This window comes from Pseudomonas trivialis (assembly GCF_001439805.1).
Lineage (GTDB): Bacteria > Pseudomonadota > Gammaproteobacteria > Pseudomonadales > Pseudomonadaceae > Aquipseudomonas > Aquipseudomonas trivialis.
Map to the genome: position 1 here is coordinate 113,988 of NZ_JYLK01000001.1, position 57,671 is coordinate 171,658.

At 55.2% G+C, this 57,671-nt stretch carries 53 protein-coding genes, 1 pseudogene and 2 riboswitches (2 of these 56 cut by a window edge); of the genes and pseudogenes, 25 read left to right on the plus strand and 29 right to left on the minus strand.

Annotated features, from left to right (window positions below; all coding sequences use genetic code 11):
- The 17 genes from mnmG to TU79_RS24910 all read left to right on the plus strand — a co-directional run.
- Positions 1-1,495: the 3' portion of a tRNA uridine-5-carboxymethylaminomethyl(34) synthesis enzyme MnmG gene (gene mnmG / locus TU79_RS00525; RefSeq protein WP_057006704.1), read on the plus strand. 398 nt of this gene lie to the left of the window's left edge; only the last 1,495 of its 1,893 coding nucleotides appear in the window; its start codon lies off the left edge, out of view; it ends in the stop codon at positions 1,493-1,495.
- Positions 1,492-2,139 (plus strand): 16S rRNA (guanine(527)-N(7))-methyltransferase RsmG, encoded by a 648-nt coding sequence (gene rsmG, locus TU79_RS00530; protein WP_057006242.1) that lies wholly within the window; start codon positions 1,492-1,494, stop codon positions 2,137-2,139. The genes mnmG and rsmG overlap by 4 nt, the downstream gene beginning before the upstream one ends.
- An 18-nt stretch (positions 2,140-2,157) precedes the next feature.
- Entirely contained in the window at positions 2,158-2,955 is a 798-nt protein-coding gene (locus TU79_RS00535; protein WP_015373363.1) for a ParA family protein, read from the plus strand.
- Positions 2,956-2,964: 9 nt separating this feature from the next.
- A complete protein-coding gene (locus TU79_RS00540; RefSeq protein WP_057006243.1) occupies positions 2,965-3,837 on the plus strand; it encodes a ParB/RepB/Spo0J family partition protein in 873 nt (290 codons plus the stop codon).
- A gap of 148 nt (positions 3,838-3,985) precedes the next feature.
- Positions 3,986-4,393, plus strand: a complete 408-nt coding sequence (locus TU79_RS00545; RefSeq protein WP_003177069.1) for a F0F1 ATP synthase subunit I — start codon at positions 3,986-3,988, stop codon at positions 4,391-4,393.
- 16 nt (positions 4,394-4,409) lie between these two features.
- Complete coding sequence (gene atpB / locus TU79_RS00550; RefSeq protein ID WP_057006244.1) at positions 4,410-5,279, plus strand: F0F1 ATP synthase subunit A; 870 nt, start codon at positions 4,410-4,412, stop codon at positions 5,277-5,279.
- 133 nt (positions 5,280-5,412) lie between these two features.
- Positions 5,413-5,670 carry a F0F1 ATP synthase subunit C gene (gene atpE, locus TU79_RS24905; protein WP_002555987.1) on the plus strand — a complete coding sequence of 86 codons (258 nt, stop codon included), beginning with the start codon at positions 5,413-5,415 and terminating at the stop codon, positions 5,668-5,670.
- A 56-nt stretch (positions 5,671-5,726) separates the two neighbouring features.
- A complete protein-coding gene (locus TU79_RS00560; RefSeq protein WP_003177066.1) occupies positions 5,727-6,197 on the plus strand; it encodes a F0F1 ATP synthase subunit B in 471 nt (156 codons plus the stop codon).
- 12 nt (positions 6,198-6,209) lie between these two features.
- Positions 6,210-6,746, plus strand: coding sequence for a F0F1 ATP synthase subunit delta (locus TU79_RS00565; protein WP_003233569.1), 537 nt, complete (start codon positions 6,210-6,212; stop codon positions 6,744-6,746).
- Between the two features lie 21 nt (positions 6,747-6,767).
- Positions 6,768-8,312, plus strand: coding sequence for a F0F1 ATP synthase subunit alpha (gene atpA, locus TU79_RS00570; protein ID WP_003233567.1), 1,545 nt, complete (start codon positions 6,768-6,770; stop codon positions 8,310-8,312).
- 50 nt (positions 8,313-8,362) lie between these two features.
- Positions 8,363-9,223: a F0F1 ATP synthase subunit gamma gene (gene atpG / locus TU79_RS00575; RefSeq protein ID WP_003233565.1), complete on the plus strand. Its 861-nt coding sequence runs from the start codon at positions 8,363-8,365 to the stop codon at positions 9,221-9,223.
- A 27-nt stretch (positions 9,224-9,250) separates the two neighbouring features.
- Positions 9,251-10,627, plus strand: a complete 1,377-nt coding sequence (atpD, locus tag TU79_RS00580) for a F0F1 ATP synthase subunit beta (protein ID WP_003233564.1) — start codon at positions 9,251-9,253, stop codon at positions 10,625-10,627.
- Between the two features lie 44 nt (positions 10,628-10,671).
- Positions 10,672-11,088 carry a F0F1 ATP synthase subunit epsilon gene (locus TU79_RS00585; protein WP_003233562.1) on the plus strand — a complete coding sequence of 139 codons (417 nt, stop codon included), beginning with the start codon at positions 10,672-10,674 and terminating at the stop codon, positions 11,086-11,088.
- 121 nt (positions 11,089-11,209) lie between these two features.
- Entirely contained in the window at positions 11,210-12,577 is a 1,368-nt protein-coding gene (gene glmU, locus TU79_RS00590) for a bifunctional UDP-N-acetylglucosamine diphosphorylase/glucosamine-1-phosphate N-acetyltransferase GlmU (RefSeq protein ID WP_057006246.1), read from the plus strand.
- Between the two features lie 156 nt (positions 12,578-12,733).
- Entirely contained in the window at positions 12,734-13,501 is a 768-nt protein-coding gene (locus tag TU79_RS00595) for a DeoR/GlpR family DNA-binding transcription regulator (protein WP_057006247.1), read from the plus strand.
- 10 nt (positions 13,502-13,511) lie between these two features.
- Positions 13,512-15,344, plus strand: coding sequence for a glutamine--fructose-6-phosphate transaminase (isomerizing) (glmS, locus tag TU79_RS00600; RefSeq protein ID WP_057006248.1), 1,833 nt, complete (start codon positions 13,512-13,514; stop codon positions 15,342-15,344).
- A 161-nt stretch (positions 15,345-15,505) separates the two neighbouring features.
- Positions 15,506-16,612 (plus strand): TniQ family protein, encoded by a 1,107-nt coding sequence (locus tag TU79_RS24910; RefSeq protein ID WP_053481462.1) that lies wholly within the window; start codon positions 15,506-15,508, stop codon positions 16,610-16,612.
- A gap of 153 nt (positions 16,613-16,765) precedes the next feature.
- On the opposite strand, the gene TU79_RS26770 is transcribed toward TU79_RS24910, so the two are convergent.
- On the minus strand, positions 16,766-17,032 hold the full coding sequence (locus tag TU79_RS26770) for an antitoxin Xre/MbcA/ParS toxin-binding domain-containing protein (RefSeq protein WP_081002946.1): 267 nt from the start codon (positions 17,030-17,032) through the stop codon (positions 16,766-16,768).
- 40 nt (positions 17,033-17,072) lie between these two features.
- Positions 17,073-18,716 (minus strand): TnsD family Tn7-like transposition protein, encoded by a 1,644-nt coding sequence (locus tag TU79_RS00605; RefSeq protein WP_082638305.1) that lies wholly within the window; start codon positions 18,714-18,716, stop codon positions 17,073-17,075.
- Between the two features lie 954 nt (positions 18,717-19,670).
- On the opposite strand from TU79_RS00605, the gene TU79_RS00615 reads away from it, so the two are divergent.
- From TU79_RS00615 to TU79_RS00625, 3 genes are read left to right on the plus strand one after another with little or no spacing between them, the layout of a single operon-like run.
- Positions 19,671-20,396, plus strand: coding sequence for a PDDEXK family nuclease (locus tag TU79_RS00615; protein WP_224791158.1), 726 nt, complete (start codon positions 19,671-19,673; stop codon positions 20,394-20,396).
- Positions 20,393-22,426 carry a hypothetical protein gene (locus tag TU79_RS00620; RefSeq protein WP_057006249.1) on the plus strand — a complete coding sequence of 678 codons (2,034 nt, stop codon included), beginning with the start codon at positions 20,393-20,395 and terminating at the stop codon, positions 22,424-22,426. The genes TU79_RS00615 and TU79_RS00620 overlap by 4 nt, the downstream gene beginning before the upstream one ends.
- A complete protein-coding gene (locus tag TU79_RS00625; RefSeq protein WP_057006250.1) occupies positions 22,419-23,771 on the plus strand; it encodes a hypothetical protein in 1,353 nt (450 codons plus the stop codon). The genes TU79_RS00620 and TU79_RS00625 overlap by 8 nt, the downstream gene beginning before the upstream one ends.
- Positions 23,772-23,816: 45 nt before the next feature.
- On the opposite strand, the gene TU79_RS24920 is transcribed toward TU79_RS00625, so the two are convergent.
- From TU79_RS24920 to TU79_RS00650, 6 genes are all read right to left on the minus strand, one after another.
- Positions 23,817-24,578, minus strand: coding sequence for an SIR2 family NAD-dependent protein deacylase (locus TU79_RS24920; RefSeq protein WP_082638307.1), 762 nt, complete (start codon positions 24,576-24,578; stop codon positions 23,817-23,819).
- Positions 24,575-24,913: a BPSL0761 family protein gene (locus tag TU79_RS00630; protein WP_282955812.1), complete on the minus strand. Its 339-nt coding sequence runs from the start codon at positions 24,911-24,913 to the stop codon at positions 24,575-24,577. Before TU79_RS00630 ends, TU79_RS24920 begins: the two co-directional genes overlap by 4 nt.
- A gap of 250 nt (positions 24,914-25,163) precedes the next feature.
- The gene (locus tag TU79_RS26815; RefSeq protein WP_122334530.1) at positions 25,164-25,496 is read right to left on the minus strand and encodes a transposase; all 333 of its coding nucleotides are present in this window, start codon (positions 25,494-25,496) and stop codon (positions 25,164-25,166) included.
- A gap of 613 nt (positions 25,497-26,109) precedes the next feature.
- Positions 26,110-26,490 (minus strand): COG4315 family predicted lipoprotein, encoded by a 381-nt coding sequence (locus TU79_RS00635; RefSeq protein WP_053481456.1) that lies wholly within the window; start codon positions 26,488-26,490, stop codon positions 26,110-26,112.
- A gap of 327 nt (positions 26,491-26,817) precedes the next feature.
- Positions 26,818-27,810, minus strand: coding sequence for a YncE family protein (locus tag TU79_RS00645; RefSeq protein ID WP_057006251.1), 993 nt, complete (start codon positions 27,808-27,810; stop codon positions 26,818-26,820).
- Positions 27,811-27,967: 157 nt separating this feature from the next.
- Positions 27,968-28,864 carry a LysR family transcriptional regulator gene (locus TU79_RS00650; RefSeq protein ID WP_017709553.1) on the minus strand — a complete coding sequence of 299 codons (897 nt, stop codon included), beginning with the start codon at positions 28,862-28,864 and terminating at the stop codon, positions 27,968-27,970.
- A 117-nt stretch (positions 28,865-28,981) separates the two neighbouring features.
- On the opposite strand from TU79_RS00650, the gene TU79_RS00655 reads away from it, so the two are divergent.
- Positions 28,982-30,151 (plus strand): TDT family transporter, encoded by a 1,170-nt coding sequence (locus TU79_RS00655; protein ID WP_010428856.1) that lies wholly within the window; start codon positions 28,982-28,984, stop codon positions 30,149-30,151.
- 8 nt (positions 30,152-30,159) lie between these two features.
- Here TU79_RS00655 and TU79_RS00660 read toward each other — a convergent pair whose 3' ends face one another.
- From TU79_RS00660 to crcB, 15 genes and pseudogenes are all read right to left on the minus strand, one after another.
- Complete coding sequence (locus TU79_RS00660) at positions 30,160-30,762, minus strand: uracil-DNA glycosylase (RefSeq protein ID WP_003317532.1); 603 nt, start codon at positions 30,760-30,762, stop codon at positions 30,160-30,162.
- Entirely contained in the window at positions 30,762-31,307 is a 546-nt protein-coding gene (gene ppa / locus TU79_RS00665) for an inorganic diphosphatase (protein ID WP_057006252.1), read from the minus strand. The genes TU79_RS00660 and ppa overlap by 1 nt, the downstream gene beginning before the upstream one ends.
- Positions 31,308-31,422: 115 nt before the next feature.
- On the minus strand, positions 31,423-32,706 hold the full coding sequence (gene eno, locus TU79_RS00670; protein ID WP_057006253.1) for a phosphopyruvate hydratase: 1,284 nt from the start codon (positions 32,704-32,706) through the stop codon (positions 31,423-31,425).
- Between the two features lie 73 nt (positions 32,707-32,779).
- Entirely contained in the window at positions 32,780-33,121 is a 342-nt protein-coding gene (locus tag TU79_RS26225; RefSeq protein ID WP_057006254.1) for a hypothetical protein, read from the minus strand.
- Between the two features lie 94 nt (positions 33,122-33,215).
- Entirely contained in the window at positions 33,216-33,482 is a 267-nt protein-coding gene (locus tag TU79_RS00680) for a hypothetical protein (protein WP_057006255.1), read from the minus strand.
- Positions 33,483-33,524: 42 nt separating this feature from the next.
- Positions 33,525-33,848: a DUF190 domain-containing protein gene (locus TU79_RS00685; protein ID WP_053481452.1), complete on the minus strand. Its 324-nt coding sequence runs from the start codon at positions 33,846-33,848 to the stop codon at positions 33,525-33,527.
- 83 nt (positions 33,849-33,931) lie between these two features.
- Positions 33,932-34,297, minus strand: a complete 366-nt coding sequence (locus TU79_RS00690) for a hypothetical protein (protein WP_053481451.1) — start codon at positions 34,295-34,297, stop codon at positions 33,932-33,934.
- Positions 34,294-35,427: a voltage-gated chloride channel family protein gene (locus tag TU79_RS00695; RefSeq protein ID WP_082638336.1), complete on the minus strand. Its 1,134-nt coding sequence runs from the start codon at positions 35,425-35,427 to the stop codon at positions 34,294-34,296. Before TU79_RS00695 ends, TU79_RS00690 begins: the two co-directional genes overlap by 4 nt.
- Before the next feature lie 260 nt (positions 35,428-35,687).
- A complete protein-coding gene (gene valS / locus TU79_RS00700) occupies positions 35,688-38,264 on the minus strand; it encodes a valine--tRNA ligase (RefSeq protein WP_346239429.1) in 2,577 nt (858 codons plus the stop codon).
- A gap of 123 nt (positions 38,265-38,387) precedes the next feature.
- A complete protein-coding gene (gene tnpC / locus TU79_RS00705) occupies positions 38,388-39,920 on the minus strand; it encodes an IS66 family transposase (protein WP_057006257.1) in 1,533 nt (510 codons plus the stop codon).
- A 62-nt stretch (positions 39,921-39,982) separates the two neighbouring features.
- Entirely contained in the window at positions 39,983-40,318 is a 336-nt protein-coding gene (gene tnpB / locus TU79_RS26490; RefSeq protein ID WP_057006258.1) for an IS66 family insertion sequence element accessory protein TnpB, read from the minus strand.
- Complete coding sequence (tnpA, locus tag TU79_RS24930; protein ID WP_082638311.1) at positions 40,315-40,638, minus strand: IS66-like element accessory protein TnpA; 324 nt, start codon at positions 40,636-40,638, stop codon at positions 40,315-40,317. The genes tnpB and tnpA overlap by 4 nt, the downstream gene beginning before the upstream one ends.
- Positions 40,639-40,735: 97 nt before the next feature.
- Positions 40,736-40,930 (minus strand): annotated as a pseudogene (locus TU79_RS26775) (voltage-gated chloride channel protein); the annotation flags it as partial.
- Positions 40,931-41,010: 80 nt separating this feature from the next.
- Positions 41,011-41,083, minus strand: a riboswitch (Fluoride riboswitch).
- A 108-nt stretch (positions 41,084-41,191) separates the two neighbouring features.
- Entirely contained in the window at positions 41,192-41,551 is a 360-nt protein-coding gene (locus TU79_RS00715) for a DUF190 domain-containing protein (RefSeq protein ID WP_057006707.1), read from the minus strand.
- Positions 41,552-41,561: 10 nt separating this feature from the next.
- A complete protein-coding gene (crcB, locus tag TU79_RS00720; protein ID WP_057006259.1) occupies positions 41,562-41,945 on the minus strand; it encodes a fluoride efflux transporter CrcB in 384 nt (127 codons plus the stop codon).
- A gap of 134 nt (positions 41,946-42,079) precedes the next feature.
- A riboswitch (Fluoride riboswitch) is annotated at positions 42,080-42,141 on the minus strand.
- A gap of 903 nt (positions 42,142-43,044) precedes the next feature.
- Between crcB and TU79_RS00725 the strand changes: the two genes are divergently transcribed.
- The 3 genes from TU79_RS00725 to TU79_RS00735 all read left to right on the plus strand — a co-directional run bounded on the left by TU79_RS00725 (position 43,045) and on the right by TU79_RS00735 (position 49,412).
- Positions 43,045-44,751: an ATP-dependent nuclease gene (locus tag TU79_RS00725; RefSeq protein WP_057006708.1), complete on the plus strand. Its 1,707-nt coding sequence runs from the start codon at positions 43,045-43,047 to the stop codon at positions 44,749-44,751.
- Positions 44,744-46,177, plus strand: coding sequence for a UvrD-helicase domain-containing protein (locus TU79_RS00730; RefSeq protein WP_053481446.1), 1,434 nt, complete (start codon positions 44,744-44,746; stop codon positions 46,175-46,177). The genes TU79_RS00725 and TU79_RS00730 overlap by 8 nt, the downstream gene beginning before the upstream one ends.
- A gap of 82 nt (positions 46,178-46,259) precedes the next feature.
- On the plus strand, positions 46,260-49,412 hold the full coding sequence (locus tag TU79_RS00735) for a phosphoribosyltransferase-like protein (protein ID WP_082638314.1): 3,153 nt from the start codon (positions 46,260-46,262) through the stop codon (positions 49,410-49,412).
- Positions 49,413-50,038: 626 nt separating this feature from the next.
- Here TU79_RS00735 and TU79_RS00740 read toward each other — a convergent pair.
- The 6 genes from TU79_RS00740 to TU79_RS00765 are packed head-to-tail and all read right to left on the minus strand — an operon-like array spanning position 50,039 to position 55,720.
- Entirely contained in the window at positions 50,039-50,971 is a 933-nt protein-coding gene (locus tag TU79_RS00740) for a phosphatidate cytidylyltransferase (protein WP_057006261.1), read from the minus strand.
- Position 50,972: 1 nt separating this feature from the next.
- Positions 50,973-51,593, minus strand: coding sequence for a lysophospholipid acyltransferase family protein (locus TU79_RS00745; RefSeq protein WP_057006262.1), 621 nt, complete (start codon positions 51,591-51,593; stop codon positions 50,973-50,975).
- 9 nt (positions 51,594-51,602) lie between these two features.
- Positions 51,603-52,046 carry a hypothetical protein gene (locus TU79_RS00750; protein WP_057006263.1) on the minus strand — a complete coding sequence of 148 codons (444 nt, stop codon included), beginning with the start codon at positions 52,044-52,046 and terminating at the stop codon, positions 51,603-51,605.
- Positions 52,036-53,334, minus strand: coding sequence for a phosphatase PAP2/dual specificity phosphatase family protein (locus TU79_RS00755; RefSeq protein ID WP_057006264.1), 1,299 nt, complete (start codon positions 53,332-53,334; stop codon positions 52,036-52,038). The genes TU79_RS00750 and TU79_RS00755 overlap by 11 nt, the downstream gene beginning before the upstream one ends.
- Positions 53,335-53,336: 2 nt before the next feature.
- Positions 53,337-55,091 (minus strand): bifunctional alpha/beta hydrolase/class I SAM-dependent methyltransferase, encoded by a 1,755-nt coding sequence (locus TU79_RS00760; RefSeq protein ID WP_057006265.1) that lies wholly within the window; start codon positions 55,089-55,091, stop codon positions 53,337-53,339.
- An 11-nt stretch (positions 55,092-55,102) separates the two neighbouring features.
- Positions 55,103-55,720, minus strand: coding sequence for a CDP-alcohol phosphatidyltransferase family protein (locus TU79_RS00765; RefSeq protein ID WP_057006266.1), 618 nt, complete (start codon positions 55,718-55,720; stop codon positions 55,103-55,105).
- A 304-nt stretch (positions 55,721-56,024) separates the two neighbouring features.
- Here TU79_RS00765 and hflK point away from each other — a divergent pair, with 304 nt between their 5' ends.
- Positions 56,025-57,671: the 5' portion of a protease modulator HflK gene (gene hflK / locus TU79_RS00770; protein ID WP_057006267.1), read on the plus strand. It continues 258 nt past the right edge of the window; 1,647 of the gene's 1,905 nt are visible here — the first part of the coding sequence; its start codon is at positions 56,025-56,027; its stop codon lies beyond the right edge, outside the window.

The following is a 57,671-nucleotide window of genomic DNA, read 5'->3' on the forward strand; positions in this document are numbered from 1 at the left end:
CGTGGTGAAGGGCGTTGTTACTCAAATGGGCCTGCGTTTCTTCGCAGAGTCCGTGGTGTTGACCACCGGCACGTTCCTTGGCGGACTGATCCACATCGGCATGCAGAACTATTCCGGTGGGCGTGCGGGTGATCCGCCCTCGATTGCCCTGGCAAAACGCCTGCGTGAATTACCACTGCGGGTCGGTCGCCTGAAAACCGGAACCCCGCCGCGTATCGACGGGCGCTCCGTGGATTTCTCGGTGATGACCGAACAGGCAGGCGACACGCCGATTCCAGTGATGTCGTTCATGGGCTCCAAGGACCAGCACCCCAAACAGGTGAGCTGCTGGATCACTCACACCAATGCGCGCACCCACGAAATCATCGCAGCCAACCTTGATCGCTCGCCGATGTACTCCGGTGTGATCGAAGGCATCGGTCCGCGGTATTGCCCGTCGATCGAAGACAAGATCCACCGCTTTGCCGACAAGGAAAGCCACCAGGTCTTCATCGAGCCCGAAGGTCTGACCACACACGAGCTGTACCCCAACGGGATTTCCACTTCCCTGCCGTTCGATGTGCAAATCCAGATCGTGCAGTCGATTCGCGGCATGGAAAACGCGCACATCGTGCGCCCCGGCTACGCCATCGAGTACGACTACTTCGACCCGCGCGATTTGAAATACAGCCTGGAAACCAAAGTGATCGGCGGGTTGTTTTTCGCCGGGCAAATCAACGGCACCACCGGTTACGAAGAAGCCGGCGCCCAGGGTTTGCTGGCAGGGACCAACGCTGCGCTGCGTGCACAGGGCAAAGACAGCTGGTGCCCGCGTCGCGATGAGGCGTATATCGGCGTGCTGGTTGACGACCTGATTACCCTGGGTACCCAGGAACCGTACCGGATGTTTACTTCTCGGGCCGAATACCGCCTGATCCTGCGTGAAGACAACGCAGATCTGCGCCTGACCGAGAAAGGCCGCGAGCTGGGCCTGGTCGATGATGCGCGTTGGGCCGCGTTCTGCAAGAAACGCGAAAGCATCGCGCTCGAAGAGCAACGGCTGAAAAGCACTTGGGTTCGCCCGGGCACCGAGCAGGGCGACGCGATTGCCGAAAAATTTGGCACGCCGCTGACCCATGAGTACAACTTGCTCAACCTGCTGTCGCGTCCGGAAATTGACTACGCAGGCCTGGTCGAAGTGACCGGCCAGGGCGCAGAAAACCCGCAGGTTGCCGAGCAGGTTGAGATCAAGACCAAGTACGCCGGTTACATCGATCGTCAACAGGACGAGATCGCGCGCCTGCGCGCCAGCGAGAACACCAAGCTGCCTGTGGATATCGATTACACCGGGATTTCCGGACTGTCCAAGGAAATCCAAGGCAAGCTGGGGATAACTCGCCCGGAAACCCTGGGCCAGGCGTCACGCATCCCCGGTGTCACCCCGGCAGCCATTTCGCTGTTGATGATTCATTTGAAAAAACGCGGCGCGGGCCGTCAGTTGGAGCAAAGCGCTTGAGTTCGTTGGTCACCACCTCGCAACACGCCGAAGAGTTATCCACAGGTGCTCGCCAGTTGGGCGTTGACCTGGCACCGGCCCAGCACGACTTGCTGCTGGGCTACCTGGCCCTGTTGATCAAATGGAACAAGGCGTACAACCTCACGGCAGTACGCGATCCTGACGAAATGGTCTCGCGTCATCTGCTCGACAGTCTGAGTGTGATGCCATTCATCGAGAATGGGCGTTGGCTCGACGTGGGCAGTGGCGGCGGCATGCCTGGTATTCCGCTGGCCATCCTGTTTCCCCAGTCGCAGGTCACTTGCCTGGACAGCAACGGCAAGAAGACCCGCTTCCTCACGCAGGTCAAACTCGAACTCAAGCTGGATAACCTGCAGGTTATCCACAGCCGCGTCGAAGCCTTCACGCCTGAACAGCCGTTTAACGGAATTGTTTCCCGGGCGTTCAGCAGCATGGAGAACTTCAGCAACTGGACCCGCCATCTGGGTGACCGTGATACGCGCTGGCTGGCAATGAAGGGCGTTCATCCAAGCGATGAGCTGTTAGCATTGCCGCCGGACTTCCACCTCGATAGCGAACACGCCTTGGCCGTACCCGGTTGCCAAGGCCAACGCCATCTGCTGATACTGCGCCGCACGGCATGATTGGGAACACAAGCAAGAATGGCTAAGGTATTCGCGATAGCGAACCAGAAAGGTGGCGTGGGCAAGACCACCACCTGCATCAACCTCGCAGCGTCGCTGGTCGCGACCAAGCGCCGCGTGCTGTTGATTGATCTCGATCCACAGGGCAACGCCACCATGGGTAGCGGTGTGGACAAACACGGCTTGGAAAACTCGGTCTACGACTTGCTGATTGGCGAGTGTGACCTGACCCAGGCCATGCACTATTCCGAGCACGGCGGTTATCAACTGCTGCCGGCCAACCGCGATTTAACGGCGGCGGAGGTGGTGCTGCTGGAAATGCAGATGAAAGAAAGCCGTCTGCGCAGTGCCCTGGCGCCGATTCGCGAGAACTACGATTACATTCTGATCGACTGCCCACCGTCGCTGTCGATGCTCACGCTCAACGCGCTGGTGGCGGCTGACGGGGTGATTATCCCCATGCAGTGCGAGTACTACGCGCTGGAAGGATTGAGCGACCTTGTGGATAACATCAAGCGCATCGCCGAGTTGCTCAATCCGAACCTGCAGATCGAAGGGCTGCTGCGCACCATGTTCGACCCGCGCCTGAGCCTGATGAACGATGTGTCGGCCCAGCTCAAGGAACACTTTGGTGAGCAGCTGTACGACACGGTGATCCCGCGTAACATCCGCTTGGCCGAAGCCCCGAGCTATGGCATGCCGGCGCTGGCGTACGACAAATCATCGCGCGGTGCCATCGCTTATCTGGCTTTGGCCGGCGAGATGGTCCGCCGTCAACGCCGCAACTCACGCACCGCTGCTGCCCAGCCAACTTAAGGAATCCCCATGGCCGTCAAGAAACGAGGTCTCGGACGTGGACTGGATGCACTCCTGAGTGGTCCGACCGTCACGTCGCTTGAAGAACAAGCGGTACAGGCCGACGAGCGCGAGTTGCAGCACCTGCCCCTGGACCTGATCCAGCGTGGCAAATATCAGCCACGGCGCGACATGGACCCGCAGGCGCTGGAAGAACTGGCTAACTCGATCAAGGCCCAGGGCGTGATGCAGCCGATTGTGGTGCGCCCGATCGGCGGCGGTCGCTTTGAAATCATCGCCGGCGAACGTCGCTGGCGTGCCAGCCAGCAGGCTGGCAAGGACACCATCCCGGCGATGGTGCGCGATGTGCCGGATGAAACGGCCATCGCCATGGCGTTGATCGAGAATATCCAGCGCGAGGACCTCAACCCGATCGAAGAAGCGATCGCCTTGCAGCGTTTGCAGCAGGAATTCCAGCTGACCCAGCAGCAAGTGGCCGAGGCGGTGGGCAAATCCCGCGTGACCGTGTCCAACCTGTTGCGCCTGATTGCGCTGCCGGAAGTGATCAAGACCATGCTGTCTCACGGCGACCTGGAAATGGGTCATGCCCGTGCCTTGCTCGGTTTGCCGGAAAATCAACAGGTTGAAGGGGCGCGACACGTTGTCGCACGAGGCCTGACGGTGCGTCAGACCGAAGCCCTGGTTCGCCAATGGCTCAGCGGCAAACCGGCACCGGTCGAAACGCCCAAGGCCGACCCGGATATCGCGCGGCTCGAGCAGCGCCTGGCCGAGCGCCTGGGCTCTGCGGTACAGATTCGACATGGCAAGAAGGGCAAAGGGCAATTGGTTATCGGATATAACTCGCTTGATGAGCTTCAAGGCGTCCTTGCCCACATTCGCTGAAACATTTACTCATGTAGCGTGTGATCGGAAATCACTACCCGGCAGTTGAATAGGGGCAGAACCGCCCCTATACTCTGCGCGCATTTTGTCGGCACAAATTATGCCAAGTTATTGATTTGCGGCAGCCGACCATTGAGGAGCAAGAGTGATGGAAACCCGCACGCCAAACACGTTGCCGTTCCATCGCTTGGCCGTTTTTCCGGTTTTATTGGCTCAATTTGTCATCCTGCTGATCGCCGCATTGGCGCTTTGGTATGGGCATGGAGTCGTAGCCGGGTATTCAGGACTTTGCGGAGGCCTGATAGCCTTGCTGCCCAATATGTATTTTGCTCACAGGGCCTTTCGGTTTTCCGGCGCCCGAGCAGCCCAGGCTATTGTCCGGTCCTTTTATGCCGGCGAGGCGGGCAAACTGATTTTGACGGCAGTGCTGTTCGCACTGACCTTTGCAGGTGTGAAGCCATTGGCGCCGCTGGCTGTATTCGGCGTCTTCGTGTTGACCCAACTGGTCAGCTGGTTCGCTCCCCTGCTAATGAAAACAAGACTTTCGAAACCTTAGGGCGTTTGAGGCAACCATGGCAGAAACAACCGCTTCGGGCTATATCCAGCACCACTTGCAGAACCTGACCTTCGGTCAGCTTCCCAACGGCGGCTGGGGCTTCGCCCACACCGCAGCAGAAGCCAAAGAGATGGGTTTCTGGGCTTTCCACGTCGATACGCTCGGCTGGTCGGTCGCACTGGGTCTGATCTTTGTCCTGATTTTCCGCATGGCGGCAAAAAAGGCGACTTCCGGTCAGCCAGGTGCCCTGCAGAACTTCGTTGAAGTATTGGTCCAGTTCGTCGATGGCAGCGTGAAAGACAGCTTCCACGGCCGTAGCCCGGTGATTGCACCGCTGGCGCTGACTATCTTCGTGTGGGTGTTCCTGATGAACGCCATCGACCTGATCCCGGTCGACTGGATTCCTCAGTTGGCCATCCTGATCACCGGTGATGCGCACATTCCATTCCGCGCCGTTTCCACCACAGACCCGAACGCTACCCTGGGCATGGCCCTGTCGGTGTTCGCGTTGATCATTTTCTACAGCATCAAGGTCAAGGGCATCGGCGGCTTCATCGGCGAGCTGACCCTGCACCCGTTCGGCAGCAAGAACATCTTCGTTCAGGCGCTGCTGATCCCGGTGAACTTCCTGCTGGAATTCGTCACCCTGATCGCCAAACCGATTTCCCTGGCGCTGCGACTGTTCGGCAACATGTATGCCGGCGAGCTGGTGTTCATTCTGATCGCTGTGATGTTCGGCAGTGGTCTGCTTTGGCTCAGCGGCCTGGGCGTCGTTCTGCAGTGGGCGTGGGCTGTGTTCCACATCCTGATCATCACGCTGCAGGCGTTTATCTTCATGATGCTGACCATCGTCTACCTGTCGATGGCGCACGAAGAGAACCATTAAGACCAGCCTCGGCCAGTCTGATGTCCTTCCCGGTGAAACGGGAAGGTGGCCCCCAAGGGCTATGAAACGATTTGTTTTACCGCTTTAAAATCTAAAAAACCTAAACCATACGACGTAAAAGTCGGGAGGAAAGATGGAAACTGTAGTTGGTCTAACCGCTATCGCTGTTGCACTGTTGATCGGCCTGGGCGCCCTGGGTACTGCCATTGGTTTCGGCCTGCTGGGCGGCAAATTCCTGGAAGGCGCAGCGCGTCAGCCAGAAATGGTTCCAATGCTGCAAGTTAAAATGTTCATCGTCGCCGGCCTGCTCGACGCCGTGACCATGATCGGCGTTGGTATCGCTCTGTTCTTCACCTTCGCGAACCCCTTCGTTGGTCAACTCGCTGGCTGATCACTCGACTTTTCGAGTGATTGGAGTGATGGACAACGAATGAGCGAGGTGTTGGCGTGAACATTAATGCAACCCTGATTGGCCAATCCGTTGCGTTCTTCATTTTTGTAGTGTTTTGCATGAAGTTCGTGTGGCCTCCGGTCATCGCGGCTTTGCACGAACGTCAGAAGAAGATCGCGGATGGTTTGGACGCTGCCAGCCGTGCAGCTCGCGACCTGGAGTTGGCCCAAGAGAAAGTGGGTCATCAACTGCGCGAAGCTAAAGCACAGGCAGCTGAAATCATTGAGCAAGCCAAGAAGCGCGGTAACCAGATCGTCGAAGAGGCTGTTGAAAAAGCCCGCGTCGAAGCTGACCGTGTGAAGGCTTCGGCTCATGCCGAGATCGAACAGGAACTGAACGGCGTCAAAGACGCGCTGCGTGCCCAACTGGGTGCTCTGGCGGTCGGCGGTGCGGAGAAGATCCTCGGTGCCACAATCGATCAAAACGCGCACGCGGAGCTGGTTAACAAACTGGCTGCTGAAATTTAAGCGAGGGCGATCATGGCAGAACTGACCACGTTGGCTCGACCTTACGCTAAGGCAGCCTTCGAGCACGCCCAGGCCCACCAGCAACTGGCCTCTTGGTCAGCCATGCTCGGCCTGGCTGCAGCAGTGTCGCAAGATGACACCATGCAGCGCGTGCTCAAGGCCCCGCGCCTGACGAGCGCAGACAAGGCCGCCACTTTTATTGAAGTGTGCGGCGACAAGTTTGATGTGAAAGTGCAGAACTTCATCAACGTCGTTGCCGAAAACGACCGTCTCCCGCTTCTGCCGGAGATTGCCGCTCTGTTCGACCTGTACAAGGCCGAACAAGAGAAATCGGTAGACGTTGAAGTCACCAGTGCTTTCGCATTGAACCAAGAACAGCAAGACAAACTCGCCAAGGTTCTCAGTGCACGACTCGACCGGGAAGTGCGCCTGCAAGTTGCGGAAGACAGGTCCCTCATTGGGGGCATTGTCATTCGCGCCGGCGACCTGGTTATCGATGGCTCGGTTCGCGGCAAACTCGCGAGCCTTGCCGAAGCATTGAAATCTTGAGTTTGAAGGGGCAGCAGAGCAATGCAGCAACTCAATCCTTCCGAAATAAGTGAAATTATCAAGGGCCGCATCGACAAGCTCGATGTGACCTCCCAAGCCCGTAACGAAGGCACTGTCGTCAGCGTATCTGACGGCATCGTGCGGATTCACGGTCTGGCCGACGTTATGTACGGCGAGATGATCGAGTTTCCGGGCGGCGTCTACGGTATGGCCCTCAACCTGGAGCAAGACTCCGTAGGTGCCGTTGTATTGGGCGCGTACACCAGTCTGGCCGAAGGCATGAGCGCCAAGTGCACAGGCCGCATCCTCGAAGTTCCGGTTGGTAAGGAACTGCTGGGCCGCGTAGTCGACGCACTGGGTAACCCTGTTGACGGCAAAGGTCCACTGGGCAACACCTTGACCGACGCGGTCGAGAAAGTTGCTCCAGGCGTGATCTGGCGCAAGTCGGTAGACCAGCCTGTACAGACTGGCTACAAGGCTGTCGATGCCATGATCCCGGTCGGCCGTGGCCAGCGTGAGCTGATCATCGGTGACCGTCAGATCGGTAAAACCGCTCTGGCGATCGACGCGATCATCAACCAGAAGAACAGCGGCATTTTCTGCGTCTACGTCGCCATCGGTCAGAAGCAATCGACCATCGCCAACGTGGTTCGCAAGCTGGAAGAAAACGGCGCCCTGGCCAACACGATCATCGTGGCTGCCAGTGCGTCGGAATCTCCTGCGCTGCAATTCCTGGCACCGTACTCCGGTTGCACCATGGGTGAATTCTTCCGCGACCGCGGTGAAGACGCGCTGATCGTTTATGACGATCTGTCCAAGCAAGCAGTGGCTTACCGCCAGATTTCCCTGCTGCTGCGCCGTCCACCAGGCCGTGAAGCTTACCCAGGCGACGTGTTCTATCTCCACTCCCGTCTGCTGGAGCGCGCTTCCCGCGTTTCGGAAGAGTACGTAGAGAAGTTCACCAACGGCGCAGTGACCGGCAAAACCGGTTCCCTGACCGCACTGCCGATCATCGAAACCCAGGCTGGCGACGTTTCCGCGTTCGTTCCGACCAACGTGATTTCCATCACCGACGGTCAGATCTTCCTGGAATCGGCCATGTTCAACTCCGGGATTCGTCCTGCAGTGAACGCCGGTGTTTCGGTATCCCGTGTGGGTGGTGCCGCTCAGACCAAGATCATCAAGAAGCTCTCCGGTGGTATCCGTACCGCTCTGGCTCAGTACCGTGAACTGGCGGCATTCGCCCAGTTCGCGTCTGACCTGGACGAAGCGACCCGTAAGCAACTTGAGCATGGTCAGCGCGTTACCGAGCTGATGAAGCAGAAGCAATACGCCCCGATGTCGATCGCTGACATGGCGTTGTCGCTGTATGCCGCTGAGCGTGGGTTCCTGACCGACGTTGAAATCGCCAAGGTCGGCAGCTTTGAACAAGCGCTGATTGCTTACTTCAACCGCGATCACGCCGAATTGATGGCGAAGATCAACGTGAAGGGTGACTTCAATGACGATATCGACGCTGGCATGAAAGCCGGTATCGAGAAGTTCAAGGCCACCCAAACCTGGTAAGCCGCAGCGGGAGCCGCAAGGTTCCCGCTTGCTAACCTGATAGGTGTTACATGGCAGGCGCAAAAGAGATTCGCAGTAAGATTGCGAGCATCAAAAGCACGCAAAAGATTACCAGCGCCATGGAAAAAGTGGCGGTGAGCAAAATGCGCAAGGCACAAATGCGCATGGCTGCCAGCCGTCCTTATGCGGAGCGTATCCGCCAGGTAATTGGGCATCTGGCCAACGCCAACCCGGAATACCGCCACCCGTTCATGATCGACCGCGCCGTAAAGCGTGTGGGTTATGTGGTAGTGAGCAGTGACCGTGGTTTGTGCGGTGGTCTGAATACCAACCTGTTCAAGGCCCTGGTCAAGGACATGGCGGTAAACCGCGAAAACGGCGTCGAGATCGATCTGTGTGTGGTGGGTAGCAAGGGTGCGGCCTTTTTCCGCAACTTCGGCGGTAACGTCGTTGCAGCTATCAGCCATTTGGGTGAAGAGCCGTCGATCAACGATTTGATCGGCAGTGTGAAGGTGATGCTCGATGCATACCTGGAAGGCCGGATTGACCGCCTCTCCGTGGTATCCAACAAGTTCATCAACACCATGACCCAGCAGCCAACCGTGGAGCAATTGATTCCACTGGTGGCGACTCCGGATCAGGAACTCAAGCACCACTGGGACTACCTCTACGAACCAGACGCCAAAGAGCTGCTTGACGGCTTGATGGTGCGCTACGTGGAGTCGCAGGTGTACCAGGCGGTGGTCGAGAACAACGCAGCTGAACAAGCGGCGCGGATGATCGCGATGAAAAACGCTACCGATAACGCCGGTGATCTGATCAGCGATTTGCAGCTGATCTACAACAAGGCGCGTCAGGCTGCGATCACCCAAGAGATCTCGGAAATCGTCGGCGGCGCTGCCGCGGTTTAACGGTTCAAATATTCAGAGGATCCAGCTATGAGTAGCGGACGTATCGTTCAAATCATCGGCGCCGTTATCGACGTGGAATTCCCACGCGACAGCGTACCGAGCATCTACAACGCGCTGAAAGTACAAGGCGCGGAAACCACCCTGGAAGTTCAGCAGCAGCTGGGCGACGGCGTGGTTCGTACCATTGCGATGGGTTCCACCGAAGGCTTGAAGCGCGGTCTGGACGTTATCGACTCTGGCGCAGCCATCTCCGTACCGGTCGGTAAAGCGACCCTGGGCCGGATCATGGACGTATTGGGTAACCCAATCGACGAAGCTGGTCCGATCGACACCGAAGAGCGCTGGGGCATTCACCGTCCAGCACCTTCGTTCGCCGAGCAAGCGGGCGGCAACGACCTGCTGGAAACCGGCATCAAGGTTATCGACCTGGTTTGCCCGTTCGCCAAGGGCGGTAAAGTCGGTCTGTTCGGTGGTGCCGGTGTAGGCAAGACCGTAAACATGATGGAACTGATCCGTAACATCGCCATCGAGCACAGCGGTTATTCCGTGTTCGCCGGTGTGGGTGAGCGTACCCGTGAGGGTAACGACTTCTACCACGAGATGAAGGACTCCAACGTTCTGGACAAAGTGGCACTGGTTTACGGTCAGATGAACGAGCCGCCGGGTAACCGTCTGCGCGTGGCACTGACCGGCCTGACCATGGCCGAGAAGTTCCGTGACGAAGGTAACGACGTTCTGCTGTTCGTCGACAACATCTACCGTTACACCCTGGCCGGTACCGAAGTATCCGCACTGCTGGGCCGTATGCCTTCGGCAGTAGGTTACCAGCCGACCCTGGCTGAAGAGATGGGCGTTCTGCAGGAACGTATCACTTCGACCAAGGAAGGTTCGATCACCTCGATCCAGGCGGTATACGTACCTGCGGATGACTTGACCGACCCGTCGCCTGCCACCACCTTCGCCCACTTGGACGCCACTGTCGTTCTGTCCCGTGACATCGCTTCCCTGGGTATCTACCCGGCGGTCGATCCACTCGACTCGACTTCGCGCCAGCTGGACCCGAACGTGATCGGCCAGGAGCACTACGACACCGCTCGCGGCGTTCAGTACGTGCTGCAGCGCTACAAGGAACTGAAGGACATCATTGCGATCCTGGGTATGGACGAGCTGTCGGAAACCGACAAGCAGTTGGTAAACCGTGCTCGTAAGATCCAGCGTTTCTTGTCGCAGCCGTTCTTCGTGGCTGAAGTCTTCACCGGTGCCTCGGGTAAATACGTTTCCCTGAAAGACACCATTGCTGGCTTCAAAGGCATCCTCAACGGTGACTACGACCACCTGCCAGAACAAGCGTTCTACATGGTCGGCGGCATCGAAGAAGCGATCGAGAAAGCCAAGAAACTGTAATCCTGGCGCCCGGCGACGGGCGCTCATCAGGTTGAGGCAATCAGATGGCTATGACAGTCCATTGCGATATCGTCAGCGCGGAAGGGGAAATCTTCTCCGGTCTGGTAGAAATGGTGATTGCACACGGCGAACTCGGTGACCTGGGTATTGCCATGGGCCACGCGCCGTTGATCACCAGCTTGAAGCCAGGTCCGATCACGCTGACCAAGCAAGGCGGGGAACGTGAGGTGTTTTACATCTCGGGTGGTTTCCTCGAGGTTCAGCCGAACATGGTCAAAGTACTTGCCGACACTGTGCAACGTGCTGGCGACCTGGATGAAGCCTCCGCTCAGGAAGCCGTCAAGGCTGCCGAGAAGGCGCTGAACGAAAAAGGCGCAGACTTCGACTACAGCGCTGCTGCAGTCCGTCTGGCCGAAGCCGCAGCCCAGCTGCGGACGCTCCAGCAGATCCGCAGGAAGTAAGCGGCCACGCCGTAATGCTTATGCGTGATTGATTAAAAAGGGTAGCCTCGGCTACCCTTTTTCTTTTTTGCAAAACACTTCTCTGGTCTGAACCCGGACCGCCCAGGATTGGTAGCCATTCATGTCTCTTGAAATCGTCATTCTCGCCGCAGGCCAGGGCACACGCATGCGCTCCGCCCTGCCCAAGGTGCTGCATCCGGTCGCCGGCAACTCCATGCTCGGCCATGTTATCCACAGTGCCCGGCAGCTGGACCCGCAACGTATCCATGTAGTGATCGGTCACGGCGCCGATGCGGTGCGCGAGCGCCTGGCGGCGGATGACCTCAATTTCGTGTTGCAAGACAAACAACTCGGCACCGGCCACGCCACTGCCCAGGCGGTGCCGTTCATCACCGCCGACACTGTGCTGATCCTCTATGGCGACGTGCCGCTGATCGAAGTCGAAACCCTGCAACGCCTGCTCAAGCACGTAGTGCCTGGCCAGATGGGCCTGCTTACCGTGGAGCTGGACGACCCCACCGGCTATGGACGCATTGTGCGCAACGCCGACGGCAAGGTTGCCGCCATCGTTGAACACAAGGACGCCAGCGAAGCGCAGCGCGCCATCACCGAAGGCAACACCGGGATCATGGCGGTGCCGGCCAATCGCTTGGCGGACTGGATGAGCCGCTTGTCCAACAACAACACTCAGGGCGAGTACTACCTCACCGACGTTATCGAGATGGCCGTGAGCGATAGCCTGGTAGTTGCCACCGAGCAGCCCCACGACCCGATGGAAGTGCAGGGCGCCAATGACCGCAAGCAATTGGCAGAGCTGGAGCGTCACTATCAGTTGCGCGAAGGCCGCCGCCTCATGGCTCAAGGCGTCACCCTGCGCGACCCGGCCCGTTTCGATGTACGCGGTGACGTCACCGTGGGCCGCGACGTGCTGATCGACGTCAACGTGATCCTCGAAGGCCGCGTGATCATCGAAGATGATGTGGTGATTGGTCCGAACTGCGTGATCAAGGACAGCACCCTGCGCAAAGGGGTGGTGGTCAAGGCCAACAGCCATATCGAAGGCGCCGTGATGGGCGAGGGCAGTGATGCCGGCCCGTTCGCGCGTTTGCGTCCTGGCAGCGTGCTGGGCGCTCAGGCCCATGTGGGTAACTTTGTCGAGTTGAAAAACGCTCACCTTGGCCAAAGTGCCAAGGTTGGTCACCTGACTTACCTGGGCGATGCCGTTATCGGCGCACGGACCAATATCGGCGCCGGCACCATCACCTGCAATTACGATGGAGCCAACAAATACCAGACGACGATTGGTGAGGACGTATTCATCGGCTCCAATAACTCGCTGGTCGCACCCGTCACCATTGACGACGGTTCCAACACGGCGGCGGGCTCAACCATTAACCAGAATGTGGATAAGTCCCAACTGGCCGTAGCCCGCGCTCGCCAACGCAACATCGACGGCTGGAAACGCCCGGTCAAACTCCCCAAGACCTGAGTTATCCACAGTGTCATCAGCAACATAAAACCCAATGTGGGAGCAAGCCCCCTCCCACAATTGTCTCGTCGTCGCATTCAAAAATGCACTTGACGAACTTTCACCAATAGGTTTTGATTGCCTTCGTTATCTTTCGAAACGAAACTTATCATCACCATGTCGAAACGAAATACCCCTCAACGTCGCCACAACATTCTGACCTTGCTCAATGAACAGGGCGAAGTCAGCGTGGACGAGTTGGCCAAGCGTTTCGAAACGTCGGAAGTCACCATCCGCAAGGACCTCGCCGCCCTCGAAAGTAACGGCTTGCTGCTGCGCCGCTACGGTGGCGCAATCACCATGCCCCAGGAACTGGTCGGCGATGCAGCCCAACCCATCTCGGCCCACAAACGCGCTATCGCGCGGGCCGCCGTGATGCGTTTACGCGAACACGCCCGCATCATCATCGACAGCGGCAGCACCACGGCCGCGATGATCCCCGAGCTGGGTCACCAGCCGGGCCTGGTGGTGATGACCAACTCCCTGCATGTCGCCCGCGCCTTGAGCGAACTGGAACACGAACCGGTGCTGTTGATGACTGGCGGCACCTGGGACCCCCACTCGGACTCGTTCCAGGGCCAGGTCGCCGAGCACGTGTTGCGCTCCTATGACTTTGACCAGTTGTTCATCGGTGCCGACGGCATCGATCTGGAGCGCGGCACCACCACTTTCAACGAGCTGCTGGGCCTGAGCCGGGTAATGGCCGAGGTCGCCCGGGAAGTGGTGGTAATGGTCGAGTCCGACAAGATCGGCCGCAAGATTCCCAACCTGGAACTGCCCTGGAGCAGCGTCCATACCCTGATCACCGATGATCGCCTGCCGCTTGAGGCCCGCGACCAGATACAAGCCCGCGGCATCACGCTGATATGCGCGGCCATCATCTAGGAGAAATACCATGTGTGGAATTGTAGGCGCCGTCGCCGAACGTAACGTTACCGCCATCCTTATCGAAGGCCTCAAGCGCCTCGAGTACCGCGGCTATGACAGCGCCGGTGTGGCTGTTTTCACCAACGGCGGCAAGCTGGAGCGCATGCGCCGGCCGGGCAAGGTCAGTGAATTGGATCAGGCCCTGGCCGGTGAGCCGCTGGTCGGCCGTCTGGGCATCGCCCACACCCGTTGGGCCACCCACGGCGCGCCGTGCGAGCGCAACGCCCACCCGCATTTCTCCGGCGACCTCGCTGTGGTGCACAACGGCATCATCGAGAACCACGAAGCCCTGCGCGAACAGCTCAAGGGCCTGGGCTACGTGTTCACCTCGGACACCGACACCGAAGTCATCGCCCACCTGCTCAATCATAAGCTCAAGGACCACAGCGACCTGACCACCGCCCTCAAGGCCACGGTCAAGGAACTGCATGGCGCCTACGGCCTGGCGGTGATCAGCGCCAGCCAACCCGACCGCGTGGTCGCCGCCCGCAGCGGTAGCCCGCTGGTAATCGGCCTGGGCCTGGGCGAGAACTTCCTCGCCTCCGACCAACTGGCCCTGCGTCAGGTTACCGACCGCTTCATGTACCTGGAAGAAGGCGATATCGCCGACATCCGCCGTGAAAGCGTGGCGATCTGGGACGTGGACGGCAACTCTGTCGAGCGCGAAGCCGTGCAATACCGCGACGGCGCCGAAGCCGCCGACAAGGGCGAATTCCGCCACTTCATGCTCAAGGAAATCCACGAGCAGCCTTCCGTGGTGCAACGCACCCTCGAAGGTCGCCTCAGCCAGAATCAGGTGCTGGTCAACGCCTTCGGCCCGCAAGCCTCCGAGTTGTTCGCCAAGGTGCGCAACGTGCAGATCGTCGCCTGCGGCACCAGCTACCACGCCGGCATGGTTGCGCGTTACTGGCTGGAAGAACTGGCCGGCATCCCGTGCCAGGTCGAAGTCGCCAGCGAGTTCCGCTACCGCAAGGTGGTGGTGCAGCCCGACACCCTGTTCGTGACCATCTCCCAGTCCGGCGAAACTGCCGATACCCTGGCCGCCCTGCGCAACGCCAAAGAGCTGGGCTTCCTCGCCAGCCTGGCGATCTGCAACGTCAGCATCAGCTCCCTGGTGCGTGAATCCGACCTCACCCTGCTGACCCAGGCCGGTCGCGAAATCGGCGTAGCCTCCACCAAGGCGTTCACCACCCAACTGGTCGGCCTGCTGCTGCTGACCCTGTCCCTGGGCCAGGTGCGCGGCACCCTCGCCCAAGGCATCGAAGCCACGCTGGTGGAGGAACTGCGCCGCCTGCCGACCCGCCTGGGCGAAGCCCTCGCGATGGACAGCACCGTGGAAAAAGTTGCCGAGCTGTTTGCCGACAAAAACCACACCCTGTTCCTCGGCCGTGGCGCGCAATACCCGGTGGCGATGGAAGGCTCCCTCAAGCTCAAGGAAATCTCCTACATCCACGCCGAAGCCTACCCAGCCGGCGAGCTGAAGCACGGCCCGCTGGCGCTGGTGGATGACGACATGCCGGTGGTCACCGTCGCGCCGAACAACGAACTGCTGGAAAAGCTCAAATCCAACCTGCAGGAAGTACGTGCCCGTGGCGGCCAACTGATCGTGTTCGCCGACGAAAAAGCCGGCATGACCAATGGCGAAGGCACCCACGTCATCAACATGCCGCACATCCACGACACCCTGTCGCCGATCCTCTACACCATCCCGCTGCAGTTGCTGTCGTACTACGTGGCCGTGCTTAAAGGCACCGACGTCGACCAACCGCGTAACTTGGCCAAGTCGGTGACGGTGGAGTAATAAGCCACGTGCCTGGAGGCCGTAGTGAAGCTACGAAATAAAGTCTGTCGGAAATAAATAAAGTCTGTCGCTGGCGCCTTCGATCCCCCGCGATTGAGGAGCCGGTGACGCTTTGTCCGGGCCACCGTGCTCGGGACGCACTTCAAGGTTTAGACGAGCAAATGATCTTAGCTATTCAGCCTGAGGAGACGGTGCGTTCCTTTGTGGCAAGAACTCTTTTTATTAAAGGGAAACATTCTTCCGAGGAGGTTTTTCGGAAGTTTCCCAAAAACTGCATCTTAAGCACGGATATTTTGTCAATCGCCGGAACGCAGGGATGGATTGGTTGCTACGGCTTTAACAAAATTCTTCATAAGCATACTGATTATCCGTTAAAAGAGATTTTTAAAAATATTCAAGATATTTCCTACTCTAGGGACGAATATATAGGTCGTCCGAATCTCTATAGTTCCGATAGTACCCAGGCCGGATTTTGCCCAGTTTGTGTTGCCGAAGATGTTGAACGCTTAGGGTTCTCCTTTTGGCGACGTGCTCACTGTTGTGAGCTGAAAGTCTGTGCTGAGCACAATGTAGAGTTAGTCAAACGCTGCCCATACTGTGACAAGCCGTTCCGCCATGGTGGCCATGATCTGAATGTGATGTGGGCTAACTGTGAGGGACAGCAGTTTAAAGATAGCTCAGTGATGTTGAACGCAGACCAATTTGAGCTGAAGAAAGCTCAATTCTTTGCAGAGATCCTGTCAGCCACCCATCACCTCTCTGAGGAGGCAGTTCTTGCAGCCTTGGATGAGAAAGTCCATCAAAATGACAAACTAAAGCTTAAAATTTGGAACTCCAGATACAACCAGCCTCTAGGATATACAATTAAACGGCGGCTAGAGATTGTCCAAGAGGCCAGGTCTAGGAACAGGCTGCCACATGGAGAAACTACTGATTTTATTATTCAGGCTATATTGGGAGTCTATGAAAGATTTGCTGACTTTGTCATTGACGTGAAGTCGTATGGGGACGAAGTTCGCCCAGTGGAGACATTATGGTCTACTTATATAGCAGGACATCAAGAGTCAACACATTTCGTTGAAGAAAACTATGACCAAGGTGTTGGTGTCTGGTGTTGTCCGTTCCCTGCTAGGGACTTTTTACGGATGTGGGATTGGCGGCCAGTGTATTATCCCTGCTGTAGTTTTGAGCGACCAAAAAGAAAAGGTCCTCAACCTCGACCCGAGCTAGTCAAGAAAGCGCCGCCGGGTGTTTACAGACGGAAATAGGTTTCCGCTCTAAATGTACGCTACGAGGACTAACCTCCAATAAAGTGATTCCCATGAGTATCGATATCCCCGTCATACTATAGGATCAACAGCTCAATCCCTGGCGGTGAGCACCGCTTTTCCTCTCTCAGGCCGCTAGGGAGCCAGAACAGGTCACATATAGACTCCGTGTTCAATTCTGAGCAATACGTCTCGAACCTCGGGATACCCGCTAGGTTTGGTCAGCATCTCGCAAGGGCTGCGTCGGTTGAGCGCAAGTACTGGTGAACCGAGCCACCTATCGGCGCTTTTACGGTTTCCTAAGGTGTGACTTGCCTGCATCAAGACTTGTACCCGTCTGAACTCGTAGCCACGGTATGTTGAGCTCCAGCATGCTGGCGGGCGCGAAAGGGCCAATCCTAGGATCGAAATCTTACTCATGTCCTTACACCTCGTTCGTTTCTTCAGCTAGCGTGAGGGGCTACCGAAATCCGCTGGCCTTACCGCATTGCACGTGGTCGTGAAGGACCTTCGACTTGGAGCGATGCAGCACCGTGGATAAGAATGCTCTTGAGGCGGGGTATCGGTTCCGATTTTCCAAGCAAGACGAGAGCATGGGAACCCGGGCGTAAAGCTCGGTTGTAGTGACTGGACCGCGCTGCAGTCCAGTAATCGCCTCGTACGCCGTTCGTATCATGCTGAGCAGCCGAGAATCCCGGGCCTCCCAGTCAATGGGGTGTTTTTCCACTTTGGCCGGTTTGACGAAGGTTTGCTCTTTGGCCATCAACCATGCTTTGTCGTTTCTATAAAGCCAGGCATAGATAGAAGGAATGGTGTTTCTCAAAGCCTGGACCCCCAGTTCAGGATGCAAATTGTGTAGGTATTGCCACTGCGCTCTGTGCTCCGCTAGTTCCCGGCTGTTCCTAGCTTCAATAGCCAGGGCATTGGTAACTGGATTGGCACGCAACAACCTATTGATCGTTGAGACCGAGATATCAAGCTCTTTACAAAGCTTCTGTTTCGGAATGCCCTTGCCCAGTTTTGAGAGCAGAACCTCTTTAAGCTGGCCTTTTAATCGTTTGGGCCTTGGAGTGTTTTTGGTTGGAGCCGCAGCGTTTGAAAGCGAGACTTGCTCATCAGGTTTTCGCGATGGAGTGCTAGCGACTCGCTGGACTAATCTGGCGACTTCAGCGTCGTAGGCCTTCAGGAACGAGCGCAGGTCATCAAATAGCCAATCAATCAGTAGCAGATGCTTCAAAGGATGAATGCTTCTGCGGGGGGTACGGATAAGCTGGTTCATAAATGACTCAGTGCTTTTCTCATCTTCCGGCAATGATTCAAACAGATGAAAGCGGCGAAGCGGCTCTATGCGATCAAGCAGCGATGCAGATCTACCCCCTTGGAGCACAGCTTTTCGATAGGTCGCAGCGACGGTGCAGGACTCGAGGGACATTACTCTGCCGATGACCGCAAGATCGATGACATTGTTTGCCAAGTTCAGGAAAGCCGGGCGTAACCACAGCTTCTGTGAGGAGGCCTGTTGGATCAAGCAGTCCTTGGTAGGTAGCGACCATTCAAACCTACCTGACCACCGCCTACTTTTGGTGGATACCATGAGCCAAGCTTGGTGGCGTGGACAGATCAACACACCTGGATATTGGTGTGTGAGGTGCCAGTAAGCTATACCATGTGCGTACACATCCTCGCGCATACAATACGGACATGCTTTCAACGGATGTTCAGCGCCAAAACCACTTGATACCAAGCCAAGTCGATATTTAAGTGAATCAATTCGATCGCCTTTTATAGTTATTATTGCATCTTCAATTTTGGTTTTATTTTGGAACGGTATAAATACTGAGAATATTGTGTGATGTAGGAGAATCGATTCAGCGTTTCCCCAATAATGAAATCCATTCTGTTCTAAAGCTGCTATGCCGCAAGGAATATCATGCTTTATAAATTTCTCAGATAGGCCCAGCACGGAAGTCGATGTAGTCGCAGGGTCCAGGTTACCCATTACCAGATGCTGTCGACTGCATAGGCTGAATAGTGTTTCGTCGGGTAGCCAGTCCAGCCGAGGGAATTGCCCTCTCACCCATTCCTGACCTGAAGTGACGCTCATGTGGCCTCCGAGCGGAAACAGAGGAAATGAGTTTAGCTGCCAGCTACTCGTGCTACGGATCAATTTCGCCTAAACAGGTAGGCGATTATTCACGAATCGTAGGTCCCATAACTGGGGGGATTTACCAGATTTTTTTAATTACCGGGTCATCTATGCATGTGGGTTTTTGGCGCTACAAGCACCGAAAATACTGGGAAGTCAGTAAAAAAGCGCCGGCGGAGGCGCAACTTAGCTGTTTTATTCCAGTTGTCAACCGACATTTTTCAGCGGTACCATGCATCATTAATTGACGTTTACTAAAGGCAGTACTGAATCTGAAGATGCATTACAAACGACCGATGCAAATTCTGCCTAATTAACGTCGAGGTTGCTATGAAAGTGCAGCTATCTCAAACGAGATAGTTTGAGTGCCTATTACTGAAGCTTGAGGAACCACAACATGGAATCTGGATAGAAAACCCAGGAGCCAGATAGACAAAGGCCCAAGTGTGACCTTGGGCCTTTGAGGATAAGTCAGCTTTCGACTCCTGACGAATCCATTGTCTATCCCCTCGCGTAGGGCGTCAAGCCCTGCACGGCTCCGCTCGTCTCCAGAAAAGTATACTGCGCGTGGTGTAGCTATCGCCGTGCCCGCGCTATTGGATGGCTTATTCAACCGATGTAGGTGGACTGTTATTCGTCACCTGCTAAGGATTGAATGGATGGTAGATAACATAAGTGGATCTAAAAAAATCGTTACTCCGCATAATAGGCCGACAAGGCCGTTTCAAATGGGGAGATATTTACTTATCCGGAATTTATGCGGTCCCTGGTGAAGCGCCCAAGGGCTCTCGTATATGCCGCCTTAATAGCAGGAAGCTTGGACGAGCACTGCATCTTCTTTCTACCCCTGAAAGAATCTTCGCACAACTCGCTCTTTATAATCCCGACGTGTTCGAGTTGCATGAGCAGAAAATGCTCAGCCCCATTCCACAAGTTCATCCACTTCAAGGAAACCCCTTAGCTGCTGGGCTGAAACTTCTGCCAGTGAAGGGAACATCATTGGTTGCAGAGGAAATCGGTCTCAAACACGCTACAGCTGTCGTGACCTACGATGATGGTGAGCGCCAGAGGGTTCCCCACCCCTATTTGGGCGATCTGCTTCTCTATATCCAGCCGCAAGGCTCGGACCCCTATGCCGTGAACTGGACAGTAAAGTTGAATGCGATGGATTTTGATGAGGTCGCTCGGGGAAGTTTGAAGAGCTTGGCGAAACAGAAAGAAAACCGCGAGAAAGCTCGCTTACGGCACGCCTTGGAAGAGATTTACTACCACAGTGCAGGCATCAGGACTGTGAGGGTTTCCAGGGATCTGCTGGACCCAGTCCTAGTGGCCAACTTGGATCTTCTGTATGGCTACCATGATCGCGAGATCAGCCTCGAATCAAATCTTCTCGAGGATTTCTCACACGACATCGAAGACTGTGTCACCCAAGGGAGACCAGTAGCGTCCGTTGCGTTGATGTACGGACAGCGGTGGGGGCGGCGTGATCTGTTTCTGACGAAGATCTACAAAGACATATGGGAGCGCAAACTACCGGTCAGTTTGTTTGACCCGATACTTATCGATCATCCATTGGTGACGGATGCGCCGGATGTTCTGCGGGTCTATAGCTCACTTTTTGCCGGGCTGCCCGAATGATCACTGGTTCTAAGCTGAGAGCACCTGAAGGATTCAAAGGGCTGACGAAGGATGTCGAATACTATTTCCTTGCAGGTGACGGCAGGGCAAACAGGGCACGCCTTGTATTTTTTGATGAAGAGGGCACCACTGCGAGTTTGCTAACGCTTTCCCGGCCTGAATTTGATCTGGCCCTGACCAATGGTGATCTTGTGGAATGCGGTAGTGACGCCACACCTCCTTGGTTAATGGCCATCCGGGGCATTTCAGTGGATCAATTGGAAAAAGATCGGGTAAGGGCAACGAAAAGCTACGATGAGATGGTTAACAAGCGTTACCTCGCCATAGCGGAGTTGGTAGATCATGCTGAAGAGATCCTCTCGAACGACAATCCCGAATCGATCATCAACGCTCATGCTGCCAATCAGTCACCTTCTCAGAATGCAGCCCGGTTGAGGTTTTGGTTTTTTAGCTATCTAGTGTTCGGCCGCTCGAAGTGGGCGCTTATGCCCAAGTTCGACCGCTGCGGTAGAGGCAAAAGGGAACAGAACGCAGACGGGCAAATGTTGGGAAGGCCGCCAAAGTCAGGACGCAAATCCCGATCCCCTGCTACGGCCGAAATGCAGGCTTCTATCCTGGACGGGTTCATCAAATACAACGATAAAACTAAATCTGACGCTGAAATCTTTGGTGCAGTGCTGGTCGGTGAATTCGGTTGTGTTCCTTTTACAACATCGACAGGAAATAAGAAGTTCTATCATCCCGAAGGTAAGCCTTTCCCCACAAAAGGACAGTACGATTACTACCTTGGTCAGGCGATAAGTACGAAGGCGTATAGGAAAGCACGTAGAGGTACCAGTGGGGCTCGAGCTAAGTCCGGGTTTGTTGGGAGCTTTTCCCATGACTTGGTCAATGTAAACCAAGTTGTTGAGTTTGACGGCTACAACCCCAAAGGCAAGATATCTGGCTTGCTCGAAGGATCCGCTATGGATTCGGCCTGTATAGTTCGAGGGGTGTGTGGCCAGTCTGGTGCCGTCGTCGCCTTGGGTTTCTCCGAAAACAAAGAAACCATGGAAGCTTACCGCATGGCCCTGTTCTCGATGGCCATAAGCAAGGTCAAATTTGCGTCGTTGTTCGGCCTGACTATCAGAAAAGAAGACTGGCCTACTTACGGTCTGCCGCAAAACATCGTCTTCGACCGTGGGCCAGGCTCTACCATGGGCGTACCGACTCGTTCAGAAGCAGTGGCCCGTGACGAAATGATGAGTTGGTTATCCAGACTTGAGCTGACTCCTACCCACTCGGGTCAGTCGAAGGCCACGGTTGAATCGTCACATCCTCGGACTAAGTCCGACAATGATCAGCCAACACACTTTCATAGCTCGCTCAACTTTGTGGAGATATGCAAGCGGCATATTCTACAAGCTATTTACGATAACCATGCTTCAGATGCTGAAGGGAAGATGACACCTGAGATGCTAGATGTGGGCTTCAGCCCCACCCCACATAACATTTACAAGTTCTACAGTGATCTTGGTTACGATTCCGGCACGGAGGTAACTTTTGACTACGCCGTGAGAGAATTCCTGACACCTCATCCGGCGCACATCAAAAGGAGTGGGGTTTATTTTTATGGTCGTAAGTACAATTCATCGAAGCTGATTGATACCTCGGTTTTTGACCGCATTGCGCTCAATGGCCAGATACCGGTCACAGCTTATGTGATGACCATGTGTGTTAGACATATCTGGATCGAATTAGAAGGCGTTTTGTACGAGTTGGACTTTGTAAAGCCGGCGAGCGTCCATCCCAGCAGCGTCGACATTTCGCTGTCGGATCTTCAGGTGCTCAATGAGAATCGGCTGCGTGGCAATGCGCAGCTTCGTGAAGAGCAGCCCGCAATCCTTCAGGATCGCAATGCCCAATTTCTTCACGCTACAGGCAAAGCCTGGGACAGTGGTACCCGCAAGCTTGGGCGTCCTGCGAAGGGAGGAGCGTCTGAACGTGATGCCGCCGACCAGAAGCGGTTGATGGGGAAAGGCAATGACTAACATCTTTTCTGCGCGCTTTGACGGGCTGGACACGCTGGCTGATATCCGGAGTTTGATTACAGTGCAACCTGATCCGGTGACCGGGCTTGAAGAGTTGAGTCCTGGATTGGCCGCTGAGCGTTTGTCAGAGGTACTGAAGACGATTTTCCTTCCCAACCAGTTTTCTTTGGACTTCATCAAAGACAGCGTTGATCGTGCGCGCAGCTTTTCGGCTGAGAGTTTCTCCACGGACCAGCAATATCAGCGTCGGCTGTATCACCCCCCTGAGAACGAGGCCTTTCCTATCTGCCTCACCGGCCTTGCAGGGGTTGGGAAGAGCCAAACTATCAGTGCGCTGATGAAGGTGATGCCTGGACCTGCACCATATGCATCCGCTCATTACCACGAACCTCATATATTAATCTCGTACTGGTACGCCAGCGCGAGGGGTAAAGCTGGCGGCAGACAGCTGTTGGAAGACTTCCTCGGTGGCGACGCGACAGGAGTTAGAGCGAATACATCAAAGCTACTGACGGAGTGCCGGCGTAGGGTTAATCGTGATGGTGTATCACTAATGATGCTCGAAGAGATGCAGCATCAGAGCACTGGCCAAGGGGGGGCCCGCGTTACGGATATTCTCCTCACCATGGCCGGGCTTGGGGTTCCGATGATCTATGTAGCCAACTACAGCCTGGGTCACAAATTGCTGACAAGGAACAGTGAGGACAAGCAACGGCTTCTCTCTGAACCCCGTGTGATGCTACCGGACCATCCTGACTCGAAGGCCTGGAAGGAGTATGTTCTAGAATGCATACGCGTGAGCGGGGGGCGCGTATCTGCAGATCCCTGTGCCCTGGTACATGAGCTGTATCGCTGGACGTTCGGTATAAAGCGTCTGGCGGTTCAACTGATCAAGGTGGCGTATCTTGAGGCCCGTGCAGCCCGTCGCCATACGATTACTTTGGAGGACGTCAACAAGGCATACCTTTCAGCCGCTTACTCCAGCAGTAGGGACGACGTCGAGGAGCTAATTCGCCTCAGCGTTCATAAGAGCAAAACCGGGGGCAGGCCTGACCTTCGTTGCCCGTTCCCGGTGCCGATGCCATCAAACGTCTTGAGCTTTGCCAAGGACGATCGTGCTTTACGGGTGAGCGAGAAGATTTTTGTTTCATCCCTTACAGCCGAGGAGCGCAAGACTTTCGAGCTGCTCCATCCACCGGGTTCACCGTCCAATCTCCCTTCGAAGCCCAAGCGAGAGAAGAAACCAGCATTGCCCGCCCAAACTCGAGAAGGCTTAGAGGATGCGTACAGCCGATTGCTATCAGAGTCCAAAGGGCCACCTAAGCCCAGAGGCCCTACAAAGTAAGCGCTACGAAAGCGGTCCCATTGTCCTCCCAAGACATTGTCAGTCCTATGAAGAGGGTGTGGCCAGCAACAGCGCAGGCAACACTTGCTCGGCCGAACCCATGAGCATCAGCTCGTTTGGAGCCCCTAGGCAAACGTCTGCAATGTTTACGTGGATGACCGTCGCGCCAGATGTCGACGCGATTTCAGGTATATCCGCCGCAGGCCTGACGATTCCTGAGGTCCCGACGGAGATCAGAACGTCGCAACTTTTGACGTCAGCCAATGCTGCTTTCCAACATCCTGAAGGCAGATCCTCTCCAAACCACACAACTCCGGGTCGGAGTTTCCCATTGCACCGGGTACACCGTGGAGGCTCTACCCATTGTCCTTCTGCAGAAACCTGGAGTTGTTCAGTTGTGAGTTCAGCCGGACGCTTGCAGGCAAAGCAGATCGGATTGATCAAGCTGCCGTGCAAATGCACAACGTTTTGAGATCCCGCGCGCTTGTGCAGGTCATCAATATTCTGAGTGATAACTGAAACCTGTATGCCGGTGCTCGCCAGTCGGCTAATCGAAAGATGAGCGGCGTTTGGTTGGGCTTGGCCAGCTTGGGAACGCCGCCAGAGGTACCATCCCCAGACCAGTTGAGGGTTCTCTCGAAAAGCCCGTGCTGTTTCCAACTTTTCAGGGGCATGCTTCTCCCAAAAGCCTGTGAGCTTGTCGCGAAATGTTGGAATCCCACTTGCAGCAGAGACGCCGGCGCCGGTGAAAAACACGACTTTTCGAGCAGCAGCCAGGGCTCCGATAGCTCTATCCCAATCGTTCATCTGGGGACTTTCGCGTCTGTAGCGTAAGTGACCGGGGAGTGATAGCTGCTTTCGGTAGAAGAGCTGAAAACCGGACCCATTGGGGACACGTCAGGATCTGACGCTTCTTCGATCCGACCCGCCAGCAGCATCTGAAACGGATTTGGATAGTGGCGCAGGAGAAATTTGGCGTCACGGCGTATCCGTTCGGGCAAAGATGAATCTTGGGATAGCTCGAGCAGAAATTCCCCCGTTTGGATGACTGCTTGGGTGCGTTCATTCGGCATGGTCATTTTGAGGCCCTCAAAGTCATCACTCAGTAATACTTGGGTACTCAATCTCGGCAGTTGCGTCATTGCACAGACTTGACCGCTCGTTTGCATTCGATTTTGAGCTGCAAGTCCAAGAGTTATCGTGGTGCTGTAGATGGAGGATTTGGGAAAGCGTGAAGCCACATCGTCACAATTGCACTGTACGGAGCTTTAACGGCATTCTCAAGACTCCCCGTGGCACGCGGCCTCTTGCGTTGTTCAGTGCGCAGGGTACGACTTGCGAATGGAGTTGCTCACTCGACCGTTTCTGGTTGCTCAGGCATGCGGCCCTATCCTAGCTAGCCTGGGTGCTGGACACCTTCGCCTCGGTATAGATGCGGTTAGCTCGGGAAGCTTTCCCAGTGGTCGAGTGAATCAGCGAGCCTTGCAGACGCTGGAACCCGGGGGGCGAAATCGCTAATGGAATAAATGCAGGTTGCAGCGCTGTGCTTTTCTGCGATTGCGGCCGAATCCATTTGTGGACGAGGTTATGGCTGAGTGCGATGCTGGCAATCGAAGCACCAGGCTGGGCACACTCTTGAATGACTTGGGCTCTGAAGGACTTGGAGTAGGAACGGCGTGTTGGTTGCACGAAATACCCGCTTAAAAGGCTAGAACTGGTGTCCACTTAATTTAAGTGAACACCATGTCTTGGCTTTTCGGGGCTGGGTAGATGACTTGGCCGGACGCATATACCGTATCGTTCACAAGTCCCACATCATCGAACTGAAAGGCGAATCAATGCGAAGAATCAAAATTCGCAAACGGCCGTAAGAGCATCTGACGCTTATCCAGGTGGGGAATACGAATGCAATTGGTCAAGTTGAATGCAAGCAGGTGGTCAAATACAACTAAATCAGATTTTTTAAGTAATTTTTCCTTAACGGAATTAAGTTTTTTGCTATGCTCCTTGGATCATCCTACCTAATCAGATCTGTGGGTTGAAACCGTAATAAATCCCAGTCCCGCTGCTAGCCCCTATTGGAGTTCAACAGTCCAGAGGTGATCCAGGTGGGTTGTGTAGATGCGGCTTAGTTTCTGGATGCTTCATACCCCAGGCTGGCGTTACGGGAATACGTCCAAGGTGTACCGTACCTCGGCCTCATTTTTCGTTGAAATGATCCATCAAAGATTTATGAGGCGCGGCGGCTGTATGTTGGCGAAAATATCAGGTGTGTATTCTTCTGGTTTGCGCCACTGACAAAGCCAGTGGCGTAAGCCAGCCTATTAATTATCTGACGTTACGGCTTGGCAACGTGCCAGACTTGGTTGACGCCGTCACCGGTTGTATCCCCTGGCTTGGTATCTTTGACCCAGCTGTAAAGTGGCATGCCTTTGTATGCCCATTGTTTTGTGCCATCGTCTCGAGTGACGACAGAGTAATCATGACCCGCTTTCGCGTCTGCGGATACCGGTAAAGGTGGCCAGTTTGAAGCGCATGGCCCATTGCAGACCGACTTGCCCGAGGTGTCCTTACCGAAGGTATAAAGAGTCATACCTTTCGCGTCTACGAGTACTTTTCCCTTGTCCGTTTCAGCAAGCTTGACTGGCGCATCGGCGAGCGCCAAACCCGACATGCAGTTGGCGGCAACAGCGACGGTGAGAATCATCTTTTTGAACATATGTATTTCCTTTGGTCATTTTTAATTTTTAGAAGACCCACCTGCTTTTGAAACGGCAAGCGATCAGACAATAGACGAGCCACAAACAGGTTAATTCGATTCCGTAGAAAAAACGTCCCGATATCATTTTTTGCTGGAATGCTGGGCTCCCCCCCCCCCGACCCTGTGCCTTCCTCAATTGAGCAAAGCGACGCTCACGGTCAAGCATCATTGGCTCATCTCAATGAGCGACGGCGATCCATCATCCAGGACTCATCATTTTCACTCATTATTATTCACTTGGTCGTGGAGTATCAGCAGGCCCCCATGAAGGCCTGCGCTGTTCAATCAGTCGGCCTTGAGCGTCGACACCACCTTGTTGCTGGCGAGATTGACTGTGGAGATACTCAAGTCCTCATTGAGGACATACGCCTTCGACTTGTCTTTGGTGAAGACAATGGCCTGGCGGGGTGCCTTCAAACCGGTCACAGTGGTGGTCACTTTCAGCGTTTTGGTGTCGATCACTGAAAGGCTGTTGTCACCGAGGTTACCCGAGTAGACGTGCAGCCCGTCTGGAGTGAGGGCTGCGCCGTAGGGGTCTTTGCCAACCATGACGGTGGTTGTGATGGCGCGTTTTTGAGTGTCGACAACTGCGATGCTGTTACTGCCGCTGTTAGCCGCGTACAGCGTATTGCCGTCCGCCGATATGGAGATGGCGCGCAACTTGTTGAAGCCAGTGATCTCACCTTCAATCGTATTGGTCTTGCTGTCGACCAAGGTAATTTTGTCCCCAAGAAAGTTGGTGACATAGACGGTTTTGCCGTCAGGGCTTACTCGGATGCCCTGGCGCGGTTGGGAGAAGCCAGGTACCACAGCTACTGGCCGCTGGTGATCAAGGTCAATGACCGACAGCGTGCTGGCCGCTTCATTGTTGACGTAGAGCAGGCTTCCGTCCTTGCTGAGTGTGGTACCAAAAGCACCTGCACCCAACGGAATATCTGCGATCACTTTTAAAGTCTTGGTGTCAATCTTGCGCACGACCCCCAAACTGCTGTCGGAGAGGTAGAACACATCGCCAGTTGGCGAAAACACAATATTTCGCGGCGTGACGTAGCCGGTGAGAACCTGGCGAACCTTACCGGTTTTCAAATCATAAACCACTACATCTGGACGCTGACTGTAAGAGACCACCGCCGTCGTTTCATCAGGGCTGACGGCCAGCGAGTTGTTGTGAATATCGCCGTCAAACGTCCAGCGATCTTGCGCGGCCCACGCGCTCATCGATGCGGCCAACGCAACACCCAACGTCAGGGCTGTGACGGTTTTCTTTATCACATTCATCAGAGTTTCCTCATAGGGTAAGCAAGGCATCCAGTCGCGCCTTGGCATATACAACTCGTTCATCGCTGCAAGGCAATGAGTTGACTTTATGCGTCGTTGATAAATTCCGCAAACAACTTGTTTTGGTAGCTCTTACCTGTTTTATAAATAGGTCTAGCTATTCCTGGCTCACGAATTGACTGCAGTTTTCCCAGAATCGCTCAAGCCCAGGCGAGATGTATTTGTCCCGGTGGCGGATCAGAAAAAAACGTCGGGTCAGTGCAGGCAACGCGTGCGGCAGTTCAACCAGAACTTCAGAGGCCAGTAGATCCCGAACGACCCAGCGGGACAGGCAACTGATGCCGATGCCTTGTGCGAGGGTATGCTTGATGGCCTCCGAACTGCCGATCTGGCGCGTTTCGGCGAGATCGTGCAAATGACGCAGCAGCAATTGTTCGACTTCTTCACGGGTACCAGAACCTGGCTCGCGCAGTAGCCATTCAGCGGTACGAAGATCATCAAGTGTGACCTGCTGCTTTAGTGCCAAGGGGTGCCGTTGGCCTGCGACAATAAGCAACTCATCAATAAGCCAAGGCTCGGCACTGAGTTCGGGCAGGTGGCAAGGCCCCTCGATCAGGCCCATATCAATCTCGAAATCAGCGACTCTTCTTGCGATAGCCATGCTGTTGGCCATGTCGACATCGACCCTCAAATGTGGTGTTGATTGACGTAGCTCACCGAGAATTAATGGCAGAACATAATTGCCTATCGTGGTACTGCATCCTACCCGCAAGCGTGTCTTCAGCCCGGCATGGCCGGGTAAGAAACTGGCCTCTATCTGTTGTGCATTCTCAAGCATCCTTCTGGCTTGAGGCAGTAAGGCATGGCCGTTATCGTTCAGCACTAAACGCTTGCCTACACGGTCGAACAGCCTGGTATCCAAGGCGCTTTCCAACTCGTTCAGTGCGGCGCTGGTTGCAGATTGGGACAGTGATACCGAAATGGCGGCGCTGGTGGTGCTACCGTGCTGCGCGACGGCGCAGAAAATTTGTAGCTGGCGTAGGCTTAGCTTCAAGTAATCTACCTTCTTAATAGGTAATATAAACCTATACTATCCGTTTTTACCGCTATGCCCATCAAGCTATACTTCAACCATGTCATATTGAAGGCACACTGAAGCGGGAGCGCGAAAATGAGTGAGACACGACTCGCAGCTATAATGGGCGGCAGCCATCCACTGGCGGCTTTGTCCAATCCACGAGAAGCGATCCGGCAGTTCACACCCAACTGGTTCGCCGCCACGATGGGCACCGGGATTCTGGCGCTGGCTCTGGGCCAACTGCCCTTTGTTGCGCAGTGGCCCAAAGCGTTAGGGGAAGCCTTGTGGTTTTTTAATATCGTGCTGTTTTGCCTGTTTACGCTGATGTACGCGAGCCGTTGGGTATTGTTCTTCGACGAGGCCAAACAGATCTTCGGCCACTCCACTGTATCGATGTTTTTTGGAACTATCCCCATGGGATTGGCGACCATCATCAACGGTTTTCTCCTTTATGGTTTGCCACGCTGGGGGGGTGGGGTAGTCGCTTTAGCGGAAGTGTTGTGGTGGATCGATGTCACCATGGCATTGGCCTGCGGGGTGCTGATCCCGTATATGATGTTTACTCGCCAGCAGCACAGCATTGATCAGATGACAGCAGTATGGCTGCTGCCAGTAGTTGCGGCTGAGGTGGCTGCCGCCAGTGGCGGTCTATTGGCTCCGCACCTCGCTGATGCGAGCGCACAGTTCACCATGCTCATCACCAGCTACGTGCTGTGGGCCTACTCGGTGCCCGTCGCCTTGAGCATACTGGTGATCCTGTTACTGCGCATGGCGCTGCACAAACTACCTCATGAAAGCATGGCAGCATCGAGCTGGCTGTCTTTAGGGCCGATCGGTACCGGGGCTTTGGGGATGTTGCTGCTGGGCAACGATGCTCCAGCAATCTTTGCTGCTCATGGAATGGCAAGCATCGGCGGCGTAGCCGAGGGCATTGGCTTGATCGGTGGTGTGCTGTTCTGGGGGCTGGGATTGTGGTGGATGGTATTGGCGCTGCTAATTACCGGGCGCTACTTCAGGGAGGGCATTCCCTTCAACCTCGGCTGGTGGGGCTTCACCTTTCCGCTGGGAGTGTACGCTGTAACAACCCTCAAATTGGGCTCTATGCTGCACCTCACGTTCTTTAGCTTCTTTGGCGTGGTGCTGGTGTTGATGCTGACTGTCATGTGGATGATCGTCGCGGCTAAAACCCTGGCTGGTGCCTATCGCGGCAACTTGTTCGTCTCGCCGTGTATCCACTCGCTGAGCAAGGCGAGCAAAACCTGAGCCTTTGGCTACTTGATCGACTGTTTGGCGTGACGCAGTGTGGACAAAATGCGCTGCCTAACATTCGGGTGAGTGCAAACAGAAAGGGGACTTGGGTGTGGCATTTCCAGCAATGAAAAATTAGGGAAGGCGAGCCGAACACGCGGTATGGCTTTCTGGGCAACACGTCCGGCAAACACGATAGTGACGAGATCAGGGAAAAGCGTCAGTAGCGTGATCAGCATCTCGATACCTTCCTCAATTTGCGCTCTGCGGAGCGGACCCTTGGGCTTATCGAGATCTGGTAACCAAGGGTACAAATTCCAAAGGACGGTTTTGTGACGTGCCAGTCCAACCTGCTCAATGAAACCTTTCAGGTTGCGTTGTGCAGGCCCCGGATTGTCTCTTGAGACATACCGTGGAAGACTGACCGTTCGAGCGGGCGATTCCAACAAGATCAATACCCTTGCGAAGACGCCGCCATCCAGTGGATCGAAATACGGTAATGTTCTTTCGCCCGTGGACTGGGCCATTACCCAGCGCGTCAATTCAGCAGTTTTCGGCAGCAGCAAAAAGTCTTCTCTTACCTTCAGAGAAATTTCCTGCTCTGCGCTCTTCTGATTGAGTAACACTACTTGGAAGCCTCCTTCTTCAGGTTATAGGCCGCTACCGATTTACGAATATCTTCCCGCGCTTCGTCTGCGCTCCCCCAGCGGCCCATTTTCACCCACTTACCCGGCTCTAACGCTTTGTAGTTTTCGAAGAAGTGCTGAATCTGTGCGAGGAGTAATGCTGGGAGGTCAGAGCATTCCTTTACATTGCTGTACATAGAGCTGAGTTTTTCATGAGGCACTGCGATTACCTTGGCATCCGCACCAGCTTCGTCCGTCATGTACATCACACCTACTGGGCGACTGCGGATGACAACGCCAGGTGATACCGGGTAAGGGCAAATCACGATGACGTCCAAAGGATCGCCGTCATCGCTCAAGGTATTTGGAATGAACCCGTAGTTAGCCGGGTAGAACATCGGCGTGCTGAGGAAGCGATCAACGAAGATCTGTCCACTTGGCTTGTCCACCTCGTACTTGATCGGCGAGTGGTTTGCAGGAATCTCGATAACGGTGAAGAAGTCATCGGGGATCGCGTTACCAGCTGGAATATCCGTGTAGCTCATGCTCATATCTCCAAGCGTCTAGGAAAGGCCAGTGCCACTGACATTTTTGCCAACAGCTATACGTGGTTCGTTTTTTTACGGTAACCAGTCCAACAGGTTTACCGGCGATAGGCCGTCAGCGCACGAATGCATCATGTCCTGCATAAAACGCACGGCTGCCAAGATGCTCTTCTATTCGCAGAAACTGATTGTATTTCTCGACCCGCTCCCCCCGGCATGGAGCTCCTGTCTTGAGATGGCCAGTCCCCATCGCGACAGTCAGATCAGCGATGGAGCTGTCCACCGTCTCCCCGCTACGATGAGAAACCATCGCCCCCCAATTTGCCCCATAGGCCATTTCGATGGCGGCTTTGGTCTCAGTCAGCGTTCCGATTTGATTAGGTTTGATCAATACGGCATTGGCGACGTTTTCTGTGATGCCTCGCTGAATCCGTTCGACATTGGTGACAAATAGGTCATCTCCAACCAACTCGATCCGGCCACCCAGAGCAGCATTCAATAGCTTCCAGCCTGACCAATCGTCTTCCGCGAGGCCATCTTCCAGTACCGCAATCGGATACTTGTCGACCCAGGAGGAATAGAGACTAATCAGCTCTTGAGCATCGACCTTACGACCCTCAGAGCGCAGATGGTAAAGCCCGTTTTCATAGAAGCCGCTGGATGCTGGATCGATAGCGATCTCGATCTGAGATCCAGAGGCGTAACCAGCCCTTTCGATTGCCTTGATGATCAGCTCAATGGCGTCTGAGTTTTTCTTGAGTGCCGGCGCAAAGCCGCCCTCATCTCCGACCGCTGTTGAATAGCCGACGTCCTTAAGCACCGCTTTCAGCTCGTGGTACACCTCGGCGCCCCATCGCAAGGCTTCCTTGAAACTGCCAGCCCCTGTAGGTGCAATCATGAATTCCTGAAAGTCAGGGCCTTGCCAGTTGGCGTGGACACCTCCATTGAGAATATTGAACATCGGGACGGGCATTCTTGCTACTTGTTCGCCGCCCAGATATTGGAACAAGGGCAAGTTCAGCGCAGAAGCCGCCGCTCTGGCAATGGCGAGGCTCACGCCCAATATCGCGTTTCCTCCAAGCCTGGATTTATCAGAGGTTCCATCCAGCTTAATCATCAAATGATCAATTTGTTCCTGGTCAATCGCATTCATGCCCCTCAGAGACTCAAGTATTTCGGTATTCACATTGCTAACGGCCTTTAACACTCCCTTGCCGGAGTACCGCTGTGTATCTCTGTCACGCAACTCAACTGCTTCGTGAGCGCCTGTAGAGGCACCGGACGGTACTGAAGCCCGGCCCATGGCGCCGCACTCCAAGGTGACGTCGACTTCAACGGTAGGGTTGCCGCGTGAATCGAGAATTTCACGTGCATGAATGGCCTGGATTTGCGTTTTCATAGATCTTCTCCAAGTAACGATTCGGGAACGTCATTAACGATGTGAAACCGTTGAGAGGCCTCTATGTCGGACGTCAGCCCTCCATGAGTATCCTGAACAGCTGCACTGCCGACACCGCAATTGCGGGAACCAAGAAGCCTCCAATAATTAGTTCAGGAATCTCTCCCACCAAGGGCATGAACTGCCCTCTTTTTGCCATCTGGAAAAGCTCCATCATTTGGTTTGAAGCAACCATTACAGAGCAGCAATACGCCGTCTGGGCTTGTAGCCTGACGCGCCTTTGATTTAGCAGATGAAAGGTCAGCAAGGACACTCCAACGCTTACGATGAAAAGCGCGGCGAACTCATAGACGGATCCTGTGAAAAACCTGCCCATCACAAGCCCGAATACTATGCTCAGCGTCACTGCGCTCATGTGGTCTCCCAATTCTCTAAAATGATTTTGATGAGCCGACGTCGGTGAGCTCCATTTCGCGATCTCATCTTTGGATTGCCAACCGCCATCGCGCTCAACGTTGCTGTGCTCTCAGCTTGTAGCCCGGTACGCAGGTCTGGGCTACGTCGGCCTTGCAGGACTTCTCACTGGGCATACGCAGCGTGACCAATGCGCCTTCGAGCGAGGTGACGATGTACCACCCCTCGCTCGAGACCTGTTGACTGCCTGCGATGCCGGCCAGAAAAAGTGACCAGAAAACCAGTCCTACGAGAAGCGGCTTGTTGTCACGAGCCCAGTTAGCAGGGGCTGGCTGTGGACGTAGGTTATAAACTCGGTACATGGCGCTTATCCTTTTTATTGGTTGTCCAACAAGGTGCGTTTTTTAGTTTTTCGCCTGGCCCACTCGACCGTATTCGATGGGCAGTTTGATATAGCTCAGTGAAAACGACTCCTTGGCCAATGCCTCCAGCAACCTGTCGCACCCAATTTCATCAGTGGATATAGTCACCGTGACGGGATGGTCGGCACCGCCGAGGAAATGCGCCGTATGCAAATGCCCCAAATGATCTAGCCCCTCTGTACCGCTCACCAACGTCGCACCCAACGCGCCCTCTCGCTTGGCGAATTCGACCAACCACTCTCCCAGTGGAAGGTGCTGGTAGTTGGTACTCTGTTCAGTGAAAAACGTCAGTTGAAAGCCTTTCATAGAAAATCCTCTTAGGTTGCAAGAGCGACCGATGCTTCGGTCGACCATGCATCTTCATTTACGAGCTGTTTCTTCAAGCTGAATTACGACGCGTCACTAAGTGGTAACTCGCATAACAGGAGGACTGCTCGCACCTTGCGTAATTCGTCAGCGTGATCGCGCAGGAAGGCGCGCAGCTTGTCCTCTGTATCCAGCAGTTCCAGGCACTGGGGGTGACGCATATCACCCAGCTCCGGGTGATGATGCGAGATGCGATGCCCCGGCAAATAACCTGCCGAAATCGTCTTGAGCATGACCTGCTCGATTTTTGCTTTCTGAGCAACTTTAAGGAGGTGCTGGGCTAGCGCAGGTGCGCTCAGGTGGTGCCAGAAGCTGGTAACCCGAGCGCGACTAGCGCCAGGGAAATAGAGTTGCAAAGCTGTCAGGCGATCTTGACGATCCTCGGTCATTTCTCTTCCCCCTCCAGAGCCACTTTCCGCTCGTTTTCAGATTTAGTTTGTGCGTGGAACTGCTTGATATCGGAGAGCCGGATTTCCTCCGGCAGCGGACGGTGATGCTTGCTGTGACCAACGCGCTGTGCGTGATAGATCCCGGTGTGCCCGGATACGAGGTAACTGGCGATACAAGCAATGGCCGCGAGGGGGGCGATTTCAGGCCCGAACAGTTCCATTGCCATGACAATGGTTGCCAGCGGCGTATTAGCTGCACCAGCGAAGACGGCGACAAAACCGATACCAGCCAGCATGCCGAAGGGAAGATGTAACAGGGGCGCTAGCGCGTTCCCCAAGGTGGCGCCAATGTAAAACAGCGGTGTAACTTCGCCGCCTTTGAAACCAGTGCCCAGTGATACGACGGTGAACACCATCTTTCCAAACCAATCCCAAGGAGCCATTGGCATTTGAAAGGATTGGACGATGCTTGGAATGCCTAAACCGATGTACTTATCGACCTCGATGTAATGATTGCCAGTGAGTGTCCACACAGCGATTGCGATCAGCAGGCCGCCGACGAAGGGCCTTAATGGTGAATAGGTGATAAGCCGCTTAACGAAGGCCCCGAGCTTGTGGGTCGCTGTAGCGAATAGCAGACCGGTGAGGCCAAAGACAATCCCTGCTGCCACCACAGCCATGACGCTCCAAAGCTGCACGGGAACTACTTCGCCGATGACGTAATGCGTGTGAACCACTCCCCAGGCTTGCCCCACTTGGTCAGCAACTATGGCCGCAACCACACAAGGGAAGAGCGCGTCGTAACGCATGCGTCCAATAGCCAAAACCTCAAGCCCGAACAAAGCACCGGCAAGAGGGGTGCCGAAAACGGAGGCAAAGCCTGCACTGATACCGGCCATGAGAATCACCCGACGATCTTCTCGGCGTAGCCTGAAGACATGCGTCAGTTGATCGGCAAGAGCGCCGCCCATCTGCACTGCCGTACCCTCACGTCCAACAGATGCACCGAAGAGGTGGGAAACCACGGTTCCGATCAGCACCATCGGCACCATGCGCAAAGGAATAATTTTTTTAGGATCGTGGATCTCATCAATGATCAGGTTGTTTCCGGCATCAACCGGTTTACCCATCAGATGGTAGGCGAGCCCCACGACGAAGCGTAAGCGGTTGGTAAACCCACCCAAGGCGAAAACTCTGACGGCAACAATCTAGGCAGGCAGGAGTTCTTACTACTGAGATGCCTGACGGAATGTGATCTGGTTGCAGGTCAAACCACTACGCCATATTTTCTATCTGGCATATGAACCAAGTGTTTGATGGACGACTATAGGCGTGCTCGCGAAGCGATCTCCTTGATCGCCCCGCGAATTGACTTGCCCTTAAGTCTACGTCACTTCAGCCATACACCGACCTGCGGCTCAGTTCCCTCTATAAACACCAAAGCCTCAACCTGACCTGCTTCGATCAAGTCTTGGCGAACGCCTTTTATCATTTCAAGCTGCGCAGCCCTGTCAACCAGTTCAACACGTGCTACCGAAGCCTTCATGGATTGGCGGGCGTCAGATTTTGCTTTGCGAATCGCAGATAGCACGGCACTAACACTCATCAATAAGCTTTCAATAGACGCGTCAGGAGAAGCATCCCCTTGCGGCCAAGACGCATTGTGCACTGAGCCGCAATTCCAAGATTGCCAGACTTCCTCACACACAAATGGCAGAAATGGCGCAAACAGTCGCTGCTGCACGCTCAGTGCATGTGCAAAAGCATTACGGGCCGAATGGCCTTCTGGTCGGTAGGCGCGACGCTTGACCAATTCGACGTAGTCATCGCAAAACCACCAGAAGAACCCTTCGATACGCGACAGCGCCACGCTATAGTCGTACGCCTCCAGCGCGAACGTAGCGTCCTGGACTACGCCGTCCAAGCGTTTAAGCATGGCCTGATCCAGCGGTTGGTCGATATCCCCGTTGTCATCCTTCGCAAAGCCTTGAACCAACCTTGATAGATTGAACAGCTTGACGGCCAAACGGCGGCCGATCTTCATCTGCTGTTCTTCAAAGGCTGTATCACTGCCGAGCCGCGCTGAGGCTGCCCAGTAGCGCACACCGTCGCTTCCATACTGGTCGAGCAAGGCTTGAGGGGTTACCACGTTACCCTTGGATTTAGACATTTTCTTACGGTCGGGATCAAGAATCCACCCAGAGAGCGCGACATTACGCCATGGCACGCAACCGTGTTCAAAATGGCTGCGTACCAGTGTCGAGAATAGCCAAGTGCGGATTATGTCGTGACCTTGGGGCCTGAGATCCATGGGGTATATTTTGGCGAACAACGCGTCGTCCTCGCCCCAGCCTCCGACGATCTGAGGCGTCAGGGAACTGGTGGCCCAGGTATCCATGATGTCCTGTTCGCCAACAAAACCAATGGGTTGACCACGTTGCTCGGGTCGATACCCAGGCGGAGTATCCAGACTTGGATCAACGGGCAGGCTTTTCTCGCAGGCAATAATCGGCGCGCTGTAGTCCGCTTCGCCTTGTGCATCCAGCCTATACCAAAACGGAATCGGTACGCCGAACGTGCGCTGACGACTGATGAGCCAATCACCGTTCAAACCGCCTACCCAATGCTCGTAACGCCTGAGCATGTGCTGCGGATGCCAGTCCAGCGTCTGGCCAGAGGCAAGCAACAAGTCCCGCATGCTTGCGTCGCGTCCGCCATTACGCAAGTACCATTGCCGAGTGGCGAGAATTTCCAAAGGCCGATCGCCTTTCTCGAAAAACTTTACCGCGTGTTGAATCGGTCGGGGTTCATCTTGCATGGCGCCGCAGTCGCGCAACATCGACACAAGCTGTGTGCGAACCTGGGACAAATTACGGCCAGCCAAGCCTGCATAGGCCTGTTGGCTGCGGGGTGTCGTCAACCAGGAGGGCGTCTCAAGCAACAGGCGCCCATCTTTTCCCAGTACTGACCGCGTTGGCAACTGCAACTCCCGCCACCAAATCACATCGGTAAGATCGCCAAAGGTGCAGACCATCACCAAGCCGGTGCCCTTGTCAGGATCACCCAAAGGGTGTGCCAGCAGCGGTACGTCCAAGTCAAAAATCGGCGAGCGCACGGATTGTCCGAACCGAGCCTGATAACGAACGTCGTCCGGGTGAGCCACCAGCGCCACGCATGCCATCAGTAGCTCAGGCCGAGTGGTAGCAACCCTCAATGCGGCGCCATCAGCCGTCTCAAAGCTGAGTTCGTGATACGCACCAGCGACCTCGCGCTCTTCAAGCTCTGCTTGAGCCACCGCTGTCTGGAACGTTACATCCCACAGGCATGGGGCTTCCTGGCTATAAAGTTCGCCACGCTGATAGTTACGAAGCAAAGCGCGCTGACTCGCTCGTTGGGAGCGCTCATCAATGGTGGCATATGAAAGGCTCCAATCAACGGACAAGCCCAGTTGCACGAAGAGTGCACGGAACGCTTGCTCATCAATGGCCGTCAGTTCGTGGCACAACTCGATGAAGTTGCGCCTACTGATGACAGTAAAGTCACCTCGCTTTAATGGAATGGGCTCAGGTGGCCTGAAATCAGGCTGATAAGCTGCCCGCGAGTCGCAACGTACGCCATAGAAATTCTCGACCCTGCGTTCGGTAGGCAAGCCGTTGTCGTCCCACCCCATAGGGTAGAACACAGCCTTACCTCGCATGCGCTGGAATCGAGCGATGATATCTGTGTGGGTATAGCTGAAGACATGACCGACATGCAACGAGCCTGAGGCCGTCGGCGGGGGTGTATCGATGGAGAACACGGCGTCGCGTTGGGCTGTGTGGTCAAAGGCGTACGTGCCTTCGAGCTGCCAACGTTGAGACCAGCGTGTTTCAAGGTTTTCGAGCGAGGGGGTGACAGTTTGATCGTTTAGAACTTCATCACGTTTAACGGTGACATAGCATCCTCCTGTTAATATCAAAGGGCACAACAGTGAGTGTGCGCCGGGGTGAAATTTATATTGAATCGCCTTTGAAAAGTAAACCCCCTAATCAACATTTACCCATCGTAGTTCAATGCAACTGACGGCTCGTCCAAGAGGATGCATTCAGATTTACATCACCTGCGGAGCCCATTTATGCGGCAGCAGCTCGGCGATGTCACTTGCACGCTGTGTTGGCAGTCGCGCCAGAACGTCTTTCAAGTAAGCATATGGGTCATGCCCGTTGAGCTTCGCCGACTGGATCAGGCTCATCAGCACCGACGCGCGTTTGCCGCTGCGCAACGATCCTGCGAAGAGCCAATTCTTGCGTCCAAGAGCCCATGGCCGGATCTGTTGCTCGATGTGGTTGTTATCAATAGGCACCGCGCCGTCATCCAGATAACGTGACAATGCTGGCCAGCGTTTCAGGCTGTAATCCAGAGCCTTGGCGATGGTCACGCCATCATGCACAAGCTCGCGCTGGGCGATCATCCAGGCGTGCAGCCTATCCATCACGGGGACGGCTTTTTCTTGCCGTATTCGTCGCCGTAAATCTGGCTTCAGGTCGCGGATCTCACTTTCGATTTCGTATAGCAACTGGATAGAGTGCAGTGCCTGCTCGGCGAGCGCGCTCTTGTTCGTGGCATGCAGGTCGAAGAACTTGCGCCGGGCATGGGCCATGCAACCGATTTCGGTGACGCCCAATGCGAAACTGGCCTTGTAGCCACCAAAATCGTCGCACACCAGTTTGCCTTTCCAGTCTTGTAGGAAGTTGCGCGCATGCTCGCCCGAGCGGCTTGGGCTGAAGTCGTACACCACTGCGCTGATATCGGCTGATGCGGTGGTCGCGTAGGCCCAGACGTAGCCACGATGGGTTTTCTTCGCGCCCGGCATGAGCACCTGTACCGGTGTTTCATCGGCGTGCACCACGCCGTGGGTGAGCACCACTTCGCGCAGGGCATCAACCAGCGGTTGCAACTGCACACCGCAGGCGCCGACCCACTGGGCCAAGGTCGATCGCGGGATGGCAAAGCCAGCCCGACCAAAGATTTTTTCCTGGCGATACAGCGGCAAATGATCACCGTATTTGGCAACCATCACTTGAGCCAGCAGCCCGGCAGTGGGGATGCCTTTGTCGATGATCTGCGTGGGGACGGGTGCCTGGATCAGCGTTTCGCAGTCATCACAGACCCATTTTCCACGGACATGGCGCTCGACGGTAAATACGCCGGGCGTATAGTCCAGCTTCTCGCTGACGTCCTCCCCAATACGCTTGAGCGCGCAGCCGCATGAGCAGTGAGTGTTGTCTGGTTCGTGATGGATCAACGTGCGCGGAAACTCTGCCGGCAATGCCGCGCGTTTAGGCTTTTGCTTATTCTCAGGCTGCGTTGGAGCCGCTTGCAAGGCTTGAAGCTCAGCTTCAATCGCGGCGATATCGGTATCGATCAGGTCATCAAGCAGGCTGGCCTGCTCTGGATTCATCTGCTCGCTACGCTTGGAAAACTTGAAACGCTTGAGCTGCGCGATCTCATGGGTCAGCTTCTCGATAACCGTTTGGTCGCGGTTGATCTTCTTGCCCATGGTCTCGACTTGCGACAGCAACTGCGCCGCGAAGGCGCGCAGTTGGTCGGAGGACATTTGATCGAGATCGGGAGAAAAAGTCATGCCTTGGATTTTACCAAAGCAGGTCGCTTGCAGCAGTAGGCCAAGGCGCCAATTTCAGCTTTTTAAAGCAGTGTGATCGCACCGCCACTGCCCATGCGTTGCCAGGGTAAACCCAGCACCAAGGCCTGAAGTTGCTCGGTATTCAACTCGAACTCAGGGCCTTGGCGAATGCCTGGCCAGTGGAATTTGCCTTGGTTCAATCGGCGAGCCGCCAGCCAGATGCCAAACCCATCATGCACCAGCACTTTCATTCGAGTGGCGCGGCGATTGGTAAACAGATAAGCGCAGTGCGGCTTCGCCGCACCGAACACCGTGATCACCCTGGCAAGCGCAGTCTCGGTGCCGGCACGCATGTCCATGGGTTCGGTGGCGAGCCAGATGAAGTCGATGCGGATCATCGAGTGAGCCCACGGATGAATCGGGCGCACCCTTCGGGATTTGAGGATGGCCACTTTATTGTGAGCGTCTGCTGGCCAAAAGGGACTTCGATGCTGACAGACATTTGCTGATTGGGTTGGATGCCGGGCTCCAGCTTCAACGGAACGAAAGCGGGTAAAGCGGGTACCTGATGATCCCGATAAACAGGTATCCATTTGCGAACCAGGTTGGCGTTGATGCTGTGCCGTAAGGCTACGCTGGCGATCGAGACGCCAGGTTGCAGGCATTCCTGAACGACCTGGGTTTTAAAAGATTTGGAATAAGAGCTTCGTTGGCGCATGGCAATCCTGACGATAAGGACGATGGTGTCCACGTATTTTTAAGTGGAGAAAATCGCCCTTATGGCTGGGATCAGGTAGGTGACTTCACCGGCCGGTTACGACGAAGCCAGCAACAGGAAGTAGCCAGATCGCCCAGCGATGAGTTTCCCGCCATTGCGTGGCGTGATCCAAAGAGAAGAGGAATAGCGCAGAGGCAGAACCCGCCAACAGAGCCACGAGACCTGCAAGCGCAAGCCATTTTGCTATGTAGGGCAGTAAGTCGAGTTGTTCAGGTCGTCGAAGTTTAGACATTTGGCCAGCCACAAAAAGTAAGTGGGCCTGACCAAAAGTGGGATTCTGAGCGCGAACGCCTACAGACCTGTTTTGATCAGGTTTCTGTAGGCATCATCAGCTGCTACGGGCGCAGCGGTTGGTTAATGGAGGAATGCCATCTCCAATGGATCGATCTTAGCGAGCTGCGATGAAAATGTAAAATCTTGTTACGGATGCCGCAGGCTTGGTCAGGGAAGATGCTCTGTCGGCGGGCATTTCCGTGAATAGCATCAAGCTAGCTCACCCCAAATCTTTAGCGGGTTTTGGTTGGTGTGACTCAATCTCGCCCTGACCGACAAAGCCCATCTCAATGGGAGACTTTATGTAGAACAGGCTAATCTGCTCTGCCTCTAATCTCTGAAAAAGACTGTCGCACTCGTCCTCCGTGATGGCGAGCTGAATTTCCACCGGCTCATCAGCCATCTCAAAAAAATACGCGGAATGTAATTTACCTGTTTGGCCGAAGCCTTCAATGCCTGTTGAAAGAGTGGCCCCCCGAAGCCCCAGATCTTTCGCCAGGTCTACAACCCAATCCCCCAACATTTTTCCTTTATAACGGCGATTTTGTTGAGTAAAGAAAACGACCAGGAAGCCTTTCATGATTAGCACCTCAGCTTGAGCTCAAATATTGATATGTCAGCAGTCCGAGTGCAGTCATAACCAGCGATCCCGTGACATGGATGCCGATGGCTCCCAACGCCCAGACAATTCGACCTTCTTGAATTAGCGTCAGCGTTTCTGCGGAAAACGTAGAGAAGGTTGTAAGACCGCCGCAAAAGCCAGTCATGATCAGGAGGCGCCACTCTTGGCTGACCGAAGGAGTCGAAGCAAAGAATGCTAGCGCGAGACCGATGATGTACCCCCCAACAAGATTGGCTATGACTGTTCCCGGAGGAATTGTCGGGAACAGAGCATTCAGTCGCATACCTAATCCCCAGCGTATCCAGGCGCCGAGGGAAGCTCCTACGGCTATCGCAAACAGTGATTTCAACATCGCTTCAATCCCTACCAATAAATTGCGATAGAACTGAGAAACCGCGAAGGCTTGGTATGCAGAAAGATATGAGATGGGGAATCATGTCCTATCCTCGATTGGGACAGGGAGCGCACCTACGCACCCTGTCTAGGGTTCACGTAGGCATCATCAGCACGAAGGCGGTTACAGGAGGAATGCCATCTCCTGATCTGATCCTATAGCATCCTGACCGAAGACATCAACAAACTCATTCACACGTCACGACAACCTCTGCAGCCGCTTAAGTCCAAAGTACATGGCTTAGAAACCATTCAAGTTATATACAACCCAAGGCGACAAGCCACGGGGAGCGCTTGGCCGACCGCGACAACGAGCGGGCTCAAATCTCCACCCAGATCCAGAGGCGAATAGATCAGCAAGCTGTAGTCAGGGAACAGCTAGGGGCCAAGATGACTGCGGTTTAATTACAGAATCTAGGGTGCTCAGCAGCCTACCGCCGTGGTTTGCTCTATCGCTTCTTCAACGTGCTGGAGATTCATACTGATGGCCAAGCCGCGACGCTGGAGGCCGGTCATCTCTATCACCGCGAAATGAGGCATTCGGAGCTATCGATCAACCATCGCAAGCTGATTGGAGCAACGTTGCGGGCCTAAGACCTTGAGTACAACCACGCCGTTACCCGGCGAGAAGTGGGTTGTGGTCGTAGTCATGCAGGATCGTGACTGGAATCCCTCGGCTGTAGAAAAAGGAACAGTATTCACTGGTGGTTACGGTGGCCGACCGCGACAACGAGCGGGCTCAACTCTACACTCAAATCCAGACGCGAATAGATCAGCAGGCTGTGGTCAGGGAGCAGCAAAGGGCTAATATGACTGCTGTTCGATTACAAAACTGAGGGTGATCGACATTCGCTGTGATTCCTCTCCAGTAAGTATCCCCAAGCCTGCGGGATAATGCGATCTTCGACGGATTCGTGCGGCGAGTTCCCCGGCTCGCTGGATGTCATCTATGATGGGTAAGGCGAATGGCCACTCCCGCAGCTCTCCTTTAGAGCCAGGTGAGGCGCTACTAATGGATTTCGCCTCACTCATAGATGACGATCAGAGGATACCGGTCGGTGAAAATCAGAAAGATCGTGATCAAGAACTTTCGAGGGGTGAAAGCGCTTGATTGGAACGTGCCAACAGCCGACATTTTTTGCCTTATAGGCAAGGGCGACTCCTCAAAGTCCACCATCCTAGAAGCCATCCGTTACACGTTCCATCCCCAGTGGAATCTTGCTCTCAGCGACTCAGATTTTTACCAATGCAAGATCGCTGATCCCATTGTAATTGAGATCACAATTGGGCATTTGGCAGATGACTTCTGTGCACTCAATAAGTACGGACTTCACCTGAGGGGCTGGGATGCTGCAGCTCAGAAGCTTCATGACGAGCCAGATGATCATTTTGAAAGCGTAGTGACCGCCCGGCTTACCGTCGAAAAGGACCTGGAGCCGAAGTGGACAGTCGTGTGTGATCGCAATCCTGACGGAGTGCAGTTCAAGCAGGCAGACAGAAACAAGGTCGGCGTGGGCCTCATCGGAGTATTTAGTGAACGAGAGCTTTCCTGGGCAAACGGAACTGCTCTTGCCAAGCTGACCGCGGCGCAGAGCTTGAGCGAGCTATTGGCCAATGCATCGAGGACCGCGAGAGGTTCACTCGACGTCGACCGCGCTGTCACCCTGACAAACTTCGACAATGCAGCAACCAAATCACAAGAGATTGCGAAGCTCTTGGGTATCCCTGTACTTGATGCCTATAAGGCCCATCTCGACTTGGCGTCCATCAACCTGAAAGTTGGCGGTCTTTCCCTGCATGACGGCGAAATCCCGTTACGCCAGTTAGGTCTGGGATCTCGCCGAATGCTTCAGTGTGGAATCCAGAAAGCAGGTCTGGAGGAAGGCCATATCACCTTGTTCGATGAGTTGGAGTTCGGCCTCGAGCCCCATCGCATTACGCGTCTCGTCAAGCACATTAGGGAGGACAAACGTGGGCAGTATTTCCTAACCACTCATTCGCCCATGGTGCTTCGCGAACTCACGGTGCAGGACCTTCATATCGTCCACAGCAAGGGCGGGGTCGTGACGATCGTCTCTGCTGCCGAGAAGGGCCTCGAAGAGCATGAGGTTCAGGGGAAGATTCGTTCTAGCGCTGAAGCATTCTTGGCCAAAAAGGTCGTCGTATGTGAAGGCGCTACCGAGGTAGGTTTCATAAGGGGCTTTGACGATCACCAACTCGAGAATGGGCAAGATCCATTGTCGTATCACGGTGTGGCGTTGCTGGACGCCAAGGGAGCCAGCAAAGTGAAGGGCATGGCCATTGCTTTCAAAAAACTTGGCTATGACGTGTCGGTGCTAGCTGATGGCGATGCCGAGAAGCAGTTCTCAGCCGCTGATGCTGCTGGGCTTGTGGCGTTAGGAATTCCCACCTACGTCTGGAGCGACAAACTTTCGCTTGAGGAACGGGCTTTTGCAGATCTACCCTGGGCTTCCGTACTTGCCAGTTTGACGCTTGCCGGAGTCGAACTTTTCTACTCGGTATACGATCAAGTGCGATCGCAGTATCAGGACGTGCTCGACCCTGACATCAGCGAGTGGCGGGATAGCCCCAAGCTGCGGACTGCAATTGGTGCTGCAGCAAAGAGTGCGGGGTGGTTCAAGGACACTACTAGAGGCGATCAGTGGTTCAAGTCGGTGAGTGCTGCTTTCAACGATCCCATGTTCGGCAAAACAAATCTCGCCGTAGAGTTGGGAAGGCTTTGGGAGTGGGCCAAGCGTGTCTGAAGACCTCGCAATCAAGCTCAACGACTGTACCTCCAAGGGCTATGTAATCGCGCCAGCGGGGTTTGGAAAGACTCATCTCATCGCAATGGCGGTGCGAGCGTCCAGCGGCCGGCAGCTTATCCTGACGCACACCTTTGCCGGCGTGAACTCGATAAAAATGAAGATGGCAAACTTGGGCGTTCGCGGTTCCCAGTACCAAGTCGATACGATCGCGAGTTGGGCACTTCGCCTCTGTTTGGCATATCCGAAGGCATCAGGGTGGAAAATTGAAAACCCGACCAGTAAACAGTGGTGTAAGTTGTACGAGTGCTGCACCCGTTTGCTGGGCAAAAGGTTCATCCGTGAGGCGGTGTCGTCAAGCTACATAGGTCTCTACGTCGACGAGTATCAAGACTGCTCAGACCTGCAACACGATCTGGTGTGTAGCCTGGCGGAGTTCCTCCCGAGCCGGATTTTGGGTGACCCCCTGCAAGCCATATTCGATTTTGACGACGGCAAGCCCGTTGATTGGGAAGCCAGCATCTATCCCGAATTTTATTGCTTGGGACAGTTGGAGGTCCCTTGGCGGTGGATCAACGCGAAGAGTCCAGCCCTTGGCGAGTGGCTAAAAGAGACAAGGCGAAAGATTGAGCTCGGCCAAAAGATTGACCTTCTTGCCAAACTGCCACCAAGCGTAATCAGTGCCCACACCCAGCCCGAGTATCTAGTCGCTGAACAGTACTCAGCGCTGTGTGGGCTGTTGAACCATAATGAGAGCGTCATCGCCCTGCACGGTGGCGATCAGCAGTCCAAGAACAAAACGCATCTCTTGGCAAAATCCATGGCCGGACGCTTTTCGTCAATCGAGGAAATCGAAGGGAAAGATCTGCACTTATTCTTTAAAAAGCTAGGGGCTGTAAAGAGCGCTCAGGATGGCTTTCTGCTCGCTGTGACGTTTGCGATGAAATGCTTTACAGGCGTACCTGGCACGTTAACGGCAGGCACTAGACGAGGCGAGGTGACCAAGCTTCGCCAAACTACCAAATATCCGCTGGTACTCCAGGCGGCAAATGACTATCTGACTGTTCCGTCCAGCAGCAATCTCAAGGCTTTTTTTCATGCATTAAAGAGTAACCCTGAAACTTCAGCCTATCGCCGTGATTTGCTCTATCGTTTCTTCAGCGTCATCAAGATCCATATTGATGGCCAAGTTGCGACGCTAGTGGAGGCTGGTGTCCTGTATCAGCGTGAAATGAGGCACTCCGGTCGGCCGATCAACCACCGCAAGTTGATTGGAACGACGTTGTTAGTCAAGGGACTTGAGTATGACCACGCCGTCATTCTCCATGCCGACTCGCTTGATGCGAAGGATTTATATGTAGCGATGACCCGTGGGGCGAAATCTCTGACGATCATTGGGACATGCAGACATCTACCAGTATTTTGAATACGCCTACGCCTACGCCTACGCCATTGCATGCGCAATCTAAGGTTTTAATAACTGCATAATTTATCTGAAAGGGACATCGATGAAAGGTATACCTGTAGGAAGTAACGAAATAGAAAAAGATTTCGCAGAGTTCACGAAAGCTAACTCAATTGAAGGGTTGCATGTTTTTTTTCGAAGGATATGTCTTTACTTAGGCCTTGATGAAAGGCACCCACTAGTTTCAGTTTTTGACACCGCTAACGGCGAAGCTATAAAAAAAATGGTAGCCTCTTGTTTGCTACGAGTTGTTAGTCAACATTCTAAGATTCTTTGGGAAGATACTGCATTACGGCTAAAAGTCTCGACCTTGTGGGATGATGTTTATTCTAAAGATATTTATAAGATATTGAAGCTTACAGGAAAAATCGCTAATCATGATCTTTTTCGGAAAATGGAAGAGGTTGAATCAACTCAATTAAGACAGTTCGAAGATTTAGCTGGATCAATGATTAGCGTGGAAACTGCTTCGGAGGTCCGTCGTAGATACCAAAAGCTTTTGAGTAGTCCTCTAACGAAAATATTTTCCGAGAGTCAAATTTACGATAGATCCTTAGTGTCGCCTGAGCGTGTGGCTGAAGTATTCAATGCTTTAGATGGTTACATTGAATCTGATAGGGTAAATTCATCAAAATCTTTCTCAAGGCTTGAGGACGTAATTACAAAATATGACGAGGATATTCGTAGGCACGGGGCGAATATATACGTTGAAACATTTGTTAGTAAAATAATACATGAAGTGCTTTCTGTGACTGCGCTGCACTTTGAGCTTAGTGGATCACAACAGTCTGCCGAATTGGTAATAGCCGGAACGGACAGGAAATATCCTCTTCACACGACAGGTGAGGTGTTTTCTTATAGAATGAATTTGGTCAATGTTGGGCCAGGCATTGCATACAACGTTCAAATAAATATTTTGGAGGTGGACAGCAGTATTGAAGTTGAATCTCAAGAGCTGTCTTTGGGGGCTTTGGATGTAGGGATACATGAGTTTATTGTAAACATGAGGTCGAATTGTGACGCCTATAGAACACCAAGCATTTTGGGTTTAATGTCTTGGACAGACTATTCTGGTGTAAGAACTGAGATCGATTTTGAACTCCTCATCATCCCTCAGAATGGAACTTTAGATTGGCAGAAAATAAAGTACCTACAGCCGTACAGTTTGGAATCTGTCGACAGCGAAGACGAGCTGATTGGCCGTAAAGATATGCTGGAGAATATCTACTCTAAACTTTCTTTGAGAAAGGGCGAGTCCTCAATAATTTACGGTCAGAAACGGGTAGGTAAGACTTCTTTGGCTAAGACGATACAGAATAGATTTAAGGCTAAAGCCAATCACATCGCGATCTTTATTGAAACTGGAAGTCTCGATAAGACTTCACCGGGTCGATTTATAAAATCATTAGGCGATAAGGTCATTCGCTCGTTAGCTCGGCATGTTTCAATTGATCCAGAAAGCTACAAAGTAGACTCATCTTTATCTCCACTAGTTTCTTGTATAGAAGATATTGTTCACGCACATCCTGATCTTAAAATCGTCTTAATAATAGACGAATTCGATGAAATTCCGTCTCAGCTTTATCCTTATACTATTGAGGGTGATTCTTTTTTTCATAATTTGAGAAGCTTCAGCGGTGAAAGTGGTGAAGGACGAGTCTCCCTAATACTAGTAGGTGGTGAGAATATGGGAGTTATCATGCAGAGTACGGATAAATTGAACAAGTTTGATGCGTCCAATGTCGGTTACTTTAATAAGTCAGAATACTGGGAAGACTTTAAAGAGCTTCTGGTAACGCCGGTGCGTGACGTTATGGAGTATAGCGATGAGGCAATTTTGAAACTTTATGAAGCAACCGAAGGTAACCCATTTTATACAAAGTTTGTCGCGAAAGTTCTATATAAGAAAATGTGTGATAGACGGTGTTCATTTATTTCTGCGGATGAGATTGAAGATGCCGTCAGGGATAGCGTACAAACAATGGAGGCGATTAATTTAAATCATTTTTGGAGTGATGGCATCAGAGTAGAGGATCCTGAGCGACGAGATCTTATAGAGACGGAACGTAGAAGATTTTTGATATCTTTTGCTGACAAACTCCGTGAGCATGGCACTGTAGATAAAAAAATGATGTTTGGGGGGGCAGACTTTGGCGTGCAAAAGGAAATACTTGATAGTTTCGTTAGCCGAAATATTCTCGTCGAAGAAGAAGGTAGTTTGAGAATTAAGCCAAAGCTATTTGAACGATGGTTAGTAGAGAAAGGCGTTCATACATTAAGGGCTGCATTTGCTGATGAAGAAGCGCTGAGTGCCTTTGAGGCGAGAGAGAGCGCTGCATATATACCAGACTCCAGCTTGATTTCATTAGCAGATAGTTGGGAACTCTATAGAGGGCGCAGAGTGGGCTCAAGCGAAATTAGAGCGTGGCTAGCTCAATTCGAGAGTAATGCAGAGCGTTGTCTAGCATTCAAGATTCTAGAAAATATAAATTTTTATGGAGAGGCTAGAGTCAGAGAGAAATTAAAAATAATACATGATGTGGTCAGGCGAGAAGTTGTTTACTCTGTTAAGAGCGGAGAGCGTTCCAGGCGCGATATTATTGTTAGTGCTTTCGGTCCACCTTCTAAAAGCGGTTCATCCTATCTGAGAATGTATGTTTCCGAAAATGGAATTATTTCAAATGGTGTAAAGAGCTCTGCTGATATACCGAAGGCTTTGAGCGGCGACGAGCAAACTAAAGCAGTCGTCTTTATCGATGATATAATTGGTTCTGGCACTACTATGATTGACTGCCTCCGGGAGTTTAGCGAGGCGGCGGGAGAGATGATTTCGCAAAGAGATATCCTAGTAGTGGTCGGGGTTATATGCGGACTTCGAAGTGGTGTAGAAAAAGTCTTACAAGTTATAGACTCTGGTGAGTTTCCATTTCGTGTAGAGCTCAAGGTTTGTGATGTCCTTGACGAAGGGGACAGAGCATTTTCACAGGTGTCACAGCTATTTGATGAGGGGGATAAGCATAAGGCACAAGTAATGGCACGCAAATATGGGTCAAAGCTCCAGTCCCGTCATCCATTGGGTTACGCCGACTCACAGTTACTAGTTGTATTTAAAGATAATTGCCCGAACAATACATTGCCTATTATCTGGTGTACCGGAGAAAATCCTAAATGGGTACCAATCTTTAAACGAATCTAGAAGCTGAGCTCGAGCGACCCCCTGAGATTACTGTTGTGTAATTGGGGCTTTAGTGCTTAGAGGTAGCATATAAAACTCTGTATGCGATACCGACGGTTTATGAGGGCTTGCCCCTGACCAGCCTCACCGCAAGGCTCAGTAGGTTGGCCGATTCCGTTGGCTGCGGTGACGGAGGAGATAAGTTGCATGGTGAGCCACTGAGTTCAGAAGGCTCGCAGTCTTCGAGCTTGATGTAAACTCAGTGTATTTGCGCTCGGCGCGCCTGCTGTTTTATGACCGAAAAAAGCATTTAAAATCAGTAAGTTGCGCGTTTTCGACAGACTTTATTTAGTAGGTTGAACAGCAGAACCTCTAAAACTAGGTGTCGCGACAGACTTTATTTCTGATTAGTACGCCGGCTGGCCCCTGAAATTGCTGGGCTCGATCCGACAGACTTTATTCCGTAGGATCAGTAGACCTGTGCGTCTTCGAAGCTGATGCCTGGATTCGGGATAAAAAAGGGATGAGGGAGGCAGGAATGCAGGTTTCAGACTTTGCTTAAATCCTGAAAACACCACACCCCCAATGTGGGAGCGAGCAAGCCCGCTCCCACATTTTGATCTTCGCTTGAGTTGGAGACGGCGAGGTCAGGTCCACCAGTACCGAACCAAATGAAAGAAAATCGGCGCGGCGAAGCACACCGAATCCAGCCGATCCAGCATCCCGCCGTGGCCTTCGATCATGTGCCCCCAATCCTTCACCCCGCGGTCGCGCTTGATCGCCGACATCACAATCCCGCCAGCGAAGCCCAGCAGGTTGATCAGCAGCGCAATCAGGAACGACTGCCACGGGTTGAACGGCGTGGTCCACCACAGTGCTGCGCCGATCAGCGAGGACAGCAGGATCCCGCCCACAAAGCCTTCCACGGTTTTCGAGGGTGAGAGGTTCGGCGCGATCTTGTGTTTGCCGAACAATTTCCCACAGACGTACTGGAGCACATCCGACAGTTGCACCACGATCACCAGGTAGGCGATCAACAGCAGGTTGCGGCCTTCGTAGCCGGGAATATCCAGCGTGAGCAGGGCGGGCACGAAGGATACGCAGAACACTGCGATCATCAGCCCCCATTGCACCTTGGATGCGCGTTCCAGGAAGTGGGTGCTGTCGCCGCCCAGAGAGGCGAGGATCGGCAGTAGCAGGAACACGTACACCGGGATGAAGATCGAGAACAGCCCGTACCAGTCGGCATAGATCAGTACGTATTGCAGCGGCAGTGCCAGGTAGAACGCGGCCACCAGTGCCGGGTAGTCGCTGCGCCGGGTTGGGGTGAGGGTGAGAAATTCGCGCAGGGCGTAGAACGACACCGCGTAGAACAGCAGGATCACGGCGGCGGTGCCGAGCCAGAACGCGATGCCGATCACCACCACCATCACCCACCAGGCGTTGATGCGCGCGTTGAGGTTTTCCACGACCGCATTCGGGGTGCCACGGGTGCGCAGCTTGAGGATCAGGCCGATCAGCGAGGCCAGCACGAGGATCGCGCCGATCCCGCCGAACAGCATCAGAGTTTGGCTATCCATGTCAGACATGCTCCGGGGCAAGGGCCAGCAGGGCGTCGCGGGTGCGCGCAAGAAACAGCGCCTTGTCTTCGCCGTCTTCCAGTTGCAGCGGGGCGCCGAAGCTGGTGGTGCACAGCAGGGGCAGCGGCAGGACGCGGCCCTTGGGCATGACCCGATTGAGGTTGGCGATCCACACCGGAATCAACTCGGCCTGTGGGTAACTTTTTGCCAAGTGATACAGGCCGCTCTTGAAGGGCAGCAGGCCGTCCTCAAGATTGCGCGTGCCTTCCGGGAAGATGATCAGCGAGTCGCCACCTTGCAACGCGGCGAGCATGGGTGCCAGAGGGTTATCCACAGGGCCCTTGCGCTCGCGGTCGATCAGCACACCGTTGAACACGCGGTTGATGATGTAGCGGCGCAGCGCACTTTTGTTCCAGTAGTCGCTGCCGGCCACCGGGCGCGTGAATTTGCGCAGGTTCTGTGGCAGCGAGGCCCACAGCAGCACGAAGTCGCCGTGGCTGCTGTGGTTGGCGAAGTAGATGCGCTGCACCGGCACGGGCGCGCAACCGAGCCACAGACTGCGGGCGCCGGTGACGGTGCGGGCCATCGACGTAATCAGCGTGGCGACCACGGGTTCGAACATGGGAATTCCTTATCCGGCGAAAGGCAGCCAAGGGCTGGCGAGAATGACGCCCAGGGTCAGCAGCGCTTGCGCGCCCAGCAGCCAGGCTTGTTTGCGCAGCAGTTTGAGCGCGCCTCGGCGGCGCTCGATCCAGGGCCGTCCGGCGCGCCGGGCCGATTGCAGGCCAAGGGCTTGCAGGGCCTGGTCGAGGTCGGCGGTGCGTCCGGTATCCCGCGCCAGCAGGGCAAACAGGTCGGCGTCGAAGGCCACGCGCAATGCCCAGTATTTTTGCAGCAGCCCAAGGATAACCATCCACAGGCTGAGCAGCAGGCAGATTGGCGAGATGCTCGCCATCAGCACTTGCGCCAGCCCGAACAGCACGCCGAGCAGCGTCAGGCCTGTGGATAACTGATCCAGTGAGCGACCACGACGCAGCAGGCTGGCGACGACCTGGAGTTCCATATCAGCGGGCATGGGGCAAACCCTCCAACGCTTCTCGGTGAGCGGGGTGCAGGACCACTTCGGCCCGTGCTGTACGAATGATAGCCAGCGCCTGATCCACCGTGGCGGCGCGCCCGCTGTGCAGCAGCCAGGCGGCGACGGCGGTGGCGCTGCGCGAATAGCCCAGCGCGCAACACACCAGCAAAGGTCCGCTGACGCGCAGGCGCTCGATGGCCTCGGCCGCGTGTCGGCATTCGGCAGGTGTGGGCGCGATCAGGTCCAGCGCGGGGATGCACTGGTAGGCTCGACCCTGTGGATTAATCGGCAACTCTGCACACAGATCGACCACTGCACTGAACGAGCCTTGCTCAGCGGCCGTGGGAATTCGCCCCAGCCAGACGTTATCCACAATCAGATCGGCCTGTGGATGCCTGCGCGTCCACAGCCGTGAATTGATCCAGGCACCGGCCAGATACGGCGCATACAGCCAGCGTGCGGCGGGTGTTAACCGGCCATCCGCGCGTTTCTGAAAACCCTCTGCGCCAAGCGCGCAGTAATTCAACGTGACCAGCGCCAGCGACACCGCGGGCCACGCCAGCCACAGCCACCAACCGCCCAACAGCAGCGCCAGGCTGAACAGCACGAGGGCCCCTACGGCATAACGCATACCCAACCACCAACGCTTGGGATCGCGCGCCAGTCGACTATGCAACAGGGGACTCGGATGCTCCACAGGCCAGAGCCACACACACAGCCATCCCGCGAGGGCGCCTGTGGGTAAGTCGATAAAGTGATGTTGATAAGTGGTCAGCACCGAAATACCGATCAAGGCGAACCAGCCATGCACCAGCCAACGCCACATGCCCTGGGTGTGCCGCTGGAACATTAGCCACAGAATCACCAGCAGCGCGATGTGCAGCGACGGCGCCTGGTTGAACGGTTTGTCGAACCCCGCCAGCACCGCGAACAGCCAGCCGAACACGCCATCCAGCGCGGGCCGTTCGAAGGTAAACCGCAGCGGCCAGATCAGAAAGCAGCTCACGGCGATCGCCTGCGCAGTCAGCAGGCGCAGCGCGTGCTGCTTGAGTTCATGGCGGGTGTTGGGCAGCAGCAGCGAGAACCCGTAAAGCAGGTCGATGGACCAGTAGGGCACGATGGTCCAGGCCCAGAACGGCATATGGATTTCCCAGCCGAACACCAGCGTGCCCACGTCGCTGCGCTGAGCCGTGACCCAGGTGGCGAAGCCGTAGGTGCTGAAGAACAGCGGCGCCAACAGCAGCAGCCACAACAGCGCGGGCTTGAATAAACCGGGTTCGCGCATGTTCAGAGCTTCTGCGCCAGGGACACGGTGAAAATGCCCCATTCATCCACACGTTGGGTGATTTTGCGAAAGCCTGCCGCTGCCACCAGTTGATCCATTTCCGCCTGACTGCGACGGCGCATCACCCAGGCCTGGCCCTGGCGATGGCTGGTGAGCGCGCGGGCGATCAGTTCCAACTGCGGGTGCCACGGCTGGCCGGTGTACACCAGGTAACCACCGGGCTCCACTGCCTCGGCCAGGCCGGCCAGCGAACCACCGACCCTGCCGTTATCGGCGAACAATTCATACAGCCCGGACACCACCGCCAGGGTCGGCCTGGGCGCAAGCGCTGCCAGGTCGGCCCGGTCAAACGCGTCGCCTTTGACGAACTGCGCGATATCCCCCAGGCCTTTCTCGCGAATCAGCGCGCCGCCGTCACGCACGTTGATGTCGCTGTAGTCACGCAGCAGGATCGATTCCGGCAACGGTGAGACGCCCTGCAAGGCTTCGAGAATGTAACGGCCATGGCCGGCGGCGATGTCGACGATGCGCACTTCGCGTTGCTCATCGCGCAATCTGGCCATGGCCAGGCGCAGTAACTCCTCGACGTTCACTTTGCGCTGGCGAATGCCGCGCCAGCCGATGGAGTTGAGGTAGTTGGTGTCGATCATCCGTCCCAAACCGCCCTTGCCGGTGGGCCTGTTGCGGTAGACGTAGTCCAGGGTGCTGCCGGAGTCGAAACCGGTATCGAAACCCAGCTTCACGCCGGCCGACAGGCGTTGGCCCAGGCCCATGCTGGCGCGGGTCATGCGCCAGTAGAGGTCGCGCAGGGAATTGCGCGGCAGCGGCGCGGCGAGGGCTTCGGATTCGGCGCAGGTGGCGCCCAGCCTGTCGGCGTTCAGCAGTGACGCGCGGTCCAGCGGTTGGCTGAAGTTCTGCAGGATAAAACGCCTGGCGCTGCCCAGCGCCACCGCGCGATCACGTTCGCCAAGGGTGTCGTGAAAGAAACCGGGGAGGATATGCAGCTCTTTTTTCAGGCTGCCCAAGCGGTCGAAGAACTGCTGCTGAGGCTTGCGGTGCACCACGAAGTCGGAACCGGACACCAGCAGTTGGGTCGGCACCTGGATCGCCTGGGCATCGGCGACAACGCGGTCGGCCGCTTCGTACAGGCCCAGCAGCACATTCACCGAAATGGCCTTGGTGATCAGCGGGTCGCTGTCGTAGGACGCCACCCGCTCGGGATCATGGCTGAGGAACCTGGCCTTGACGTAACTGTTGACGAAAAAGTTGCCGCGAAACCGGCGCATCAAGGCCAGGCCCGGGCGGGCGAAGGGCACGTACAGCTTGACCTTGAACGCCGGGGAGGCCAGCACCAGGGCGCGGATGTTGGGGGCATAGTCGTGCACCCAGGTGGCCGCAATCACCGCGCCGACGCTTTGGGCGATCACCGCAAGGTTGTGCGCCTCGATGCCAAACGTGGCGTCGATATGCTCGCAGAAGGTCTGCACGTCGCGGGCACTGGTGGCGAAGCTCGGGCTGTCACCGCGTGCGCCGGGCGATTGACCGTGGCCACGAGCGTCCCAGGCAAAGAAGTCGAAACCGGGCAGGTCCAGCTCATCCACCAGATGGGCGATACGCCCGGAATGCTCATGGCCGCGATGAAACAGCAGGATCGCCTTGCGCGGTTCGCCATCCGTCGCAGCGGTGGCCGGCCAGTGCCGATAGAAAAGCTCGACGCCATCATGGGTACTGAATGTCTGTGCCTGCTGTTCGCGCATCGCAAAAATCCTTATGCAATCGGTGAAGTGGTTTCTTTCAGGCCTTGGCGCACGCGGTTGACCAGGGTATAGGCGAGCAGGGCGGTGACCAGCCACATCACCGCGCTCACCCACGCAGCGCCCAGCCAGCCCAGCGCCACACCGGTGGCCAGCACACCGAGGACAAAGGCGCGGTCGCTCTTGCCCATTGGCCCGTCATAGCGCCGCGAAGCACCGACCATCGGCCCCAACACCCCCGCGTATTCGCTGAACACCGCGAGCAGCGTCACCAGCAGCACTGGCGCCAGACTCACCTCGGGAATCAGTGCAAACGGCAGGATCAGCGCGCTGTCGGCGATCACGTCGCACAGTTCATTGAGGTAGGCGCCCAGGCGCGATTGCTGGCCGAATTCGCGGGCGAGCATGCCGTCGATGGCATTGAGGGCCATGCGCACGATCATCCACAGCGGGATCAGCGCAAACAGCCACAGGTGCTGAGCGAACCCGCCAATCAGCAGGCCCACCAACAGGGAAATCACCCCGGCCAGCACGGTGATCTGGTTGGCGGTGGTGCCATTGTCGTAGAGGCGCTGCACCAGCGGGCGCAGCAGGTTCTGAAAGCGTGGCTTGAGCTGATAGATCGAAATCATGGGAGATGACGCTTCCTTGTCCGTGAGCCCGTGAAAAGCTGTGCTGGAGTGTGCCGATTATTTGTAGCTCCTACCAGTGATGTCTCCTGTTTATAGGGGGTTAGTGCAATCTTGAGTGCGATAACGCTCAACGGTGGGAGGGGGCTTGCTCCCGATAGCGGTGGGCCAGTCAGTCATGTGTTCACTGACCCACCGCTATCGGGAGCAAGCCCCCTCCCACATTGATTTTTCGGTGTTAAACAAACAAATATTTCACGCCCCGTGTTATATCGTAACGAACTGTGTGTTATCGGGCGTTGAGTGGATGCAAGTGGATCTGGAAGCTGACGGCGTGCGGGCTGAAAGCCTGCCGCGTTTTCAGCAAGGGCTGTTCCATGCCCGTCGATTGAGGCAAGCCGGTATCAGCCTCACCGCCCTGGGTGTCAGTGGTTGGGTGTTGGCGTTGTTTGTCGCGCTGTTTGCGCCACTGTCGATCTGGCCGGTGGTGTTGATCAATTGCGCCTCGGCCTTGCTGCTGCTGGTGGCCGGCTTGCAGTCGGCATGGTGGGTGGCCGACTGGCGCGCTCAGGCACTGGAAGCACCGCCGGTTGACGTGCCGGCTGAAGAAACGGGCCGCTACGCGCGCCTGATGGAGCGCTTTATCGCGCAGATCGGCACACCGGTCTTGTGGCTGTGCGGTTGGGCGTTGCTGGCGCTGATCAGCATCATCGAATTCTGGAACCTGGCCCTGCCTGCGGCCGCTATTGGCCAGTCCGCCAGCATCGGTGCTGCACTGGGGTTGGCCCTGGCGTTTGGCTTGCTGGTGTTCGAACGTCGTCTGGCCCAGGAAAGCGCCGCGCAATGGCCTGAAGCCTCATCCCTGGCCCAGTTGTGCCGCGTGGCCATCGGTTGTTTGCTGATTAGCTCGATCTGCCTGCTGTTTGCGAACGCCGAATCGGTGTGGCCGGTGCGCCTGGCCGTGCTGATGGGCGTGTTGCCCGCGCTGGTGGCACTGGAGTTTTTGATCAGGGCCGTGCTGTCACTGTTCAGCCCGCGCCAGCCGCGCCTCGAACCACGCCTGATGGCACAGAGTTTCATCGCCGGCCTGCTGCGCTGGCCGCCCCAGCCCTTGCTCGCCTTGCAGCACGAACTGCACAACCGCTACGGCATCGACCTGCGCCAGATCTGGGCGTTCACCTACATGCGCCGGGCATTTTTGCCGGTGCTGTTGGTGGTGTTGGCCGTAGGCTGGGCGCTGACCGGCGTGCATGAAGTGCCCCTGCAAGGTCGTGGGATTTACGAGCGCTTCGGCGAACCGGTGCAGGTGTTCGGGCCAGGTCTGCATACCGGGCTGCCATGGCCGTTGGGCCGTGTCATCAACGTGGAAAACGGCGTGGTGCATGAGCTGGCCACCAGTGTCAGCCAAGCTGCCCCATCCGAACCGGCGCCCGCTGAAGGCCCACCGCCAGCCATCGCCAACCGCCTGTGGGACGCCAGCCATGTGAATGACAAATCCCAGGTCATTGCCAGCAGCAGCGGCGACAAGCAAGGCTTCCAGATCGTCAATATGGATGTGCGTTTCGTCTACCGCATCGGCCTTGGGGATCAGGCCGCACTGGCCGCCACCTACAACAGCGCCGACGTGCCGACCCTGATCCGCAGCACCGCCAGCCGCATCCTGGTGCACGACTTCGCCTCGCGCACCCTCGACGAACTGCTCGGCGAACAGCGCACGCGGCTGGCCGACGAGATCGGCCGCAGCGTGCAGGCCGACCTGCACAAGCTCGACAGCGGCGTGGAGATTCTCGCCACAGTGGTGGAAGCCATCCACCCGCCGGCCGGTGCGGCCAACGCCTACCACGGCGTGCAGGCCGCGCAGATCGGCGCCCAGGCCCTGATCGCCCGCGAGCGCGGCGCCGCCAGCGAGCAAACCAACCAGGCCTTGTTGCAAGCCAGCACCGCCCATGACCAG

Bases quoted from the DNA above. Each gene is read 5' to 3' on its own strand.
- TU79_RS00655 (WP_010428856.1), top strand. From the start codon at position 28,982: ATGAGTGAGACACGACTCGCAGCTATAATGGGCGGCAGCCATCCACTG.
- TU79_RS00605 (WP_082638305.1), bottom strand. From the start codon at position 18,716: ATGAGCGTCACTTCAGGTCAGGAATGGGTGAGAGGGCAATTCCCTCGG.
- atpB (WP_057006244.1), top strand. From the start codon at position 4,410: ATGGCAGAAACAACCGCTTCGGGCTATATCCAGCACCACTTGCAGAAC.
- TU79_RS00620 (WP_057006249.1), top strand. From the start codon at position 20,393: ATGATCACTGGTTCTAAGCTGAGAGCACCTGAAGGATTCAAAGGGCTG.
- ppa (WP_057006252.1), bottom strand. From the start codon at position 31,307: ATGAGCTACACGGATATTCCAGCTGGTAACGCGATCCCCGATGACTTC.
- TU79_RS00565 (WP_003233569.1), top strand. From the start codon at position 6,210: ATGGCAGAACTGACCACGTTGGCTCGACCTTACGCTAAGGCAGCCTTC.
- TU79_RS00680 (WP_057006255.1), bottom strand. From the start codon at position 33,482: ATGTACCGAGTTTATAACCTACGTCCACAGCCAGCCCCTGCTAACTGG.
- tnpC (WP_057006257.1), bottom strand. From the start codon at position 39,920: ATGACTTTTTCTCCCGATCTCGATCAAATGTCCTCCGACCAACTGCGC.
- glmU (WP_057006246.1), top strand. From the start codon at position 11,210: ATGTCTCTTGAAATCGTCATTCTCGCCGCAGGCCAGGGCACACGCATG.
- TU79_RS00695 (WP_082638336.1), bottom strand. From the start codon at position 35,427: ATGGGTAAACCGGTTGATGCCGGAAACAACCTGATCATTGATGAGATC.
- TU79_RS00765 (WP_057006266.1), bottom strand. From the start codon at position 55,720: ATGATTTCGATCTATCAGCTCAAGCCACGCTTTCAGAACCTGCTGCGC.
- atpA (WP_003233567.1), top strand. From the start codon at position 6,768: ATGCAGCAACTCAATCCTTCCGAAATAAGTGAAATTATCAAGGGCCGC.
- TU79_RS00740 (WP_057006261.1), bottom strand. From the start codon at position 50,971: ATGGATAGCCAAACTCTGATGCTGTTCGGCGGGATCGGCGCGATCCTC.
- TU79_RS00625 (WP_057006250.1), top strand. From the start codon at position 22,419: ATGACTAACATCTTTTCTGCGCGCTTTGACGGGCTGGACACGCTGGCT.
- TU79_RS00735 (WP_082638314.1), top strand. From the start codon at position 46,260: ATGAAAGGTATACCTGTAGGAAGTAACGAAATAGAAAAAGATTTCGCA.
- TU79_RS00755 (WP_057006264.1), bottom strand. From the start codon at position 53,334: ATGCGCGAACCCGGTTTATTCAAGCCCGCGCTGTTGTGGCTGCTGCTG.
- TU79_RS00745 (WP_057006262.1), bottom strand. From the start codon at position 51,593: ATGTTCGAACCCGTGGTCGCCACGCTGATTACGTCGATGGCCCGCACC.
- tnpB (WP_057006258.1), bottom strand. From the start codon at position 40,318: ATGATCCGCATCGACTTCATCTGGCTCGCCACCGAACCCATGGACATG.
- atpG (WP_003233565.1), top strand. From the start codon at position 8,363: ATGGCAGGCGCAAAAGAGATTCGCAGTAAGATTGCGAGCATCAAAAGC.
- atpE (WP_002555987.1), top strand. From the start codon at position 5,413: ATGGAAACTGTAGTTGGTCTAACCGCTATCGCTGTTGCACTGTTGATC.
- TU79_RS00545 (WP_003177069.1), top strand. From the start codon at position 3,986: ATGGAAACCCGCACGCCAAACACGTTGCCGTTCCATCGCTTGGCCGTT.
- TU79_RS00630 (WP_282955812.1), bottom strand. From the start codon at position 24,913: ATGACGCAACTGCCGAGATTGAGTACCCAAGTATTACTGAGTGATGAC.
- TU79_RS00540 (WP_057006243.1), top strand. From the start codon at position 2,965: ATGGCCGTCAAGAAACGAGGTCTCGGACGTGGACTGGATGCACTCCTG.
- TU79_RS00635 (WP_053481456.1), bottom strand. From the start codon at position 26,490: ATGTTCAAAAAGATGATTCTCACCGTCGCTGTTGCCGCCAACTGCATG.
- TU79_RS00750 (WP_057006263.1), bottom strand. From the start codon at position 52,046: ATGCCCGCTGATATGGAACTCCAGGTCGTCGCCAGCCTGCTGCGTCGT.
- crcB (WP_057006259.1), bottom strand. From the start codon at position 41,945: ATGTTGAAATCACTGTTTGCGATAGCCGTAGGAGCTTCCCTCGGCGCC.
- TU79_RS00645 (WP_057006251.1), bottom strand. From the start codon at position 27,810: ATGAATGTGATAAAGAAAACCGTCACAGCCCTGACGTTGGGTGTTGCG.
- glmS (WP_057006248.1), top strand. From the start codon at position 13,512: ATGTGTGGAATTGTAGGCGCCGTCGCCGAACGTAACGTTACCGCCATC.
- TU79_RS00585 (WP_003233562.1), top strand. From the start codon at position 10,672: ATGGCTATGACAGTCCATTGCGATATCGTCAGCGCGGAAGGGGAAATC.
- atpD (WP_003233564.1), top strand. From the start codon at position 9,251: ATGAGTAGCGGACGTATCGTTCAAATCATCGGCGCCGTTATCGACGTG.
- TU79_RS26225 (WP_057006254.1), bottom strand. From the start codon at position 33,121: ATGAGCGCAGTGACGCTGAGCATAGTATTCGGGCTTGTGATGGGCAGG.
- TU79_RS26770 (WP_081002946.1), bottom strand. From the start codon at position 17,032: ATGAGTAAGATTTCGATCCTAGGATTGGCCCTTTCGCGCCCGCCAGCA.
- TU79_RS00535 (WP_015373363.1), top strand. From the start codon at position 2,158: ATGGCTAAGGTATTCGCGATAGCGAACCAGAAAGGTGGCGTGGGCAAG.
- tnpA (WP_082638311.1), bottom strand. From the start codon at position 40,638: ATGCGCCAACGAAGCTCTTATTCCAAATCTTTTAAAACCCAGGTCGTT.
- eno (WP_057006253.1), bottom strand. From the start codon at position 32,706: ATGAAAACGCAAATCCAGGCCATTCATGCACGTGAAATTCTCGATTCA.
- TU79_RS00615 (WP_224791158.1), top strand. From the start codon at position 19,671: ATGCTCAGCCCCATTCCACAAGTTCATCCACTTCAAGGAAACCCCTTA.
- TU79_RS24920 (WP_082638307.1), bottom strand. From the start codon at position 24,578: ATGAACGATTGGGATAGAGCTATCGGAGCCCTGGCTGCTGCTCGAAAA.
- TU79_RS00690 (WP_053481451.1), bottom strand. From the start codon at position 34,297: ATGACCGAGGATCGTCAAGATCGCCTGACAGCTTTGCAACTCTATTTC.
- TU79_RS00715 (WP_057006707.1), bottom strand. From the start codon at position 41,551: ATGAAAGGCTTCCTGGTCGTTTTCTTTACTCAACAAAATCGCCGTTAT.
- TU79_RS00760 (WP_057006265.1), bottom strand. From the start codon at position 55,091: ATGCGCGAACAGCAGGCACAGACATTCAGTACCCATGATGGCGTCGAG.
- TU79_RS24910 (WP_053481462.1), top strand. From the start codon at position 15,506: ATGATCTTAGCTATTCAGCCTGAGGAGACGGTGCGTTCCTTTGTGGCA.
- TU79_RS00595 (WP_057006247.1), top strand. From the start codon at position 12,734: ATGTCGAAACGAAATACCCCTCAACGTCGCCACAACATTCTGACCTTG.
- TU79_RS00685 (WP_053481452.1), bottom strand. From the start codon at position 33,848: ATGAAAGGCTTTCAACTGACGTTTTTCACTGAACAGAGTACCAACTAC.